Origin of the sequence: Rhodococcus opacus, assembly GCF_012396235.1 — a bacterium.
Lineage (GTDB): Bacteria > Actinomycetota > Actinomycetes > Mycobacteriales > Mycobacteriaceae > Rhodococcus_F > Rhodococcus_F opacus.
On sequence record NZ_JAAXPA010000010.1, the window covers coordinates 115344 to 173014 of the forward strand.

The window sequence follows — 57671 nt, forward strand, 5'->3', positions numbered from 1 at the left end:
GTCGACGACGAGATCGTCGACCGGCTCGTCCTCCCGCTGGTCGAAAAGGCGGTCCCGGAATGGCGGGCCGCCCTGAACGCCCTCCTTTCGCTGCCCGAGATCGACGGCCCGGTCGGGTACTCGGGAGGGGTGATCGCCATCGGCATCCGCCTGGCGGTGGTCGAATCGCGCATCTCGGCCGCCCTTCTGTTCGCCGGGAGTTTCGTGCCCCGCACCATGTTCGAGGAGGCCCGGCAGGTCACCATTCCACTGCAGGTCCTGCTGCAGTGGGACGACGAAGGTAACGACCGGCAACTGGCCCTGGACCTGTTCGACGCCTTCGGCTCCAAGGAGAAGACGCTGCACGCCAATATGGGCGGGCACACCGGCGTCCCGCAGTTCGAGGGGGACGACGGGAACCGGTTCTTCGCCCGGCGCCTGCAGTGAGGCCGGCCCGTCAGGTCGGCAGCAGAGGATAGGAGCTGTCGGGCCAGCAGATGTACAGCCCCCCGATCGCGTCGGTGCCGGCCATCGGCCGGTCGGGGCGGCGCGGGACCACCAGCGGCCAATCAGCTGGGCCTACGCCGTGATCTGCTCAGCGCCAATGGCTGTTACCGGTTCACGGCTCGGGTGCATAGTCCGGGCTGTGAACGAAACCCGTCCGGTCGGTCAGCGAAGGGGCGACCGACACCGGTGATGGATGATCGGCGGTACGAGCGGCCCGACCGCGCACTCGAACCGCGGCAGTACCTCCGCGGCGGTACCTCCGCGGTCGTTCACAGATCCGACGTCGCCACACGTTGTCTCTCCGGCAGGCCGCTGAGCGATCCGCTTGCGGAACCACCGGTCCGGGGCGGGCTGTCGGCCAGACTGTCTCGCTGGTGGTCAATTCTGCGGGACGCCACGGGCGTGATCACTCCAGCGCAGATATTCCGGGTCCTTCGAGGTCATCGAGCGCCGACTTGCGCCCTGATATTGCCATGAGCAGTGACAGTGCCGGGCCGCGGACTTCTGGGCCATCTCCGATCGACACGTCTGCGTCGGTGGCACGCAACTGGACCGAGGCAATGAGTTGCTTCGCACCGCCCAGGGATACCGGGGTGCGCGCCTGATACTGCAACGACCTGATGACCGCCTCCGATGGATATGTACGGGTGATGCCCAGCGGCCGTCGGATGTCTTCGCCGTGGACGACCTCTTCGACCAGCCTGCTGTCGAGCGGGGCCGGCGGCGTCGACGTTCGTGTTGCTACCTGCTCGAGCCGGGCGAGCGTTTGGCGGGGCGTGGCGCCGCGTTCGCGTTCGACGCCCTGGGCGTTCTGGCGATCGAAGTTGAAGCGCGCCCGGGCCATGTTGCGCACGATGCCGAGGCGGGTGGTCTTCGCGTTGTTGATCAAGTGTGCGGCGACGTCGTGCACGGTCCAGTCACCACAGAGTGAGGGGTGGGCCCACTGGGCGTCGGTGAGGTCGGTGAGGTCATCGATCAGCGCCGCACGCTCCGCGTGCACGATCGGCCAGACATCATTCATGAAACCAGTGTGACAAATGCTGCCCGTCACCGATTGCATTGGGCCCGACGCCGTCCCGACCCAACGCCGAGGACGATCGAGGCCGTCGTGCCGCAAGCAGGATCGTCGTCTGGAACGCCGAGCGGAGCACCGGATGACGATTCACTTGCGGAACCAACCATCCGCCGGCTACTGACGGCCGAATTTTCCCCGCTGGTGGTTCCTCAATCGAATCCAACCTCCAGGAACTCGGCGATATGATCGGTCCGTGCTCAATCGTCTGATGGAGTCATGACACAGCGTCTACTGACGGTGCCGATTGTGTTCAAGTCCGATGCGCTGCCCTACACCGCGCCGTTCCATCTGGGAGGCCAGATCGGGGTCCATCTGTCCTGGACGCCCACGCTGGGACGGTGGTGGCGCATTCTTGCGGAGTGATGGCACCTCACCACCTTGTTGCCGATCTAACATGTGCGGGATGAACCCCCTCCGGACCTCCCCGTCAGGATCCGCTTTCGACGGAAGGACTTGTGATGATCGGTGACCGATGGGGCGTGACCGATGACGAGGTTGCCCGTCGTTACCCGTGCGACGAGCTGGTCCCAGTTCCCGTGCTGCAGGCTTGGCGAGGCGTCACCGTGCACAGCACGCCCGACGGACTGTGGCCGTGGGTCGCGCAGATCCGACTGGCGCCGTACTCCTACGACTGGATCGACAATCTCGGACGCCGATCGCCACGGCAGCTGCGCGCATTGCCGGAACCCACGGCTGGTCAGCACTTCACGGCCTCGGGGAATCGTCCCCTCGGGCGCATCCTCTCCGTCTCCACGGCGGAACAGCTCACCGGCGGGATCATGGGTGCGGTGATGTCGTACGTGCTCGTTCCGAACGGCGACTCGACGCGCCTGCTGCTGAAGATCGTCATGGTGAAGGGCCGCTGGCTCGCGCCACTGATCTCCGTCGGCGACCTCGTCATGGCCCGCCGTCAACTGCTCAATCTCAAGCGGCTGGCCGAGCAACCCACGGCCCCGTCGGCCTGACGTGGAACTGAGGCACTGTCACCGTCAGGGATCCGCTATCGGTGAGGGATCGCTGCCTGCGCTTCTGTTGTTCTGACCAGGGCCGCGTTCGCCATGCTGTTTCGTCGGGTACATGACCGTTGGTGGACCTAGTGCACCCCAGGCCGTCGCCCGGGCGGTCCGGGACGACGGCAAGATTATCGGATCATGTGAATCCGAACGGTTCGAAGTCACTGTGGGGACCGAAGCCATGGGGACTACACCGCAACCGGTGACTACGAGTTGCGACCAGATGGTTCGCGAGCAACCGCCTATCTCTGCCGTGGACGCCTTTGACGGGAGCTCCATTAGAGGCTCGGAAACCTGCAGATTCCACAGCAGGCCGTGCCTCGAGGAGCACGACATGACCGCGACCTACACCTTCGATGTCCTTTCCAGCCTCGACGGTTACGGCGGCATCAGCGGCGGCGACTGGGGCGGTTGCTGGGGCAAGCAAGGCCCCCGAGTTGCTCGACCACCGCCTTGCCTTGTACGAGACGGAGCTGCGGATGGTTCTCGGCGCCAACACCTATCGGGAGTTCGCGCAGATGCTGGCCTCGAGCACCGAGGAGTCCGAAGTGCGTGATCCGTGGGCCACCTGGATGAGGAGCCTGCCGGCAACGGTGGTGTCGACCACCCTGCGTGGACCTCTCGACTGGCGAGCTCGTGGTGGATCGTCGTGTCCCTGGATGGGTAGGGTGTGCCGGTGATTGTCGCTGTCGAAGGGCCCAGTGCCGCCGGGAAAACCACGTGGTGCCGCGCGGTCCCGGGACAGTTCGTCGTCGAATACATCCCGGCAGGGCAGGAACCGGACGGATCCGATCCGGAGGAGCAGGCGGCCTGCTGGCCGCAGGTCAACGCCAGCGGTGGAGACGGGCGCTGACCTTGGAGGACGCCGGCGGTGTGGCGGTGTGTGACAGTGACCCGCTGAAACTGCATTACAGCTGGTGCCTGGCCGCAGTGGGTGCGGCACCGGTCACGCGGTTCGAGCACGAACTCGCCGCAGTCCGGCAGATGTTCACGGAGCGTCGTCTCGGATTCGCTGACGTGGTGTTGTTGTCGATCCCCGATCCGCAGCAACTGGCGACGCAACGCAATGGCGACCACACCCGCCGGCGCGGTCATTTCGACTTGCATGCCCGACTCTCCGAACCACTGGCCGAATGGTACGCAGTCCTGGACCGACTCGACCCGGGGCGCGTAGTCGACGGCTTCCCGTCTGAGCTCGGCGTAGCGATGCTGGCACCACCGCGCCCAGACCGCCACGACACGGAGCTGTTGGAAGTATTGGTCGACGAGCTGCCCACTCTGTGATGCATCAACACCTTCGCTGACTCTCTGAATCGATCGCCGATCCGCGAGCGGGTGAGTTCATCAGTGGACTCGCAGAGCGGCTGCTGCCGTTGATCGTGCAAACGTTGGCGGCCCGGCGCTCATGTCCTGCTCGCTTCTCCAGGAGCCATGCGTGCGTTTCATGGTGGAGGCATACCCGGCTGCTGAGGCACTGTCCGCCAAGGGTATTGACGCAACCGAGAGCACGTGTTGTCGCACTCCAGTGCGTGCACGCGCGCAATTAGGTTGGTAGTGAATGCATTTCACGTGCCGGCTGCACCATCGGATGTGCGGAGGATTCGCACCTGTCAAGATCGGTGATCATTGTGCTCACCGTGCGACTATCGGCGTGTGGTGAGGAACAGTGGAGCGATTGACACCGCCGCTGGGCGACTCGCCCAGGCGTGGGAGGTCGATCCGCTATCGTCGACGGATGAGCGATGACGCGACTCCGTCCGGTCCAACCCGCGCTCCGACGAGCACCCGGCGGGCGGTGCTCAACACGATGAAGGGCTCGGCAGGAAACCTCGTCGAGTGGTACGACGTGTACATTTACACGGTCTTTGCCACGTATTTCGAGGCGCAATTCTTCGACGAGAACGACGAAAACTCCACGCTGTACATCTATGGAATCTTCGCGGTCACTTTCGTCATGCGACCGGTGGGGTCCTGGTTCTTCGGCCGGTTCGCCGACCGTCGTGGCCGCAAGGCTGCCCTGATGCTCAGTATCACCATCATGTCGTCGTGCTCCTTCGTGGTGGCGGTCATGCCGACACGCGAAGTCATCGGGTATTGGGCGGCGGTGATTTTGGTCCTCGCTCGGCTTGTTCAGGGATTCGCGACGGGTGGGGAGTACGGCACCTCGGCGACGTACATGTCCGAAGCGGCGACCGCGAATCGGCGCGGCTTCTTGTCGTCCTTCCAGTACGTGACCCTCGTGGGTGGTCACGTCCTCGCGCAGTTCACGCTCCTGATCGCGCTCAGCGTTCTCGATGTCGAGGCGTTGAACGATTGGGGATGGCGGATCGGCTTCTTCATCGGCGGCATCGCCGCCCTGGTTGTGCTGTGGATTCGGCGTTCGATGGACGAGTCGCTCAGCGAGTCGCATCTGAAGGCCATCCGTGCGGGTGAGGACCGGACGGCGGGGTCCTTGACGGCGTTGTTCACCGAACACTGGCGTCCGCTGCTGCTGGTGTTCCTCATTACCGCGGGTGGCACGGTCGCGTTCTACACCTACAGTGTCAACGCGCCGGCGATTGTGAAGTCCACCTTCGGGGCCGACCAGGCGCTGACGGCGACGTGGATCAACCTGCTGGGGCTGATCTTTCTGTTGCTGCTGCAGCCGGTCGGCGGCCTCCTCAGCGACCGCGTCGGGCGCAAGCCGCTGCTGATCTTCTTCGGTGTGGGTGGTGTCCTCTACACCTATGTCCTGCTCACCTTCCTGCCGCAGACCACCTCGCCGCTCTTGGCGTTCGCGCTGGTTGCGGTCGGCTACGTCATCCTCACCGGGTACACCTCGATCAACGCGATCGTGAAGGCGGAACTGTTCCCCGCCGACATCCGTGCCCTGGGTGTGGGACTGGGCTATGCGCTGGCGAACTCCGTCTTCGGCGGTACGGCGCCGGTACTTTTCCAGGCGTCCACATCGGCCGGGCACGTCGGCTGGTTCATCTCCTACGTGACGGTCGTGATCGGGGTCAGCTTGCTGGTCTACATCTTCGGGCTGAAGAACAAGGCGGTCACGGTGCTCGATCGCGAGCAAGGGAGCGCCTGGGGCGTGCGGGTGTCTTCGGGGCTCCGCTGAGTTGATGCCCGCGGTCCGGGTTCCGGGGGAGCGGTGCCGGCACCGTTGGCCTGTGTCGAGCCACTACCGGCCTGGAGTGCCTCGACCGAGGTCGACGTTTCAGCGAGGTGGGACGCGGAGACCCCGCTCCTGGTCCGCACGCCTACACCGTGCACGAGGGGGCTGTCGTCACCCCCTACCATTCTTCGGTGACCGATTACGACGATCTCGACATGTTCGGTGGCCTCGACGCCTCCACCCTGCCATCGCGCCAGCAGCGGATTCTGGCAACGATCCGGGACTGGGTGGCTGCACACGGATGCACACCGAGCACCCGACAGATCGGGGACGCGGTGGGCCTGCGGTCGACATCGTCGGTGTCGAAGCATCTGAAGAGCCTCGAGGAAAAGGGCTTTCTGCGAAGGGGCACGGCTATGGCTCGGCAATTGGACGTGCGCCCGTTCCTCGCCGAGGCGACGCGAGGTCGCTCGTCCGAAAACAATGTGACGGTCCCGGTCGTCGGCGACATCGCGGCAGGCGCACCGATCCTGGCGGAGGAGCACGCCGATGAGATCCTGACCCTCCCTCGCGAGCTCGTCGGTTCCGGCACCGTGTTCGGGCTGCGGGTCCGCGGTGAGTCGATGATCGACGCCGCGATCTGCGATGGCGATGTCGTCGTGGTTCGTCGCCAGGACGAAGCCCATTCCGGCGAGATCGTTGCCGCGATGATTGATGGCGAGGCCACCGTGAAGGTGCTCCGGCGCCGCGATGGCCACGTCTTTCTCGAGCCCCGTAATCCTGCTTATGCCGTGATTGACGGTGACGACGCAGTCGTGCTGGGCAAGGTGGTTTCGGTGATGCGCCGGATCTGAGGATCGGGCAACCTCAACGGTGCCACGCGCCTCGGGGCTGGTTCTGCAATCGTGTCCACTTCCTCGACAGCTGCTGCCCGGCCACACAAGAATGGTCGGGCAGGAGTTCACCGGCTGACCGCAGTCATCACGCGTCGTCGTCTCACCCGCCCTGATCGGCCGCCAGCGCAATGCCAACCGAGGCGGGCACGGGGGCAACCGGAGCCTCCTCCGACGACTTGTCCACCATCACCGGCATTGCCTGCCTCCACCGGCTCGACGGGCTCGTTGTCAGGATCCACTGCGGCTCCCGCCCACCATCGGAGTGCGGGACTGCTGGTAGCCCGCGCAGCGCGTTGCGCGCGGAGGCGATCCTCAGGCCCGGGTTCTGCGTGACGCCAAGCGGCTCGCGAGGAAATCCTCGCGCAGGATTTCGCCTGGTGATCGGCCACGATTCCCCAGCACAACTGCGTGTTACTTGAATTCTCATGAAAATGCCGAGACATTCAACATCAATTCAGTGGATGCGGCGACCTGAGCGTCGAGTCGGTGGCGAGGTACGCTGCTGGTTCTGCGATTGCTTCCGTAACCGACTAATGTGCCGGGCGGAACACAGTTGAGGCAGAGCGCAAGGGTGAGTTCTGGCACCCGGGATAAACACAATTGCTCTCTAATCGATTCGAGATTCGATTGGAACAGGATATAGGAGTAAAGAAAGGATGACGACATCCGGAAGCGATGCGATATTCGATACTCTCTTGGAATCGGCTAAGCGCCTCTCATTCGATCCCCGGGACCCCGTGGTTTGCCAACCCGATGCAGATGGCACCGAATTTCACGGGATGACACCCGAGTGGTCGCCTCTCTTCGGCACCGCTACGTGGGACTCCATGACCGAGTCGGAACGCGTCCGGCTCACCAGAAGCGAGGTCGCGCAGTTCCTGGGCGTCGGAATCTGGCTGGAGGTGGGATTGCAGGTGGCATTGCTGCGGGCCAGCCACAGTGCGGACCCCGCCCGCTCGGACGTCAAGTTTCTGTTCAACGAATGCGCCGACGAGAACCTGCACTCGTTGATGTTCGTCAACGTCATCGACAGCATCGGATCGCACTTCTATCGACGCGACCGCTCACTGGACTTTTTCGGATGGCTGTTCAGGACCATCGCATGGGACGAGGTGGCATACGGAATCGTTCTGGCTGGCGAAGAGATCTTCGACGTCATGCAACGCGACTGGATGGCGAGCGAAGACGTCGCCGCGCCCATCCGCAGGGCTTGCTATATCCATGTTGTCGAGGAATCCCGGCACATGGCGTACGCGCGTCAGAAAATCCGGACTCGGTTGATAAAGATTTCGCGCGTTCGACGGTTTATCAGCACCCTGATCATCGCGATGGGAACGCATCTCGTCGCGAAGAGCCTGATCAATCGTCGAATGTACGAGGACCTCGGCCTGGATTGGAAGGTAGTGGGGCCGGAAATCGACGCAAACGAACACCACCGGATAATGTTCCGCAGGGCCGCAGAACCGTTTATCGAATTCCTGAGCAGAGAAGGGCTGCTGAATTTCGGCGCGCGATGGATCTACCGAAAATCGAATCTTCTCTGAGCAAGCAGGAGTCGTTGTGACCCACGTTGTCCTGGGGCATTGTTGTAAGGATGCCTCGTGCGTGCGGGTGTGCCCGCAGAATTGCATTCACCCTGCTCCCGGCGAAGCGGGTTTCGAGTCGGCCGAGACGTTGTTCATCGACCCGCGCTCGTGTATCGATTGCACCGCCTGCGTCGAGGCCTGCCCGGCGTCTGCCATCAAACCCGAGTGGACGTTGACCGTCACCGAACGGCCCTACGCGGCCCGCAACGCAGAGTTCTTCGAGCAGGCTCCCGCCAAGTCCCGGCCCCGGTCGCGACGGATCCGCTTCGAGCAACCGCTGGGCAAGCCCAGCGAGATGCGGAAGATCGCCGTCGTCGGATCCGGGCCGGCGGCGATGTACACGATTCGCGAACTCCTTCGGCGATCGACCTCGGTACGCATCACCATCTTCGAACAGCACGGCGAGATCGGGGGCCTCCTGCGCCGGGGCGTCTCCCGGGACCACGTCGGCGTTCGCGACATGATGCGGCTCTTCGACGTGCCCTTCAACGACGATCGCGTCACGATCCTCCACAACACAGAAGTCGGTGTGGATGTCTCGGTCGAAGATCTCCGGACCAGATTCGACGCCATAGTGCTCGCGTGTGGCGCTTCGCAGCCGCGGCGACTCGGACCCACGACCGCGGATCGCGGCGAGGGTGTCTATGAGGCCATCGACATTCTGGTGGCCGAGAACTGTGAGGCGTCCGGTTTTCGCCCGCGCGGGCCACTGGGGCCGAGATCCCTCGTGATCGGGGCGGGCAACGTCGCCTTCGATGTCATCCGATGGATGGCCAGGGCACGCGACCGAGGTGCCGCGGCCCAAGCGGTGACGGAGGTGGTGGTGTTGTCGCGATCGGCCCCCGATCGCGCCTCCTTCACGCCGTCGGCGTTCTATGAGCTTCTGGACCTCGAGAACGCCGAGGTGCTGATCGACCGCGCCGGCCGTCGGCCGGGCGCCGGTGCCGATGCCCCGCTGCTACGTGACATTTCCGCCCTGCCCGCTGCCGACATTTCCGCGGCAGATGGCCGGACCACCACGGACGTGGGCAGACTGCGCGTTGTGTTGTCCTTCGGACAGGAGGTGACCGATCTCGGGAAGACAGTGGCCGGCGGCGTCGCCGTCACCACGACGACCGGTCGGACCTTCCTCGCGGACTCCGCGATATGCGCCACCGGATTCACGACGAAGCCGCTCGACGGCATCCCCGTGAACGAGCGGGGGGTCGTGCCCAACCGCCGAGGTCGTGTGATCTCTCTCGAGACGGGCGAGCCGCTCGACGGACTGTACGTCGTCGGATGGGCGAAACGAGGCGCCGTCGGCGGCGTCGGCGACAACCGTAGCTGCGCCGCGGGAACCGTGACGCAACTCGCCGCAGACCTGCACTCGCGGGTGTGACCGGGCGCCCGATTCGACTTCGATGGCGCAGCCGCCGCAATGAGTCTGCTGGTCGAGGACGGCCGGATCACCCGCATCTACGCGATCAGCAACCCCGTACAAACTGGGGCGGTGACCGTCCTGCGGTGGGTGTTCGACTTGGAGTGCACGGCTCGTCTACGGCGACGAGCCGGACTGTGCGGGTCGGCTCACGTCATGGTCACGCTCCCGGTGACGAAGAACGGCGCCATGTTGCCGAAGCAGAAGGACGGTCACGTTGGACCTCTTCGTGAGGCCGCCCAGTTTGCCGACGCCGGCGGTCACGGAGTGTCCGTGTGTGGCGTCCGAAGGGCGCCGAGATGTCGGATTGTCTTGTTCCTGAGCTGTCGGTTGTTCTTTGGTTCCCGTGCCGACTTCTGGTCTTCGATCTGCCGGATCAGCTCATGCTTCGCTGCGCCGAGAGCCTGAACCAGGTGGGGATCGGTGGCGGCCGCCACCAATGGCGGAAGGCCGGGGAGCGTCGTGCGTAACGTGACTCGCTGTTCTTTGCCGCCTCGGTCTTTCACCGAGATTTCCACGTCCACATCGCTCGGGTCCCAACGCCCGAGGTGCGGTGCGAGCGCCGACAACACCTCTCGCACGTGCGCGCGGTCCTTCTCTTTGAAGCCCGCGCCCATGTGGAGCGTGTGCTCGTCGAGGACGTCTCGTCGCTTGTCATCCGTTGTACTCACCGTGGCCTCATCTCTGGACTCTCACCTCGACGGTAGACCCTTTCCGTGGATAGTCGTGCGAGGTGTGAGTGCGACGTGCGACCGGAGCAACCGCAAATCGGTTTCGCCAGTGGCCGCTCCGAGCGATCCGGGCACATCCTCACCCACGCATTTCCCAAAAAGGTTAGCCACCGCATAGTTATGCATTGATCCGGCTCATCTCTCGTTCAGTCGATTCCGGGACACTGATCCGCGAGAGACCTCATGCAGGGGTTGACTTGCACTGCATCGCAATCCGGCGGCGGTGCGGATAGAGATCATTCATCCGACGGTTGGGCACTGTCCGGTAAACGTGTGTCGCCTACGGCTACGGGTACGGCGACCGTGCGGCGAGCCCCTGTGCGGCCGCCGCGGCGCGCACGGCGTCGATCACCAGTTGCAGCGGCGGTCGGTGCGCGGCCGTCCCCCGATGGGCGATGGAGATCGTTCGAGTGAGCGGTTCGGTCAGCGCGACGACGTCCATTCCTGGCGGGCGCAGCGTCAGTCCGAGATCGGAGACAAGGGTGACTCCCAGGCCTGCGGCAACCATCGCGAGTGCCGTCGCCTGCTCGCCGACCTCATGGTTGATCCTGGGTTCGAATCCGCAACGCTGACAGGCCAAGCGCACCGCGCGGCCGAAATGCGACTTGGGTCCCGCAAGGATCCAGGGATGCTCAGCGAGATCCGCCAGCGCTATGGTTCTGGCGGACACCGTTCCCGGAGGCAGTGCTGCGTGCAGTCGTTCCACCGCGATCACCACTCTGGTCAACTCCGGGTCCCACTGCATCGGGTAGTCGGAATAGTCGATCACGAACGAGAAGTCCAGCGAGCCGTCCTGCACTGCCACTGCGGTATCTTCCGGCGCGAGCTCCCTCGTTCGCACCTCGATGCCGGGATGCTCGGCGGCCAGCAACGTCAGCGCACTCGGCACCAGGCTCGACGCGACGGACGCCCACACTCCAACGGTCAATCGGGCGGTGACCCCTTCCTGCGTTTGCTCGAGAGCGGTCGTCGCGCGGTCCACCGATCGCATGATCTCCTCAGCGTGCTCGGCGAGGAGCAGGCCGATCTCGGTGAGCTGTACCCGCCGACCGCGCCGCTCGAATAGCTTTGCGCCGACGTCGCGTTCGAGCTGGGTGAGCTGTTGCGATACCGCGGATGTGGTGTAGTGCAAGGCCAGCGCCGCGGCTGTCACGGTGCCTCGGCGGTGCAACTCCCGAAGCATCCGCAACCGGCGCAATGACAGCTCCATGCCGCCAGCCTAGGCATCCATTCCCAACCGTCCAACCGGACCACGCGTTGCGCTGTGTAGAAAGCGTGAACGCAATCATCCAAGATTCGTAACTGGACGCCTGGTCACCAGCGCGCGCACTCTGGCGTCATCGGCTGAGTGGTCGTGGCGACGAAGATTTTCTGAGGACGATTGGGGTAAATCGAGGTGACTACGACGACGGAATGCGGGTTCGGGCGCACCACCGAGCACCTGGAGTATGACCACCGTGCGAACACTGCGACGCAGCGCCACATCGATGTGGCGACCGTGCACCGCGGTGAGCCCCTGTTACGTGTGACGTGGTCTGATCCGGTCACCGGAGCTCATGGTTACCTCGTCGTGCACACGTTGGTGTCCGACCTGGCGACCGGGGGCACCCGGATGCGGGCAGGCTGCACGATGTCGGAGGTCGAGGATCTGGCCAGAGGCATGGCTGCCAAGACCGCGGTTTTCGACTTGCCTGTCGGCGGCGCTAAGGGTGGCATCGACTTCGACCGGAAGGACCCCCGCGCCGTCGGTGTTCTGGAGCGGTTTTGTCAGGCGATGCGCCCGTGGCTGGCCGCGCACTGGGTGACCGCGGAGGATCTGGGGGTGCCGCAGCATCTGCTCGACGACGTCTTCGCGCGACTCGGCCTTCAACAGTCCTACCATGCGGCGATCAGCCGTGCGGAGGATCCGCAGGGGACTCTGCGCCGGGTACGGGCCGCGTTGAACGCCCCGGTGCCCAGCGGTTTTCTGCTGGGCGATGTGATCGGCGGTTACGGAGTCGCGCAGGCCTGCATCGGCACGGTGCAAGCATGTGGGTGGCCTCAGGCCGAAACGACGGTGGCCATCCAGGGCATCGGGACCATGGGGGGCGGCGCGGCCTGGTATCTGTACGAGGCCGGTATGCGCGTGATTGCTGTCGCCGACGCCCTCGGCACGCTGTACTGCCCTGACGGCCTGGACGTTCCCGCGCTGCTCGACCTGCGGGACGGCTACGGCGAGATCGACCGCTCCCGCGTCCCCTCGCATGTTCAGCGGTTGCCGAGCGCGGCTGTGATCGCCACTGAGGCAGACATCCTCGTCCCGGCCGCGATCTCATATGCGATCACGACGGACAACGTCGACGAGGTCGCCGCGAAAGTCGTGATCGAAGCTGCGAATGCGGCGACGACCCCGCGCGCCGAGGCGGTGCTCACCGGCCGGGGCATTCCGGTGGTCCCCGACTTCGTCGCCAACGCCGGAGCAGTCGCCTGGGCCTGGTGGGTGCTACTCAGTCAGGTCGGCACCGATCCGGAGGACTCGTTCCTGCGGTTGCGTACCGAGATGCTGGCCAAGGTCGCGTTGCTGCTCGGCAAATGGATCCTGGACGGCGTGGCGCCACGGCAGACCGCGTGGGACCTCGTCGCGGCCAACCGCAGTGCGCCGGCTCCCGCCGATCCTCCGGCAGTGCCGGCGCTCACTATCCCGTGAACGGTGGGCGGTGCGGTCCCGTTGGCTTCCCGGACCATCCCTCCCGGTGGGCTCGCCGCGTGTGACGGATCGGCTTCCTGCGGCGGTGGTCCAGTAGGCGGCGACGAGTCCTCGATTTCCTGAAAGTCATTGTCCAGGATCGGGTCGTGCCTGCAGCGCCGGCGCGGCGGCGGCCAGCAGCGCGTCGCGGTCTCGGTTCAACGGGGGATAGATGCGTTCGGTGTTGATGGTGACCTTGGTGGCTTTGGCCTGCGCGCCGCGCGACACCACCTGACGGTCCCACCCCTCGGTGTACACCGCGCCCGCCGGTCCCAGGTCGAGAACGGTGGCGTACCAGGGGATCCGGAGCGGGAGCATAGGCTCCCCGAGCAGGTCGCCGATGACGTTGTAACCCGCGTAGCGGCCCATCGGGCGCCCGTGCTGGCACGACATCACCGACAGGTGGTCGTCGTCCACCCGCGCCGCGGCGACGTCACCGGCGGCGAATACTCCGGGCGAACCGATCACCCGCAGGTAGTCGTCGACCGGCAGGCGACCGAGCCGGTCGCGCTCGCCACCGAGCTGTGCGGTCAGCGGATTCGCCCGCATGCCCGCACACCAGACGACGGTGCCCGCGGCCAGCACCTCTCCGGAGGAGAGCGTCACGCCGTGCTCGTCGACAGATGCGACGCCGACACCGGTCATCGTCTCGACGCCGTTGTCGGACAGCGCCGCTTCGATCACCGGTCGCGCCGATGAGCCCATGTCGGAACCGACGTAGGGGTTGTGGTCGATCAGCACCACCCGCGGTTCGACGTTGCGTCCCGCGCACACCTTTGCCAGCCTTCCGGGCAGCTCGGACGCAGTTTCGATGCCCGTGAGGCCGGCGCCGACCACCACCGCGGTCGCCGCGTTCACGTCCGCTCGGCCGTCGGACAGCGCGGCCAGGTGGCGCTGTAGCTTCATCGCGCCGTCGTACGTGTCCACGTCGAAGCCGAATTCCCGCAAACCGGGGATATCGGGCGTCGCCACCCGACTGCCCAGAGCCATGACCAGACGGTCGTACCTCTGCGTGCGCTGTGCCCCGCGGCCCGAGACGGTGACGGTGCGCGCCGCGGTGTCGATCGCAGTCACCTCGGCGGCGATGTGCCCGACGTCGACCGGGTCCAGCACATCGCTCAGCGGGATACGGCACGCGCTCAGGTCTGCCTCGTAGTTGCGGACCCGGATGTCGTGGAACGGCTGCGCACTGATCACCGTGACATCGACGGTGCCCGTCGCGTGGAGTTCGTCGAGCCGCCGCGCCGCCCCCAGCGCGGCCCATAAGCCGGCGAATCCCGAGCCGAGGACGAGGACGCGGTTGGGTTCAGTCACCCTGCCATCGTGCCAGGTCTAGGGCGGGTGGCGGGCCGGCTCGAATCTGTCCGTGGCTGAAATCTATGCGCACCACACCAGGAAGATCAGCATGGTCCACAGTTGGGGCTATGGCGGGGGTGGGGGTTTGTCAGGCGTGCGCAAAGTCCAGGATCTTCCTTGCCCGTTCCGCGACGGGGAGATCGACGAATTCGCCCGTGGCCAGTCGCACCGCGGCTCCGCCGGCGTTCTCGAATGCCTCGATGACTTGTCGAGCCCAGTCGATGTCGTTCTGTCGCGGACTGAAGGTGGTGTGGATGGCCGGAAGCTGAGCGGGGTGGATGGCGGACTTGCCGAACAGGCCGAGGTCACGGCTGTGGGTGGCCTGGCGGACGAGTCCGTCGGTGTCGTCGATGTGCGGGTAGACGCTGTCGATCGGTGGGGCGATGCCGGCGGCGCGGGCGGCGACGACGAGGTGGGAGCGCACGTACTGCATAGGTGCGTCCCCCTTCCCGGTGCCGAGGTCCTTCTGCAGGTCGATACCGCCGAGGGCGATATGGGTGACCGCGGGGTGCTCGGCGATCGCAAAGGCGTTGGCGACGCCTTTCGCGGTTTCGATAGCACAGATCAGGGGTCTTCCGGGGGCGCGGTCCGCGACCCAGTGGATGTCGTCGAGTGTTTCGACCTTGGGGATGCGGATGCCGTGAGCCGATGAAGCGACAGCATCGAGGTCGGCTCCGGCGAGTTCGGTGCCGGGCGCGTTGATCCGCACCCATGCGGTGTGGGTGGTGAGGACGAATGCGACATTGTCCCGCGCCGTCGACTTCTCGGCGGGCGGCACCGCGTCTTCGAGGTCGAGGATGACGGCGTCTGCGCCGGCGTCGAACACCTTGCCGAGGAGTTTTCGGTTGTGGCCCGGGGCGAACAGGTAGCTGCGGTCCATCAGAGGACCCCCTTCTCGGCGAGTTCGGACAGTCGGTACGGGTCGATGTCGAGGGCTTCCCTGTAGAACTGTTGGTTGTCCTGGCCGAGTCGGCGGCCGGCGAAGTTGATCGCACCGGGTGTTCCGAGCATGCGGATCATGAGGTTCTGCATCTTGATCGGGCCGAGGTCGTCGTCGTCGACGGTGGTGATGCAGTCGCGGTCGAGGACGTGCGGATCGTTCATCAGTTGCGCGACGTCGTAGATCGGTGCCAGCGCGGCGCCCACGCGTTCGAATTCGGCCGTGACTTCGTCCAGCGGCCTGTCTGCGATCCATTTCGCGACGGCCTCGTCGAGAAGGTCGCCGTTTCGGCTGCGTTCGCCGGCGGAGTCGAACCAGGGTTGTTCGACGACGTCAGGGCGGCCGACGAGGCGCATGACGCGCGCGGCGACGGAGGTGGCGCTCGCGGAGATGGCGACCCACCGCCCATCCTTGGTGAGATAGGTGTTGCGTGGGGCGTTGTTGGGGGAGCGGTTGCCGTTGCGACCGGCGATGGTGCCGAGCTGGTGGTACGCGGTGGGGCCGGGGCCAAGGATCCCCAGCAGCGGTTCGAGCAGAGACAGGTCGATGACCTGCCCCTTTCCGTCGCTGTCCGGGCCGTTGCGGTGCAGCAGCGCGGTCACCACACCGAATGCGCCGGCGAGTCCGGCGACACCGTCGGCGAGACCGAAGGGCGGCAACGTCGGCGGACCGTCCTCGCAACCCGTTTGGTGTGCGAATCCACTCATGGCCTCGGCGAGGGTCCCGAATGCTCGGCGCTCGGCGTAGGGACCGGATTGGCCGAAGCCGGTGACCCGCAGCATGATCAACCCGGGGTTGAGGTCGTGGAGCCGGTCCGGTCCCAATCCCCACTTCTCGAGGACACCGGGGCGGAAGTTTTCCACCAGAACGTCGGCATCGACGACGAGGTCGCGGAGCATCTGCTGACCCTCGGCGGTGCCGAGATTGAGGGTGATGCATCTCTTGTTGCGCGAGATCACCTTCCACCACAGACCGTGGCCGTCCTTGCGTGCTCCGTGTGAGCGGGCGGGATCGCCTGTGGGGTGCTCGATCTTGATGACGTCGGCGCCGTAGTCGCCGAGCATCATGGCAGTGATCGGTGCGGCGTAGACGGTACTGATGTCGAGGACGCGAATGCCGTGCAGGGGGCCACGCGTCGGAGAATGGCGGGTGCCTGTGCTGGCGTCGGCCTGGTCGTCAGGCGAATGGACGTCACTCGGGTGTGCAGTCATAGGCTGTCCTCACGCGTGGGGAGTGGATACGGTGGGCGGCACTCGACATCCGTCGCCGTGGGCGAGCAACGTCCGACGGTGCCTGTGCGAGCCGGTGTCACGGGGCGGCCGGAGAGTGTTGAGCTGCCACTGCCGCCATCTCAGACTGACACTCGCACGGTTCAACTACAATCACGGATGTATCGACAGGTGTTAACTTTCTCTAAAGCCACAGGAGGTGGGTGGGTGCTGGACACGACCAGGATGTTCACGCTGCGCGCGGTCGCCGAGCACGGATCGATCACCGCGGCAGCGTCGGCGCTCGGGTACACCACTTCGGCTGTCTCCCAACAAATCGCCAAGCTGGAGAAGGAGGCCGGGCAACCGCTCCTCGAGCGGCACGCGCGCGGCATCGTGTTGACCGAGGCGGGGCGGTCGGTGGTCAAGCACACCGAACGCATCCTGATCGAACTCGAGGCCGCCGATGCCGAACTCGCGGAGATCAAAGGGCTGCGTGCAGGTGTGCTGGCGCTCGGCACCTTCCCCACGGCTGGGTCGTCACTGCTGCCACTCGTGGTCAAGGAGTTCAAGACCCGGCACCCGGGGGTCGAGCTGAAGGTGCTCAGTGGCCGGTTCGCGTACTTGGTCGATGCGCTTCGCCGCCGGGAGACCGAACTGTCGTTGCTGTGGGACTACGAGTGGAACCGGGTCGATGACCCCACGCTGACGTACCACCACGTGATGAACGATCCGACCGTGCTGCTGGTGTCGGAACGGCACCGTCTGGCCGATCGCGACTCGATCCGGATCGCCGAATTGCGCGACGAATCGTGGGTGGTTCGCGCCGACGATCATCCGGTCGCGCAGACCCTCGAAAAACTCTGTCAGCAAGGTGGTTTCACGCCGCGCACGAGTGTCTTCGCGCACGACTACGGTGAGGTGCAGGCGATGGTGGCTGTCGAGCTCGGCGTGGCTATTGCTCCGCGACTGGCCGTACTCAACCTTCGGCCCGACGTCCGGTCGATTCCCCTCGCCACCCGTCCGCCGCAGCGCCGGATCCTGGTCGCGCATCTGACCGAGCGGCGGCTGAGCCCGGCCGCGCAGGAAGGGATCGCGGTGTGCACTGCCGCCGCCCACCAGTTGCAGGAGGGATTCGAAACCGGATAGGACCGGTCAGCTCCGGCAGATTCCGAACGCGTCGGCGAGGCGGGTGATCTTCTCGGCCCGACCGAGCCGGGGCGGGTCGCTGCCGTCGCGAACAACGCGGCCGCGGGCTTCGAAATCGGCGAGAAACTCCCGCGCCCAGGTCACGTCCGAGGGCGTGGGGCTGATCGACTCGTTGATTACCGGCAGTTGTTCGGTGTCCAGGCACAGCTTCCCGGTCAACCCGAGGGACACGGACACCGCCGACTGCTCACGCAGAACGGTGTGACTGTTGCTGACGGTGGGACCGTCGATCGGTCCGGGCAGGTTGCCGATTCGGCTGGCGACCACCAGTCTGGAGCGGGGATAGGCCATGGCGAGGTCGTCTGCGCTGGTGCCGGTGTCGCGGCGATAGTCGCCGCTGCCGAAGGCGAGTCGGAAGACGCCGCGGGCGCGGGCGATATCACCGGCCTGGTCGATTCCGAGGGCGGATTCGACCAACGCGAGTACCGGGGTGGCTGCGCCGAGTCGGTCGAAGGTTTCGGTGATATGTTCTGCGGCTTCGGTTTTCGCAAGCATCACGCCCGCCAGTCCGGGAAGCCCGGCGAGGCGATCGACGTCATCGCTCCAGTACGACGAGGACCGGTCGTTGATCCGCACCCAGGCCGAGGTGTTCTCGAGCCAGGCGGCGACCTCCTCCCGCGCGGTGGATTTGAGTTGGGGGTCGACGGCGTCCTCGATGTCGAGGACGATCTGGTCTGTGCAGGAGCGGTCGGCCTGGTCGAACAGGTCGGTTCGGGTGCCGTTGACCAGAAGCCAGGATCGGGCGATCCGCGTGTCGATCGGTCTGGGCGCGATCGCGATCTTCTCGGGCATCAGGATTCCTGTCGCATCGCGGGGGCGGGGCTGTGCGGAGTCCTCACCGCGCGGAGCCGACCAGTGCCGGAGCCGGCGCCGGGGCGGTGACGAACAGTTCCGCCGATGCGATACGGCGGGCCGCCCGGTGCAGGGTGACCGATTCGAGTACCCCGTCGAGGGAAACGGAGAGGTCGACATCGAGTACCCCGGCGGGTGTTCCCACCCGAAGCGATCCCGGCCACCGGACCTGTGTGTTGTCGGTGACGACACCTCCGGTCACGGTGGAGGCCGCGGCGACGGCGACCGCGGAGGTGAGCCCGATCGCCGGGTGCGGGGCGAGCATCGACAGCATCCGGACCGAGATGTCGTAGTCGTCACCGCGGATGTCGACGCCGGCGCTGGTGCGGTAGTCCGCCGGCGGACCCACGACACCGACTTTCGGAATCGCATGGGAGACGGGATCTCCCGGCTTGCTCAGTCCCATCCGCAACGACGCTTCCTGTCGCAGCCGGAGAAGCAACGGCAGGTGTTCGGCGATCGTCTGGTTGTCCTCCGCACCGGTCAGCCCGAGGTCGGCAGCGTTGAACAACGCAGCCGGGGCGCCGGCGACGACCATCGTGGCGCGGTACGTGTGGTCGGCAATCGAGATCTGATCGGCGGCGGCGCCGGTGGGCAGCAGTGTGGCCGCACCGGCGGCGAGACCGGTGAAGGTGAGCCCCACCGGGACACCCAACGCGCTGGTACCGGGCACGGCCGCGTCGCCTTCGGTGGGGATCATCCCGCCCGGAGTGGCGATCTGGGCGTCCAGGATCGCGCCGGTGTTCTGGTTCCGCATCCGCACGGTCGTCGTCGCGGAGTCCACCGGAACGAACCCGGACTGCAGCGCGTACAGCCCGATCGCCGTGGCGCAGTTTCCGCAGTTGCTGCCCCATTCGACCTGGCGGTCACCAATCGCGACCTGAGCGAACAGGTAGTCGACGTCGATTCCGGGCTCGCTGGAGCGGCGCACGATCGCCGCCTTCGATGTGGTCGAGCTGCCGCCGCCGACACCGTCGAGCTGACGCGGATCACCCGAGCCGAATGCCGACGTCAAGATGGCATCCAGGCCGCCGGCCTGAGCAATGAGCGGATCGACGTCGAATGCGTTGAACAGCCAGCACTTGCTGGTTCCCCCCCGCATCCAGGTTCCATGAAGTGTGAACACGGTCCGGCCCACCTTTCGGGTTCGAAGAGTTTGTGAGGCACCGCTGGAGGCTCTGATCGGATGGGGAGCGTGCTTCCCAGCGGTGTCCCACTGCCCACCCTGACCTACATCAGGGTGGAGAACAATGGCGAATAAATCGATGAGGGTTAACTTCAGTTAAACCCTCGCGGGTGTTGTCTGCGCGTCAGACCAGAGTCGGGACGGCCACCAGCACCAGCCAGCACAGGGCCGGCGCGATCGCGACCACGATGCCCGCGTTGAGGAGCAGTTGCCGGTAGAACCGGGGACGCTCGATGTTCTGGGCGTTGGCGAGGACGAGTGCGCCGTTGGTCGAGAACGGGGAGACGTCGACGACGGTGGCGGAGATGGCGAGTGCTGCCACGACTCCGACGACCGGCAGCGCCCCGGTCTGCAGCAGAGGAAGCGCGAGCGGGATGACGGCGGTGAGAAGCGCCGTCGACGATGCGAACGCCGAGGTGACGCCGATGACGTAGCAGAGGACGACGGCGACCAGCAGCGGTGCGCCGATGGTGATCGCCATCTCGGCGAGATGGTCGATCGTGCCGATCTCTTCCATGAGCGAGATGTAGGTGACCATGCCGGCGACGAGCAGGACCGTGGACCAGCTGATACCGGCGATGGCCTCACTCTGCTTGGACAGGTCGGTGAAGGCGAGGATCGCACCGGCCGCGATGGCGACGAAGCTGATCGGCATATGCAGGACCAGGACCAGCACCAACACCCCGGCGATCAGGACGAGCGTGAGTTTCTGGACCCCGGTGACCGGCTGCACATCGTGGTCGGTGCCGACCTCGGTGCGCGGCGTCCGGATGAGTACCTGGGTGCCGCCCCGGCCGGACGATCCGCCGGCCGGGATTCCACCGGGTCCCGCAGTGGGGGTGCGTAGTGCGCTCCCGACGCCGTCGGAGTCGATGCCGGCGCTGGAGCCGGTAGCGGTGAACTCGAGGTTCCGTACCCGGGCGAGGACGGCGTAGCCGACCACTGTGAGGACCGAGAGCAGCAGATTGATGCCGTAGCTGGCGAAGAACAGGGTCCAGGGCGCGATCGTCAGGCCGCTCGACTCGACGATGTCACGGACCAGCACACCCGAGACCGAGATCGGCGAGAACGCTCCGGCGTGCGCACCGTTGATCGTCATGATGCCCATCACCAGCGGACTCATCCGAGTCCGCGCGGCGAAGGACATCGCCGCCGGCGAGATCAAGGCAACGGCAGCCGGGCTGAACGTGCCCAGGGCTGTGAGCACCGAGGCGCAGAAGAAGAACACCCACGGGACGATCGTCACCCGTCCACGAACACCACGTATACAGGCATTGACGAGGAGGTCGATCGTCCCGTTCTTCTTCGCCATACCGAAGAAGTAAGTGACGCCGATGATCGTCAGCACGATCGAACTGGGGAACTCGGCGAGGATTTCCTTGTCGTCGTAGCCGAGGATGAAGGCGCCCACGACGAATGCGCCGATGAACCCCAAGATGCCGATGTTGATGGGGAAGAAGGTGGCTATCACGAACATTGCCACCAACGCGATCAGTGGCAGTATCTCGATGGAAGTCATGGGCGTACTTTCGGTTCGCTGCGGGGCGGATCGAACGGCTCCTGGGTGGCAGCCGGTCGCGACGGACGGACGTGAATAGAATTGGGAGACAATAGGCGTGGGGCGGGGGTTGTCTCTTCCGCCACCTCGCCGATGCCGGCCGGCGCGACGAGCAGTGAGCGCACTGCGTGATCGGCGGCGTCGTCGGGGCGATTCCGTGCCGTGATCCCGTGCGGGGGAGTACTCATCGTCTGCATGTCACATCCTTCACTTGATCATTACGCAGATCACACTATGAGCGGGTTATGTTTATGACAATGTCGTATTTCTACGCCGGGGTTTAGCAGGATTAAAGGCTTGTTGGAGGTATCGATGCGCAACTCGTTCGACGTGGTGACCCTGTTCCTGCTCCTCGACATCGACGAGGCCGGATCGCTCACCGGCGGCGCCGAACGCGCCAACGTCACGCCCTCCGCCGCGTCGCAGCGCATCGCCAAACTGGAACAGGAGATCCGGCAGCCGGTACTGACCCGCCTGCCTCGTGGCGTCCGGTTGACGGAAGCCGGCGAAATTCTCGTCACGCGCGCGCGGCTGTTCCGTCAGGAAATGCGTGCCGCCCACGGCGACCTGGAAGCTCTGCTGGGACTCGAGCGCGGCACCGTCCGACTCGGCTCCTTCCCCACCGTCAGCGCCTCACTGCTCTCGGACGCGCTGAAGAACTATCACGCCCACTGGCCGGGCATCGACGTGCGCGTCCAATCCGCGGTCCGCCCGCGACTACTGGAGATGCTCCATTCGAGCGAGGTCGAGATGGCGTTGCTCTGGAGTTACGACTGGACCGAGGAGACCGAGAAATCCCTCGCCCTCGTGCCGCTGATGGAGGACGAAACAGTCCTGCTCGTCCCGTTCGACGCGCCGTACGCCGACGATGTCACGGTGGCATCGCTGCGATCGGCGAAGTGGATCATCCGCAACGCCGACCACCCGGCGGCCGAAGTGCTTTACCGCAGCTGCGACACGGCCGGATTCACCCCGAACGTCGTCTACGAGGCCCATGACTACCAAGAGATCGAAGCGATGGTCGCAGCGGGAGTCGGCATCGCCATGGTCCCGCGGCTGGCCGTCGCACATCATCGCCCCGACGTCTACGCAGTCCGATTTCGTCCCACCGACCGGGTCCCGACACGCTCGATCTACATCGCCTCGCTCGCCCGCCGGCAGTACACCCCCGGCATGCACGCCGTCTCCCGCGCGCTGCACGACGCCGCCGACGCCATCGCCACACAGGCGTAGAACCGGCCTACCGCTGATCGACCACCCCTTCGGAACAAGGGGTGCGAACGCGGCGCTGGTGACCCGATGCCGTATGTATCGCTCATTCGCGCGGGGACGGTGCGATCGCGCGGGCAGGGTTCGAGGAACGCCCTGTCGGGGGCGGCGTCACGCCGGTCAGCGGCCGGTCCCTCGCAACTGAGCGGCATACGGATAAGACGCGCGCAATCAGGATAGCCGCCGCCTCCTTGGGTCACTAATGTCGTCGCTCACACTCGAAAGGAGATGTGATGCACAACGAAGTCGATGCCGTCATCGTCGGGTCCGGAATCAACGGACTCGTCGCCGCAGCCACGCTGGCTCGATCAGGCTGGAAAGTGGTGCTGCTGGAGAGCAATCCGGAGATCGGCGGCTTTGTTGGGAGCGGTGAGCGTACGGTGCCCGGCTACGTGCACGACACGTTCTCATCGTGGTATCCGCTGTTCGTGTCGGGCCCGGCGCACACGGCGCTCGGCGACGACCTGGCCCGTCACGGGCTGCGGTTCTGCAACACCGACGAGGCCGTGACCGCGAGCATTGCCGACAGCGGCCGTGTCACCCTGGCGTACCGCGATCCGGAGCTGACGGCAGCGGGCTTCGGCGACGAAGAAGACGGGAATACGTATCTGGAGGCGTTGCAACGGTTCGGCCGCAACGCACCGGTGATCGGCGGGATGATGGGCAGCGAAATCCGCAGCGCCGGAGTCGTTCCACTGCTGGCGCGTTTCTTCAGAACCAACGGACGGCGCGGCTCCGAGCAGTGGCTCCGAGACCTCGCTGCGTCGGGCCGCGCCTACTGTTCTCGGGAGTACGTCGGTCCCGAAGTGGATCACCTGTGGGTGCCGTGGCTACTGCACGCAGGTCTGTCGCCGGACAATGCCTCCGGCGGCTTCATGATTCCGGTGCTGGCGGCAACCGTCCACGGTTTCGGTCTGCCTGTGGTCGAGGGAGGCTCGGCACGACTGCTGGAGGCCTTTCGAGGACTACTCGACGAATTGGGCGTGCAGGTGCATACCGGATCCCGCGTCGACCGCATCATTGTCGAGGGGGGCCGTGCGACCGGTGTGGAGGCGGCAGGGCGGCGTTACCGGGCCCGGCGTGCGGTGCTGGCGTCGGTAACACCGACTGCCTTGTACGGGTCGCTGCTGCCTCCGGACGCCAGTCCTGCTCCGCTGCGTGCCCAGGCACGGCGGTACCGGTACGGGCGCGGTGAGATGCAGATCCACATCGCCTTGTCCGAACGACCCCAGTGGCGCGATGCCCGCCTCAACGAGGTTCCGCTGGTGCATATCTCGGATGGATCGGCGAGCACCGGCATTGCCCGTGCGGAAGCGGAAGCCGGTCTTCTTCCCAGGAAACCGACAGTCGTGGTCGGGCAACAATCCCTCTTGGATCCCTCGCGTGTTCCGGCCGGTGCCGCTTCGCTCTGGTTGCAACTGCAGGAGGTTCCGTACGAACCGCTCGGCGACGCCGCCGGCGAGCTGAACACCACGGACGGTTGGACCCCGGAACTGGCCAGGGCCTACGCCCAGCGGGTCATCGATCGCTTGGACGCGCACACCCATGGTCTGAAAATTCTCGGAACGGATGTGATCTCGCCGGCCGATCTCGCGGCATACAACGAGAATGCCGTCGGCGGGGACCCCTACGGCGGCAGTTCGGAGCTGGATCAGAGCTTTCTGTGGCGCCCACTGCCCGAAGCGGGGCGGCATCGCACCTGCGTGGACGGTCTCTGGCACATCGGTGCATCCACTCATCCCGGGGCCGGACTCGGCGCGGGTTCCGGCCACCTCGTTGCCACCAAACTTGCCGCGCAGCGGCACCGTAAATCCAATTAGGAGTTGACATGTCAGTAATCACCGACCTGCTCGCGTCCATCGCCGACGAACGCATCGAATTGATCGACCTCACCGCGCCACTGACCGACAAGACCCCGGTGCTGGCGTTGCCGGAACCGTTCAAGAACACCCTGCCCTTCCAGCTCGAGTTGATCAGCCGATTCGACGAGGACGGGCCGGGTTGGTACTGGAACAACATCCACACCGGCGAACACACCGGCACCCACCTCGATGCACCGAACCACTGGATCACCGGCAAGGACGGACTCGACGTGTCACAGGTGCCGTTGCGTTCACTGCTCGCCCCCGCGGTCGTCCTCGATGTCACCGACCGGGTGGCCGACAACCCGGACTTCCTCCTCGATGTCGCCGACATCGAAGAATGGCAACGCACGCACGGTGCACTCCCTGCCGGTGGGTGGCTCCTCTACCGCACCGGGTGGTCGAGCCGGTCGGAGAACAGCGACGACTTCCACAACGCCGACGAGACCGGACCGCACACGCCAGGATTCACCGCCGAGTGCGCACGCTGGCTCGCCGAAGAGACCGAGGTGGTCGGGGTGGGCGTGGAAACGGTCGGCACCGACGCCGGCCAGGCCACGGCACTGGACCCGGCGTTCCCCTGCCATCACCACCTGCTCGGCGCGGGCAAGTTGGGACTGACGCAGCTGCAGAATTTGGATCAGTTGCCGGCGACCGGGTTCGCGATCACGGTCCTGCCGCTGCCCATTGTCGGGGGATCGGGTAGTCCGGCCCGCGTGGTCGCCCTGGTCGAGAAGTAAGGAAAGAGAAAATGGCTGAACGTTCGTTCGCCGCCGAGGTCAAACAACTCCGCAACGGCGCCGGCACCACGTTGCACGTCGAGGGCATCCTCGCCGTCACCAAGGCGTTGCTGCAATCCGGTGTCGCCTATGTCGGCGGCTACCAGGGCGCACCGATCTCGCATCTGATGGATGTCCTCGGTGACGCGCACGAGATCCTCGACGAACTCGGCGTCTATTTCGAAAACAGCGCGTCGGAAGCGACGGCGGCGGCGATGCTGGCAGCTTCGGTGCACTATCCGCTGCGCGGCGCGGTGACCTTCAAGTCCACCGTCGGCTTGAATGTTGCCTCGGACGCGCTTGCGAACCTGGCCAGTGGCGGCGTCACCGGCGGCGCGCTCGTCATCCTCGGCGAGGACTACGGCGAGGGCTCGAGCATCATGCAGGAGCGCTCCCACGCGTTCGCGATGAAGTCGCAGATGTGGCTGCTCGATCCCCGGCCCAATGTCTCGGCGATCGTCGACGCGGTCGAGGTCGGCTTCGAGCTGTCCGAGGCGAGCAACACCCCGGTGATGCTGGATCTGCGGCTCCGCTCGTGTCACCTGCACGGGGCCTTCGAGGCCAAGGACAACAAACGCCCGCCGATGACGGTCACCGATGCCCTCGAAAATCCGCTGCGCGACATCGACCGGATCGTGCTCCCGCCGGCCAGCTTCCTGCACGAGAAGGAGAAGATCCACGACCGGTGGCCGGCGGCGGTCAAGTTCATCAAGGACCGCGGCCTCAACGAGGTCTTCGGGAACGACAAAGCCGACATCGGCATCATCGTGCAGGGCGGTCTGTACAACACGCTGAACCGATCGATGGAGCTGCTCGGCTGTTCCGACGCATTCGGACGCACCCAGGTACCGACGTACGTCATGAACGTGACCTACCCGGTCGTCGACGACGAGATCATCGAGTTCTGCCAGGGCAAACGCGCCGTCCTCCTCCTGGAGGAGGGCCAGCCGGACTACATCGAGCAGAACCTGAACGCGATCCTGCGGCGGGCGGACATTGCCACCGCACTGCACGGCAAGGACATGCTGACACTCGCCGGCGAATACACCTCGACGGTCGTCACCCGCGGTGTCAACGAGTTCCTCCAGCGGTACCTCCCGGACGTCGTCGCACACCAGCCCGCCCTGCTGCGGGACCCCGACGACCCGACGAGCCCCACAGCCCCCCGCGTCTCGTCCGAGGTCATCTCGCCGCGCCCGCCGGGACTGTGCACCGGATGCCCCGAACGCCCGATCTTCAGCGGCCTCAAACTCGCCGAGCGGGAGACCGGCAAACACCACGTCAGCGCCGACATCGGCTGCCACCTCTTCGCCGTCAACGCACCGTTCGACCTCGGCGCCACGACGATGGGATACGGCCTCGGATCGGCAGGCGCCTCCGCACTGAACTCCAAGGACACCGACCGGCGCAGCATCGCGATCATGGGCGACGGCGGATTCTGGCACAACGGCCTCACCAGCGGCGTCGGCAACGCTGTCTTCAACAAGAGCGATCAGGTCCACCTCATCGTCGACAACGCCTACGCCGCCGCGACCGGCGGCCAGGACGTGCTGTCCTCCCAGGCAGACCTCCCCACCCGGTCGACCCAGCACCCGATCGAGAAGGCCGTCCGCGGTATCGGCGTCAAATGGGCGCGCACGATCAAGAACACCTACGACGTCGGCAAGGTGCGCGACACGTTTGTCGAGGCACTCACCACCGCCGAGGCCGGGCCCAAGGTGCTCGTCATGCAAAGCGAGTGCCAGCTCAACGCCCAGCGCCGCGTCAAACGCGACCGGACCACAGCGCTCGCGGCCGGCAAGCGGGTGGTGCGCGAGCGGTTCGGGGTGGATCCCGAGACCTGTACCGGCGACCACGCCTGCATCCGGATCTCCGGCTGCCCGTCGTTGACGATCGCACCCAACCCGGATCCGATGCGAACCGACCCGATCGCCGAGGTCCTCGACAGCTGCGTCGGCTGCGGAGTGTGCGGGGCGAATGCACACGCCGCGGTTCTGTGCCCGTCGTTCTATCGCACCGACGTCGTCGACAACCCCACCCGACGCGAACAGCTCCTCGCCGGCGTCCGCTCGTGGTGGATCAAGATCGCATCCCGCGGCCTCGAGCGCCGCGCCGCACAATTCGAGGCTGCATGATGTCCAACTGGTACAACGGTCAACGTCCGATCACTCTGGCGATCGTCGCCCTCGGCGGCGAAGGCGGCGGCGTGCTCGCCGACTGGATCGTCGCCGTCGCCGAGAACGCCGGCCACTACGCGCAGAACACCTCCGTCGCCGGCGTCGCCCAGCGCACCGGGGCGACGGTCTACTACGTCGAGATCTTCCCACCTGGCGATGAACCTCCGTCCTCGGCGACCGACGCCCGGATCGAGCCGGTCCTCAGCGTGTTCCCGAGCCCCGGCGAGGTCGACGTCCTCATCGCCTCCGAACTGATGGAATGTGGCCGAGCTGTCCAGCGCGGATTCGTCACCCCCGATCGAACGACACTGATCACCTCCACCAATCGGGTGTACTCCATCGACGAAAAGATGGCCCTCGGCGACGGTCGCGCCGACAGCTCCGAACTCGTCGCGGCGGCCCAGCGGGCCTCGAAGCGACTGATCGCCGCCGACTTCATGGAAATGGCAGAACAGAGCCGCAGCGTCATCAGCGCCGCGTTGTTCGGTGCGCTCGCCGGCTCCGGGGCCCTTCCGTTCAGCAGGGACCAGTTCGAGGCCCCGATTCACGCCTTCGGGAAGGGCGTGGAATCCTCGCTGAAGGCCTTCTCCGCGGGCTTTGACGCTGCCGCGCAGCAGCTGAAACCACGTCCGCGAAAGTCGAATCCGATTCCTATTTCGATCGGACCGCGCCCGGTGACACCGGAGGACCGCAAGGCCGAGGAGGAAGCGCGGCGCACAACGGTCGCGGCGACAGATCCCTCCGCTCTGGTCGGCTCCGCGCTCAAGCCGCTCGCCGCGCGTGTCCTGGATCTCCCTAGCGCGGCGCGGTCGATGATTCTGCACGGTCTGGTCCGCACCGCGGTGTACCAGAATCTGGACTACGCCGAGCGGTACCTGTCCCGGGTGACGCGCTTTGCCGAGGTCGACCCGGACGCCGCGGGAGCGGCCCGGTTGACCGTCGAGGCGGCCCGCCACATCGGGCTGTGGATGTGCTACCAGGACACGATCCAGGTGGCAATGCAGAAGACCCGACAGGGGCGGATGGACCGAATCCGCAAGGAAGCGCGGGCGGAACGGCACCAACTGATGCAGGTTCGTGAGTATCTCCACCCACAGATCGACGAGATCACCGACACGATGCCCTCCAGGCTGGGGGCCCGCATGCACCGTTCGAAGTGGTTCCAGCGTCTGGTCGGCGCGATCACCCACAAGGGGATGATCCTGAACACGAGTTCGGTGACCGGTTACACGATGCTGAGCACGATGGCGCGAATGCGTCCCCTCCGCCCGCGCTCACTGCGGTTCGTCCGGGAGCAGGCGGCGATCGAGGAGTGGATCGAACAGGCTCTCCGGGCTGCAGCAACCGATGCCGACCTCGGACGTGAGATCGTCGAGTGCCAGCGTGTCCTCAAGGGTTACGGTGCCACCTACGAGCACGGCGGCGACAGTTTCGGCAAGTTGATGTCCGCGGCCCACGCACTGGTCGGCTCACCCGGCGCGGTCACTTCGCTGGCAGGGCTTCGTGATGCCGCGCTCGCCGACGAAGACGGAGCCCGACTGGACGCCAAACTGGCCGCAATGGAGCTGGGGGACAGCCTTGTCAAGGCCCTGGAGACAACTTCGAAGTGATGTGCTCGACCCAGACTGATTCCTGTGCAATAACGTTCGCTCACTCTGTGGTGTACCGGCCACCCATGTGAAAAGTCTCTTACGACAGATGGTGTGGCGTTCCCGTGTGAAGGCGCGGTGCCCAGAAGAGCGATGCCGAGGTGGGGCGCACGAGGGCGTATCCCATGGATTTGCGTGGAGGCTCGCGACCCTCTCGGCCGCGGGTAGTGGTCAGGGCTGGTGAATGATCCGCATTGCGTGTTCTCGGGCGGGTCCGCTGAGGGCGGCGTTCAGTTCGTCGAAGAGCCGGCCGGCGGTGACACCGTTCCATCCAGGTGGAAGTAGGGGAAGGGGGAGGCCGGGGTCGAGGTACGGTAGCCGCCGCCACTCGGTGAGCATGGGCACGTATTCGGCGAAAGCGTCTTGGGGGGTGAGTGTTCCTGCCGTCGACCGTTCGAGTACCGGACGATACTTGTCGAGGAACGCGGCGTAGAGGGTGGTGAGTGCGTCGAGATCCCACCAGGTGCGGACCTTCGTGCGGAGGTCGCCGAAGCCGAGGTGTTCCGCGCTGTACATGTCGACGTATTCGCTGAGTCCCCGGCGTTCCAGCGTTTCCCTGGTCTCGCGTACGAGGCTTCCCGGCGCGATCCACACCCCTGGCGCGGTGGTGCCGAAGCCGAGACGGGTCAGGAATGTTCGGAGAACGTGCCGTTTGTCCCGTTCGGATTCGGGGATGGAGAAGACCACCATCAGCCAGCCGTCTTCGATCTCGGCGCGCTTGCGATCAAAGATCCTGACATCGCCCTCGGCGAGAGCATCCAGAGTCGGCTTGGACAGCGAATAGCCTGCGGAGCCGTCGTGACGATGGGCTTCCAGCGTTTCGCGCCGTTTGAGCCGGGAAATCGACGAGCGAACCGCGGATCCGTCCACACCGAGATGAGACATGAGTCGGACGACGGAAGCGACCGACAACCAGTTCGACTCGGCCCGCGCGTAGAGGCCGAAGATCGTCACGATCAACTCGCGCGGTTGCAGCTCGCTTGATCGTTCGATCGCGAAGTCATCGGCAAAAGTCCCCGTCGTCATGGATACACCATAACCGTTGCCACGGCCACGGTGCGTCAGATAGCCCGCGGGCAGGGAACTGTATTTCGTATCATTGACGGGCGTAACAAGAAGTGCATACGATTGGGCCCTTCATATCTATAGTGGAAGGTCAACTATGACGCTGTCTCCGTCGGCGCACTTGGACTCGTTCTGCCGCGACAACCTCCCGCCGGAGAACCTGTGGCCGAACTTCGATTTCACCCTCCCGGAGTTGCGGTATCCGGACCGCCTGAACTGCGCATCCCCGCTTCTCGACGACCAGGTCGCGGCGCTGGGCGGCGGTCGCCCGGCGCTGCTCTCGTCGTCCGAAAGCTGGACGTACGGGGAGCTTTTGCACCGCGCCAACCAGATCGCCCAGATACTCACCGAAGACTTCGGACTGGTGCCGGGCAACCGCGTTCTGCTCCGCGGGCCGAACAACCCCTGGATGGTGGCCTGCTGGTTCGGGGTGGTCAAGGCCGGCGGTGTCGCCGTGACGACCATGCCGCAGCTCCGCAGCGGTGAACTGAGCAAGATCATCGATCTCACCACACCATCACTCGCGCTGTGCGATCACCGGTTCGCTGCCGATCTGATCGAGACCGACCAGATCGCGGCGCTGCTCTACGGTGGCACCGAACCCACCGACCTCATCGCCCGCACATCCGCCAAGTCCGGGGAATTCACCAACGTCGCCACCGCGGCGGACGATGTCGTTCTACTGGCCACCACGTCCGGAACCACCGGTACTCCGAAAGCGACGATGCACTTTCACCGCGACATCCTTGCCGTTGCGGACACCTTCTCGGCACGGGTTCTCCGGCCGAATCAATCGGATGTCTTCACGGGTACGCCGCCATTGGCATTCACCTTCGGGCTGTGCGGTCTGGTGGTCTTCCCCCTGCGGGTGGGGGCCGCGACGTTGCTGCTCGAGAAGGCAACTCCGAGGGAGCTGGCCGATGCGGTACGAGAACACGCAGTATCGGTACTGTTCACCGCCCCGACCGCGTACCGGGCAATTCTCCGCGAGAACAAGGCGCAGAGCCTCGCCTCGGTTCGCCGCTGCGTGTCTGCAGGAGAGCATTTGCCCGAAGCGGTGTGGGAAGAGTTCTACGAGGAGACCGGAACGCGCATCATCAACGGCATCGGTGCCACCGAAATGCTGCATGTCTTCATCGCGGCCAGCGACGATGACATCCGATCGGGGGCAACCGGGAAGGCCGTACCTGGTTATACGGCAGCGGTACTCGACGACGATGGTCACCCCGTTCCCGACGGCACACCGGGACGGTTGGCGGTGACCGGTCCGACAGGCTGCCGGTATCTTGCCGACGACCGCCAGCGCCAGTACGTCCAGAACGGATGGAACATCACCGGCGACACGTATATTCGCGATTCCGACGGCTACTTCTGGTACCAGTCACGCAGTGACGACATGATCGTCTCGTCCGGCTACAACATCGCCGGCCCGGAGGTCGAGGAAGCGCTGGGCCGGCACCCCGATGTCAAGGAATGCGCGGTCGTGGGCCTGCCCGACCCCGATCGGGGAATGATCGTCCACGCGGCAGTCGTTCTGATCTCGGACGCTGTCGGCAGCGACACCAAGGTCCGCGAACTCCAGGACTTCGTCAAAAACGAGTTGGCACCGTACAAGTACCCTCGCAGTATCGAATTCCTCGCCGAGTTGCCGCGCACCCCGAACGGCAAGATTCAGCGTTATCGGCTACGGGAATCCCGACAGGCACTGCGCTAGCCGCGCGCCCGCCCACAGCCGCCTGGTGGTGCTGGTTGCTTGGGCGGGTCGATCCGACATCGAGGGGCAACCGACCCCGGCGGTCGGATACCTCTCGCCCAGTGCTCCCGCAGCTTTCAGGAACTTTCCAGTCGGCAAATGCTCGGCAGGATCGAAAGTGAGCGCAATCTGCACAGTCGACGCGTCCAGCGGATAGATCACTGACCGGAATGTTCCTAGTGTTGCAGATCACATCGTGACGAAGTCAGGAGATTTGCACATGAGCGACTATCTCGGCATCGGCGGCAAGACCGCCATCATCACCGGCGGTGCCACCAAGATCGGGCGCGGCGTCGTCGACCGCCTCCACGAAAACGGTGTCAACGTCGTTGTCGCCGACATCGATCGGGACGGTGGCAAGCAGGCGGTCGACGGCAAGGACCACGCTCTGTTCAGCGAAACCGACATCACTGACGACGACGCGATCAATACGTGCGTGGCCGCTGCACTCGAGTCGTTCGGGGCCATCGACATTCTGGTGAATCTGGCCTGCACCTACATCGACGACGGCGCCGAGTCCAGCCGGGCGCAGTGGTCAACGGCACTGGACGTGAACCTGGTGAGCGCCGCTATGTTCGCCAAAGCGGTGCGCCCGCACATGGCAGCACAGGGCGGCGGTGCCATCGTGAACTTCGGTTCCATCTCCTCGAAGGTCGCACAAACCGGACGGTGGCTGTATCCCGTCTCCAAGGCCGCGGTCGTGCAACTGACACGAAACATGGCGATGGACCTCGCCGGGGACAACATCCGCGTCAACTCGGTGAGCCCGGGCTGGATCTGGTCGAAGGTGATGGACGAGCTCTCGGGATCGGACCGAGCCAAAACCGACCGGGTAGCCGGAAAATTCCACCTCGCCGGCCGAGTCGGAGACCCCACCGAGGTCGGCGACATCATCGCTTACCTGTGTTCGCCGCGCGCCGCATTCGTCACCGGAGCCGACTGGGCCATCGACGGAGGCTATTCCGCGATGGGGCCTGAACAATCCTCCCCGGCAATCCCGCTGCTCGCCCAATAACTTCGACCGAAGGATCCTCTCCCCATGCGCAAGATCACCATCGTTGGAGCCGGACAAGCCGGACTTCAGCTCGCCATAGGACTCGTCGACGCCGGATACGACGTGACCGTCGTGTCCAACCGAACTCCGGAGCAGATCCGTGAGGGCAAGGTCATGTCCAGCCAGTGCATGTTCGGCGGGGCCCTCGCACGTGAGCGCGCCGTCGGACTGGACCTCTGGAGCGATGAATGCCCATCAGTCGAGGGCATCTCGTTCACCGTCGCCGACAACGGAAACCAGGCGTTCTCCTGGGCATCGCGCCTCGACCTCCCCGCCCAGTCGGTCGATCAGCGCGTGAAAATGCCCGCGTGGCTCAAGGAATTCGAATCACGCGGCGGCACGCTGGTACTCCAGGATGCCGGGATCGGCGACCTCGAAGAGTTCGCTGTCGACTCCGATCTGGTCATCCTCGCCGCAGGCAAGGGCGAGATCGCGAAGATGTTCGAGCGCGACACCACGCGGTCCGTCTTCGATCGCCCCCAGCGCGCCCTCGCGCTGACCTACGTCAACGGGATGCTGCCACGTGAGGAACATTCCGCGGTGGCATTCAACATGATTCCCGGTGTCGGTGAATATTTTGCGTTTCCCGCGCTCACCACCAGCGGGCCCTGCGAGATCATGGTGATGGAGGGCATTCCGGGCGGGCCGATGGACTGCTGGGCGGACGTGACGACTCCCGAAGAGCATCTGGCAAAGACCAAGTGGGTCGTCGAGACGTTTGTCCCCTGGGAGGCCGGGCGCTGCGCCGACATCACCCTCACCGATGACAACGGGATCCTCGCCGGACGGTTCCCACCCACCGTTCGCAAGCCGATCGGAGTCCTGCCCTCGGGGGCGAATATCCTCGGACTGGCCGACGTGGTGGTCCTCAACGATCCGATCACCGGCCAGGGCTCGAACAACGCCAGCAAGTGCGCGGCCTCCTACCTCGCCAGCATCCTCGAGCACGGGGACCGGCCCTTCGACGCCGCATTCATGACCGCCACCTTCGAACGGTACTGGGACTACGCACAATACGTCGCGACCTGGACGAACGCACTGCTCACCCCGCCGCCGGAGCATGTGCTGAACCTGCTCGGCGCCGCCGCCGCCGAGCCGCGCATTGCTCGTCGGTTTGCCAACGGCTTCGACGATCCGCGTGACTTCTTCCACTGGTTCATGACACCAGAAGCCGCCGAACAGTACCTCACCGACGTCGCGAACTAACCGTCGCCCGAATCATCGATTGGAGCCGTCAGTCATGCGCAGCATCGCTATCGTCGGAGCCGGACAATCGGGGGCACTGCTAGCCCTCGCCCTACTCAAACGTGACTTCGAGGTCACCCTGGTGACCGACCGAACGCCCGACGAGGTCCGGGTCGGTCCCGTCATGTCCAGCCAGTGCATGTTCGACTCGGCACTGCAGATCGAGCGGGATCTCGGGCTCGACCGCTGGGAGGAGCGGTGCCCGCGCATCGACACGATGGCGTTGACTGTGGCGAAAACGCACAGCAGCAACGAGATCGCCGTGACAACCCCCTTGATCGGCTTCGCGCAATCGGTCGATCAGCGAGTCAAATGCGCGGACTGGGTCGACGAGTTCACAGAACTCGGTGGCAATCTGATCATCAAGGCGGCGAGCCCCATGGACATCGAAAACCTCGCCCAGAGCCACGACCTCGTCATCATCTCCAGCGGCAAGGGCGACCTCGGTCGACTCTTCCCTCCGGATCCGGTGAAATCGCCCTACAACCGACCGCAGCGGGCCCTGGCCTTGGCCTACGTGAACGGTCTCGCGCCGCACCCCGACGGCGCGGACCTCTCACTGAACATCGTCCCCGCGGTCGGCGAGTACTTCGTCCTGCCGGCGCTGACCACCACCGGGCCCTGTCATGTGATGGTGTTCGAAGGCGTCCCCGGTGGACCGATGGATTGTTGGGACGATGTCCACACCCCGCGAGAACATCTCGAGCGCGCCAAGGAAGTGCTGGCCGAGCACTTCCCGGCAGAGTTCGCCAGGACTGGTGACATCTCTCTGACCGACGAAGCCGGGGTACTGCGCGGCCGCCTGACGCCGACGGTCCGCCGCCCGGTGGCCGAACTCGCATCGGGCAGCGTCGTGTTGGGCATGGCGGACGCGGTGGTCCTCAACGATCCGCTTACCGGTCAGGGCAGCAACAATGCTGCCCAAGCCGTCGCCGTGTACCTCGATGCGATCGTGGATCGGGATGACCGGCCATTCGACGCGCAATGGATGCAACGCACCTTCGACAAGTTCTGGCGCGGATGGGCTCAGTGGGCCGTGTCGTGGACCAACGACCTGCTCCGTGGACCATCCGATCCGGTCCTCGGCTTGTTCGCGGCGGCGCAGGACTCGCCGACCCTGGCGTCGGCTATCGCAACCGGGTTCGATGATCCACGCACCGTGCACAATTGGTGGTTCGACGACGCCGAATCGCAGCGTGTGATCGAGACCGCCCGGGCCGCCGAGCAGGCCCAGTTCGATCCCCGTGATCTACGGCGTGCCCTCGGCCAATACGCTACGGGGGTCACCGTGATCACCGCGCGGGCCCCAGATGGTCGGAAGATCGGTGTCACAGCGAACTCGTTCACCTCGGTGTCCATGGATCCGCCGCTCGTGTCGTGGTGCCCGGCGAGTAAGGCGCCGAGCCTCCCCGACCTCACGGCGGCGACCCATTTCGCCGTCAACGTCCTGGCGGCCAACCAACACGACCTGTCCCGGCAATTCTCGACGCCGGCCGAGGACAAGTTCGCGGGTGTGGCGACCACCGAAGGAATCGCCGGCGTTCCGCTGATCGATGACGCCATCGCGCATTTCCAGTGCCGCACAGTCCAACGAGTAAAGGCCGGCGACCACATCATCTTCCTCGGCGAGATCGAACAATACGATGCCGACCCCGGCGAGCCACTGGTCTTCCACTCGGGGTCCTACCGCCTGGTGACCAAGCATCCCGACTTCTGAACGCAGCCGTTCCGCAGTTTCTCCACCGAAAGCGACACGAATCAATGGGTAAGTACATCGATATCAGCAAGAGCTCCGGTGAGTCGTTCGCCGCGTATCTTGCCGAACCGGCCCAGGGCTCTGGCCCGGGACTGGTTCTCCTGCAAGAAATTTTCGGAATCAACGACTACATGCGGGACATGGCCGACCGTTATGCCGAGGAAGGCTACGTGGTACTGGTCCCCGACCTGTTCTGGCGCTCGGGTGCTCGGCAGGAACTCGGTTACGACCAGGCCGGATTCACGCGCGGGCTCGAGCTGCGGGACGAACTCGACGAGGACCTGGCCGTCACGGACATCGGCGACACCGTCACAGCCCTTCGTGGCCTGACCAATCACGTCGGCGGCGTCGGACTCATCGGATACTGCCTCGGCGGACTGCTCGCCTACCTGTCCGCGGTCCGGTTCGACGTCGACTGCGCCATCAGCTACTACGGTGTCGGTGTCCACGATCACCTCGATGCGGCGACTGAGCTGACAGTTCCCGTGGTCTTCCACCTCGCTGAACTCGACTCGTACTGCCCCGAGGATGCCCGAAACTCCATCCGCAAGGCGTTCGACGACAACGACCAGGTGCGCATCTACGACTACCCCGGCGTCGATCATGCATTCGCCACCCACGGCCGCGATGTCTTCGAACCCCTCTCCGCGGGGCTCGCCTACTCGCGCACCCTCGAGGTTCTGCACGCCACCATCGGACCCCGATACGATCTGTCCGCACTCTGGGACCGGCACATCTATTACGAGTTCGAGGCCCGTGACGTCCCCGCCACCATGGCGACCATGGTCGACGAACCCTACGTCAACCACATCCCGACGCTGACAGGTGGCGTCGGTCAGAAGGACCTCTCACGGTTCTACGCCCACCATTTCGTGCACAACAATCCGGCCGACACCAAGACGATCCCGATTTCTCGTACCGTCGGAGCCGATCGGATCGTCGAAGAGCAGCTGTTCTGCTTCACACACGACCGCGAGATCGACTGGATGCTTCCCGGTGTCGCGCCGACCGGACGATACGTCGAAATCCCGCTGGTCGCTGTCGTCACCCTGCGCGGCGACAAGCTGTACAACGAGCACATCTACTGGGATCAGGCCGGAGTGCTGGTGCAGATCGGCTTGCTCGATCCGGACGGGCTCCCCGTTGCCGGCATCGCGCAGGGCAGAAAACTTCTCGACAAGGCGCTTCCCTCGAACGAACTCATGCCCAGCTGGGCGAGCAGCGAGGGCAGGCCGATCGATTAGCGACCTGCCGACGGTAGGTTCGCGCAGTAGGTCGATGCAGCCGGCGTACGGCGCCCGCCGAGCGTGGGCGCGACCGTAGGCCGGTTGCAGCCTGCTTGCATCTGACGTCCTGTGGTGCGGTCACCCCCAACCACGGCGAACCGATGCGGCCCCGTGCCGCGGCCTACGTCGTGGACACCGGCCGATCACCAGCGTCGCTGGCCCCGGAGTCGTCCACCACTTGCGTGAGAAATGAACTCGGGACGCGTTCCCATCCTCGTTGCCATCTGCCGAGCCGCAGATCGGTCTCGAGCGAGGCGACCACCTCGGCCACCGCCGACCCTGCGTCGAGCACGACGCGCGGGAGTCCGCGGTCGGCGCAGAGCGCCAAAGCCGGTACCACACACTCTTTCGCCTCCGACGTACGGCCAGCTGCGAACAGACACGTGGTGTGCAGAAGCCTCGCCCGGAGCAGCGCTTTCGATCGCGCCTGCCGGGAGATTCGCTCCACCAGCGCCTGCGATCGACGACACGCGGCCGCCGACGATTCCCGATCCGTCGGCGAGGCGGCGTGGAGCAGGAGCCGAATGTCGGAGTCTTCGTGCAGCTCCCACGTGATCAGGTCGATCCCGCTCGTGCGGGACGCCGGGCCGGCGCTGTCCCTGGGGACTGTCTGTGCCCACCGCGGATGCTCATCGAGAACCGCAGGAATGGCGAGCGCCAACCGTATCCTCTCGTTCCGAATTCGGGCGGCCAGCCGCGGCAGCGTCAGCATGTCGGCGATCTCAGCCCCTTCGTCGAGGAGTCGGCACGCGGCACCGAGATCTCCGCGCAGAGTCTTGATACGAGATCCGGTGCCGTAGGTCGCGAGCATGAAATCGACGATGCCGCCCTCGGACCGAAGGCTATGACTGGCGTCGAGAAGTTCTTCGGCGTCGGGCACATGACCCTGCTCGTACAGCAAGTCTCCCAAGATCGCGCCGGCCACGCGGGATGCATACGATTGCCCGCCGCCGGATTGTTTCGCCAGCCGTAGCGCCATCCGGAAGTATCTCTCGGCCGCGGTGATGTCAAGCTGTTCGTGTGCGGCGATCCCGGCGAAGCAGTATCCGTATAGAACGCTGAACGGTCCCGATGTCTGCTGGTTGTAGGGGGTCGCCCATTCCTGCCATCGGCGGGCCGCGGCGAAGTCGAACCGGTAGATCGCCTCGAAGGACGCGACATTCGCCGCCCCCGACACGACGAACGGCCGCACAGCCTCGGGCCGTTCGAGGCAGTCCGAGATCCGCTCGCTGAGCGTGTCGGAACGATCGCCGAAGAGTTCGACAACGCCCCTGACCAACGAAGCCTCGATCAACAGGGCCGTCGTGTCCTCGTCTGCGCGAGTGCGCTGGGTCAGCGATGATTCCGCGCGGTCCAGTGCCCGAAGCGCCGAGGGCGCCGGGTGATGCAGCAGTACATGCGACCAGGCCAATGCGATCTGTAACACCGGGTGTGCGATCACCTGTCGGGATGGGAGCTTGTCGATCAGTCCGATCAGCGTCGCCATCTGGGACTGTTCGACCAATCGCATTCCCTCGCGTTCGACCCACGTCACCGCCAGGTCGGGATCACCCGATGCCAAGGCGTGATCGACGGCCTCACTGAGCAGGTGGTGCTCACCGAACCAGTGGGACGCACGGTGATGAAGTTCGCCGACCATGTCCGGTTGGTCCCGTTCGAGCCGGCGCCGCAAGAACTCTGCGAACAAGTGGTGATAACGGAACCACTCACCGTCCTCGTCGAGTCGTCGCAGGAACAGGTCCCGGTTCTCGATCTCCTCGAGCCGAGCCTGACCGTGACTGCTACCGGTCAGCGCCGACGCGAGTCCACCACTGATGCGTTCAGTCGCCGACGTCGCGAGCAGAAAGTTGAGAAGATCGGGTTCGAGCGATGTCAGGACATTCTCGGCGAGATACTCGCCGATCGCGTGGTGGCGGCCGGAGAGTTGACCGATCAGCGTGGTCGGATCGGTGTGTCCCCGTAGCGAGAGCGAGACCAGTTGCAGGGCCGCCACCCATCCGTCCGTGGATTCGCGAAGATCGGCTATGTCGGCGGCGGTGAGGGCGAGCCCCCCTTGGTCGGCCAGGAACGATTCCGCCTCCGGCAGGTCGAAACGTAGCGCAGTGGAATCGATTTCGACCAACTCGTCGCGTACCCGCAACCGGCTGAGCGGAAGCCCGGCCTGGGTTCTGCTGGTCACGGTAAATCGCAGGTGGTGACAGTCGCTGTCGAGCAGCGCCGCCATCGCGGAGATCGTCGCCGTATCGGAAACTCGGTGCCAGTCGTCGATGACGACCGTGATCACCTCGCCCGTGTCATGAATCTCATCGACCAGTGTGGAAAGGACGTACCGTGCGGCTTGCTCACCCTGCTCTTGCAGCACCTGTGGCAGGTCGCGTGCAAGTGACGGTCGTACCCGCGTAATCGCTTCGAGGAGGTGCGCCAGGAACCAGGCGACATTGTTGTCGTCGTTGTCGACACTGAGCCAGGCGACGGGCGTTCCCGAGTTGGTCAACAAGTCGCGCCACTGGGCGGCGAGGGTGCTCTTGCCGAATCCTGCCGGTGCATGAATCAGCGCGAGCCGCCGATCCCCGCCGGCGTGCAGGGCCTCGATCAGGCGGCGCCGCTGCACTGGGGCACGGGGCTGGGTACGTGGCCGGTACTTCGTCGAGAAGCGTGGCGGCGTCACCGAGGGCGGCCCGGCGTGTTCTTCCGAACTACGCGTCAGGTCTGGGTGCCCGCGTTGCGTGATCTCCGCGTCTGGCGGGACCAGATCCGGGGATCCGGCGCTGGTGCGTCGTAGGGCTGTGCGGAGGTCCTGTTCGAATGCCTCTGCGGACTCCTGGCGGCGCGCGACCTCCTCCGACATCGCGCGCTCGATGACGCTGCACACCTGCGCGGGGATGCCGGTCCGGCGGAGATCGGGCACCGGTTCGGACGTTATTCGAAGAAATTGCGCGACCAGTTGTTCGCCGTCGCGGCGCTGGAAGGCGGCGTGGCCGGTGATGAGGCAGAAGAGAGTCGCGGCCAAGCTGTAGAGATCGGACTGCACGGTCGGTGCTCGTCCGGTGAGTACTTCCGGTGCGGTGAAGGCAGGCGAACCCAACACCACGCCGGTCCCGGTCTGGAAACCACCGTGGATGCGGGCGATGCCGAAGTCTGTGAGCTGGGGTTCGCCGTAGTCGGTGAGCAAGATGTTGGAGGGTTTGACATCTCGATGAAGGATCCCGGCCTGGTGCGCTCTGCCCAAGGCCAGGGCGATTTTGATGCCGAAACCGAGCGCCTTCTCCCAGCCGAGCGGTCCGTCGCGGCGGATGATCGCTTCCAGAGAGCCGTGGCGGTGGTACTCCATCACGATGTACGGCCGCCCTTGGGGCGTGGTACTGGCGTGGTAGATGGTCACGATGTTCGGATGTCCGGAGAGCCGGCCCATGGCCTGTTGCTCGCGGAGGAAGCGATTCCGGTCTTCTTCATCCACACCGGAGGAGAGCACCTTGATGGCGACCGTCCGATCGAGCGCAGTTTCCATGCACCGGTAGACGACTCCGAATCCGCCGCGCCCGATCTCGACGGGGTCGTCGAAGCCGTCGAGAATCAACTCGCCGGCGATCGCGGGGTGGACGTCGGCTTGCGTTGCGAAGGGGTCGAGGTCATCCACCAGTTCGCACCTTCAGTGACGTCGATCCGGGCGCTCTGGCTCCAGCTGCGCCGACCATCGGCGGGCCGTCCAATTGCCGATACGTAGCGGACGGCGATCTCGTGGGCTCGCACATATCTTCACCTCTGCCCCAGTATCACACCAGCGTGGCGGCGGTGGCACCCCGTTTTGATCGGTGTGGGCCGGCATGCGACTGAATGAGCGGTCCACGGCTCCGTGTGGGCCCCGGCGGATTGCGTCGAGGCCCACACGGTCACATAGCGCCCAAGGCCGGAAGGATCACGTCGCGGCGATCGGCAGGCTCGGGGTGTAGGGAGCGTGGGCGTATTTTCCGGACAGCAGCGACCCGGCGCCGGGAGCGATCGCGGGCAGATCCAGCGCCCGCATCAGTTGATGCGCGGTGGAGACTGCGGCAGAGATCACCGGCTTGCCGAGTTCGTTCTCGACGATCTCGATCGATTGCAGTGACGGCATCTGGACACAGGCCGAGAGCACGATGACGTCGGCGTCCTGGTAGTCGAGTTGCTTGGCGATACCCACGAGATTGCGCGGATCGTGGGCGGCCACGTCGAGATTGTTCGGAATTTCCAGTGCCCGATAGTCGCCCACGTCGATGCCCTGGTCCTTGATGTACTCGACCACGAGCTTGGTGAGCGGCTTCATGTAGGGCGCCACCAGGGCGATCTTCTTCGCTTCCAGGACCTCGAGGGCCGTCACCAGTGCGCCGGCGCTGGTAACCACGGGTGCCGGGGCGCCGTTATCGAGGGTGATCTGAGCCAGCTTCTGTTCGGAGACGCAGTGGTACCCCTTGCCCATGCTCATGATGGCCACCAAGCAGGCGTAGCCGAGGACATCGACTCTCGCATCGGAGAGTTCGGCGGCGCATCGGGTCGAGTCGGCGTCCATCGCCTCGAGCTCTTCCTTGGTCACCTCCTTCATCCGCATGCGGCTGGAGTGGAAGGTGAATCGCTCGGGGGCGACCGTTTCCCGTGCGCGGAAGAGGGCGGGGATTTCCGTTTCCATCGTCACATTGGAACTCGGCACGATCTGGCCGATGCGGTAGGAGAGGGTGCTCATCGGGCTTCCTTTCTGATCGGACAGGTGTCAGCGAGCATCGATAACCGGGTTGCTCAACGTCCCGATCGATTCGACGGTGCACTCGACCACGTCACCCGGGGTGAGGAACTGCTGGGGCACGAAGCTGGCGCCGACGCCGGCGGGGGAGCCGGTAGCGATCACGTCTCCGGGCTCGAGGGTCATTCCGGAGGTGATGTCCTCGATCAGCTCGGGGATCTTGAACAGCATGTAGCGGCTGTTCGACTTCTGCTTGACTTCGCCGTTCACGCGCAGAGACAGGTCCAGGCCGTGCGGGTCGGTGAGATCGTCCGCGGTGCGGATGACCGGCCCGAAGGGCGCGTAGGAGTCCTGGCCCTTGGAGAAGAACCACTGGCCGCCGCGGCGCTGGTCCCGGGCGCTGATGTCGTTGATGATGCTGTAACCGAAGACGTAGTCGAGGGCGTCGGCTGCCGACACGTTCTTCGCGGTGCGACCAATGACCACGGCCACCTCGCATTCCCAGTCGAGCTGGTTGGTCAGGTTCGCGTTGTGGCGGATCGGCTCGCCGGGGCCGACGACGGCGGTGCCGGGCTTGCTGAACAACACCGGGCGCTGGGGCAGATCCTTGTCGGTGTCGAGGGTCCGAGCCGACTCGGCGACGTGTTCGGTGTAATTGAGGCCGACACCGATGATCTTGCCCGGGCGCAGCGGGGCGTGCACGGTGACATCGGCGATCGGGAGGCTGAACTGCGGGGCCTGGTCACTGGCCACCAGCGCGGTCAGCGCGGCGAGACCCGCACTGCCCTGGTTGATCAGAGTCGACAGATCGGCCGGCACTTCGGCGCCGGTGCTCCGTGCCAGTGCGGTGACGTCGATGACCGTGTCGTCGCGCTGGACGCCGAGCCGGGGGGTGTTGTCACGAGTGGAGAAGGTCAGAAGAATCATGAACGGTCCTTGTTCTGAGGGTTGGTGATAGTGGTGTGCGAGGCGAGTTACTGAATCGGCTGGTGACCGTCGTTCTCCAGGTATGCCTCCTCGCGCCAGAAGGACAACGAGCGCATGACAGGGAAGTCGTTGAAGGAGAACAGGACCGCGTCATCGCTGGTGCTGAGGTTGGCATGCTCGTGCCACGCCCAGGAGGGCACGACGAAGATGTCGCCCTGCTTCCAGTCGAATCGTCGGCCCGCGATGACCGAGTAGCCTTCGCCCTTGGCCACGTTGTAGACGACCGATCCGGTGTGCCGGTGGGCGCGGGTGTGCTGGTCGGCCCGGAGCAACTGGATGTGAGCGCTCAGCGTCGGCATCACCGACCCGCCGGTCCGCGGGTTCGAGTATTCGAGCAGGATTCCGTCGTAGGGCGATCCCTCCGACGCTTTCGCGGCGTTCCGCAAGGCGGCGTAGGTGGGTTCCCAGGGGTAGGCGAATAGCGGCGAGTAGGGCTTGGTCCAACCGTCCTCGACGCCCACGGGACGAAGTTGGCCCGCGCCATAGGTGAGCAGCGAGGAGTTGACCACCGCGCCCCGCTCTTGGTAATGGTTCGGGTGGACCTCGTAGAACCCGGCGTCGAGGGCATTGACCAGGGGGATGTCGAGTCCGTCCTGCCAGATGACCGGCTCGTCCGAGTCCTCGTTGCCGTGCTCGTGCCAGGTGAAACTGGGTGTGATGGCGAAGTCGCGGGGGCCGACCTTCAGTTTCTGTCCGTCCACCACCGTCCAGGCGCCCTGTCCTTCGACGACGAAGCGCAGTGCGGCCGCCATGTGGCGATGTGCGGTCATCGACTCTCCGGGGCCCATTCCCTGCAGGCCGGTGTACAGCAGGCCGACGGCCGCGGTGACGTCCTTGCGCTCGGGATTGACCAGGGCCACCACCCGTCGACCGGCGTCTTCCGGTTTGACCAGGTCGAGCGAGTCGATGACGAATGGGCGGATGTCCTCATAGCGCCAGAGAATGGGCACGGACGCCGGCTGAGGGAACCACGGTTCGATCTTGTTGGCCACGGTCCATAGCGCCACAGTGTCGCGCTTGCCGAGTTCGTCATAGAACGCTTCCAAGGCTTCGGTGTCCTTGACCCGAGCCCGACCGAGAACGTCGTCACTGAGTGACATGTGTGTTCCTCCCTTTCGTCGGCGACGCATGTGTATGGCATTGGGCGCGTGCGGCCGACCTCACCTGCGTGGATTTCGATCGAACTGCGTAAGCCGTCACCGCCTGCCGCAAAATCGAATATACACCTGCCTTGACGATCGTCACAAGAGCGCTATAAAGTTCGGTCATCGGCTTTGATGAAAGGTGGTCAGTGACAGATGGCGAAAGTGACGATCGAGCGGACGGTGGAGTGGTACGACACCGATGCTGCTGGCCACCAACATCATTCGTGCATCGTGCGATTCGTGGAAGCCGCCGAGGCGGCGCTGCTTCGCGAGCACGATCTGGCGTGGCTGTTCGGGGAGACTCCCCGTGTCCGCCACGAGATTAACTACCGATCGCGGCTGTGGTTCGGCGAAACGGTGACCGTGACCCTTGAGGTTGTTCGCCTGGGTAACACCTCACTCCAGTACGCCTTCGAGGTGCGCGGCAAGGAGGGCGTGGCGGCGGACGGAACCCTCATCGTCGCCCACGCCATCCCGCAGTCGCCGACGTCGACGCCCTGGCCGCAACCCGTAATCGACGCATTCGGCACGATTCGTGCCCAGGAAGCAGTGGTGACCAAGTGACCAGTCAAGAAGCAACAGCGCGTTCTGCACGAGTCGACGCCGGCCTGCCGTCGTTGAAGATCGCGGTGATCGGTGGCGGACCGGGCGGCCTGTATTTCGCCGCGTTGGCCAAGCAACTGGACCCGCGACGGGAGGTCACGGCATTCGAGCGAAACGCCGCCGACATGACCTTCGGCTTCGGAGTCGTGTTCTCGGATGAGACCCTCGACGGAATCACTGCGGCGGATCCGGCGATCTTCGCGGAGATGGAAGCGCAGTTCGCCCGGTGGTCCGATATCGACATCCACTACCGGGGTCAGGTGCTGACCTCGGGAGGACACGGGTTCGCGGCTATCGAGCGACGGACCCTGCTCAACATCCTGCAGACGCGGTGCGCACAACTCGGTGTCGACGTGCGATACGAAACCATCGCCCCCGCGGCAGAAGAGCTCGCCCGCACGCACGACCTGGTGGTGGCCGCCGACGGAGTCAATTCGGTCACCCGCAAGGCGCGTCCCGAAGCGTACGGGCCCGACCTCGACGTGCGGAACTGCCGCTACATGTGGCTGGCGACCGACAAGATCTTCGACGCGTTCACCTTTATCGTCGCGGAGACAGCATTCGGGCCGATCCAGGTGCATGCCTATCCGTTCAGCAGTGAACGCAGCACCTTCATCGTCGAGATGAGCGAGAAGACTTGGTGTAACGCGGGATTCGACACCTTCGCCGCCGAGGAGCTGACCGTCGGGCAGAGCGATACGAAAAGCGTCGAGTTGTGCGCCGGTCTGCTCGGCGAGCATCTCGAGGGGCACCAGCTACTGACGAACAATTCCCGTTGGATCCAGTTCTCGACGGTCCGCAACACGTCGTGGCGCGACGGCAACATCGTCCTCCTCGGCGATGCCGCGCACACCGCGCACTTCTCCATCGGCTCGGGAACCAAGCTCGCCATGGAGGACTCCCTCGCTCTCGCAGCGAGCCTGACAGTCGACGACCGGGACGTCGCGCAGGCCCTGCTCCGCTACGAGCAGGAACGGCGACCCGTCGTCGAATCCACGCAACGTGCGGCGCAGGCGAGCCTGGAGTGGTTCGAGTCGATCGAGCACTCCGTCGGGCAGGAACCGCCACAGTTCGGCTTCAACCTGCTCACCCGCAGCCGCCGCGTCACCTACAACAACCTGCGCGACCGCGATCCGGAATACATCGACACCCTCAACGACTGGTACCACCGTGCCCAGCCGGCGGACTCCACCGAACAGCCGCCCCGTCCGATGTTCGAGCCCTATCGGATCGCGAACACGCGGCTGAAGAACCGCATCGTCGCCGCACCCGTGGCCACCTACTCCGCCACGGACGGGATAGTCGGCGACGCGGAACTCGCACGCCTGGCCGGCGCGGCACTCGGCGGCGCCGGCCTGGTGATGACCGGCATGACCGCCGTCAGCGCTGCCGGACGGGTCACACCCGCGTGCGCCGGCCTGTACGCCCCCGAACAAATCTTCGCCTACCGCCGGATCGCCAATCTGGTCCACAACAACACCACCGCGGCCATCGGTGTCCAGCTCAACCATTCCGGACGCAAGGGTGCGACCACCGTTCCCACCGCCGGAACCGTCGGTACCTCCCTCGGTGACAAGGGCTGGGAGACCGTCGGCCCGTCCCCGATCGCTTTCGGTGACCTCCCCGCGCCCCGCGAACTCGACGCTTCCGAGCTGGAGGGCATCGCCGAGGACTTCGCCCGGGCCGCCCGGGCCGCCGACACCGCCGGATTCGATGTCCTCGAAATCCAGGCCGGGCACGGATTCTTGCTCTCGACCTTCCTCTCGCCGCTGACGAACCAGCGCACCGACGACTTCGGTGGAAGCTTGCGTAACCGTCTCCGATTCCCGCTGCAGGTCATAGACGCGGTCCGGGTGGCCTGGCCGAAAGGCAAGGCGCTCCTCGTGCGGATTTCGGCGGTCGACTGGCACCCGGGCGGCACCACCATCGACGACGCCGTCGCCATCGCGCGGGCCTTCGCCGAACACGGAGTCGACGCCATCGACGTCTCCAGCGGTGAGGTCGTGGCCGACGAGCGCCCCGAGTACGGGCGCGGTTACCAGACCCCCTTCGCCGAGCGCATCCGCGCTGACGTGGGCATCACCACCATCGCCGTCGGCGCCATTTCCTCCGACGACGACGCCAACTCGATCCTGCTTGCAGGGCGTGCCGACCTCATCGCGATCGGCCGCGCGCACCTGCACAACCCCGCCTGGACCCTGCACGCCGCCGCTGAGATCGGATACCGCGGAGCTGGTGGACAATGGCCGACTCTCTACGCTGCCGGATCGGCGAAGCCGCCCACAGCCGGACGGGCGCGGCCCCAGTTGGCCTTGTTCGGGGAGACGGAACACGACATCCACCAACGCTGGCGCCCAGGCGCAAGCGCCGTCACCGAGGCGGCACGCTGATGGACACCTTCCCGCGTTTCACCGCGGCCGCCGTGCAGGCCTCCCCGGTGTATCTCGACCCCGACGCCACCGTAGAGAAAGCGGTCGGGCTCATCCACGAGGCCGCCGCGGCCGGCGCCACGCTGATCGCCTTTCCCGAGGTGTTCGTCCCCGGGTACCCGTACTGGAACTGGACGATGAACCCGGTCAAGGGAGGGGAGTGGTTCGAACGGCTGTATCGGGCCGCCATCGACATTCCCGGTCCACATCTGGACACCCTTCGTGCCGCTGCGGCAGCCACCAAGACCACGGTTGTGATCGGTGTCAACGAACGCGGCCGACACAGCCTGGGAGTGCTGTACAACAGTGTCCTCACGATCGGGCCGGACGGCTCCCTGATCGCTGTTCACCGGAAACTGGTACCGACCTGGGCTGAGAAGCTGACCTGGACCAACGGCGACGGGTCGACGCTCCGGGTGCATCAAACCGAAGTCGGTCCGCTCGGCGTCCTCGCGTGTGGGGAGAACACGAACACCCTCGCCCGCTTCGCGCTGCTGGCGCAGGGAGAGCTCGTGCACGTCGCCAACTACATCTCCCTCCCGGTGGCGCCGAAGGACTACGACATGGCCGACGCCATCGCCATTCGGACAGCGGCGCACGCTTTCGAAGGCAAATTGTTCTCCGTCGTCTCGTGCTCGACTGTGTCCGAGGAAATTATCGACATCGTCGCCGGGGACGACGAGGAAGCGGCGCACATGCTACGGCGCGAGCGCAGCGCCCTGTCAGGGATTTTCGGACCCGACGGGCGCCCGGTGTCCGAACCTCTAGTGGACAAGGAAGGGATCGTCTACGGCGAGATCGACTTGGCACGATGCATCGCGCCGAAGCAGATGCACGACATCATCGGTCACTACAATCGCTTCGACATCTTCTCTCTCAACGTCAACACCGCCCCATTGCAGCCCATCACCTTCAACGGGGCGGGAGGACCACCGCCGGAGCCGGAAGGCGCACTGATCGGCCCCTGGCGTGAGGACGAGATCCCGGCGAGATAGACACCCGGCGGCACCCGCCCGCACAGCTCGGATCTGCGGAGGCAGTGGTTCCCAGGGTTAACCCAAGAAATCACGTGATGGCGACGGGTGCCGCACTGGGTAGGTGCCCCGATACCACATGCTTCCCTCCCTGCCTTGCCGTGAGCCGAATCGGCTGTCGTCGGGGTAGTGCAGCTGGGGAAATCGCGCTTCCTGAGAAAACCCAGGCAGGTACGATGGCGTACGTAGAGATTGTGACGATCGTTCTGATGTCGCTATTTCGAACGCGCTGGAAGGCTAGGATGGCGATGGACCCGAGATCAACTGCGGACGGGGCGACTGCGTTGCCCATTGCCCGGTTCGAACAGGTTCACACAATCGATCTGGACGAGGTTAGGTCGGCGGTGGGTTCCGCCTTCTGCCCGCACACGCTCGAACCCATCGGCACCGGTGGCGCCTCGCCCGTCAGGTTTCACTCGGCCACCGCCGGAACTGTCGGTCTGCACTACCTGGATTACGGCACCGGGATGTGCATTCGCCCGAGTGATCTCGACGATTTCTATCTCATTCAGATTCCCCTCTCCGGAGTGGCGGAAATAACTTGGGGTTCAGAAACGTTCGAGTCGACGCCCGCCGTCGCATCGATCCTGCAACCGGGCGGGTCGGTGACCATGCAATGGCACCGAGGGAACCGGCAGCTGATCGTTCGCCTCGATCGCCAGAGCATGGAGAGGCAGTTGCAAGAGGCACTCGGGGCGCCGCTCCGCGAGCCCCTGCGGTTCGACCCCCACATGGAACTGGACCGACCGGGTATCCGATCGTGGCGCGGCATGCTCACGCTCTTGCGTGCCGAGATGGAGAACGGTGGATCTCTCCCTACCGAGCCGATCGTCATGAAAGAGTTCGAACGACTGCTGCTGAGTCAGCTCATCGTGGCCCAACCCCATAACTACACCGAAGTGTTGCAGCGGCCAGTGCCGGTGGCGCCTCGAACTATTCGCCGCGCAGTCGAAATCCTCGAGCACCACGCTGACGAACTGCTCACCGTCGAGGATGTCGCATCTGCCACGGGAATCAGCGTGCGGGCACTTCAAGACGGTTTCAAGAAGTATTTCGGCACCACCCCGATGGGATACCTGCGCGAGGTCCGAATGAAGGCGGTCCGCACGTGGCTCCTCGACGCCGATCCGTCGACGACGACGGTGTCCGATGCGGCTACCAGGTGTGGATTCCTCCATCTCGGACGATTCTCGGTGCAGTACCGCGAAAAGTTCGGCGAGTCGCCCTCGGAAACCCTCCGCCGATGACGGTCGGTCTGTCCTGGACCGCCGACCCGTCTTCGCCCTCTGTGCCTCGAGGTCCCGCCTTGACACGCCCGTCTCGATGCGCGCGCTGCACAGCCTGTCGACGACGTCCTGCGCACCGGGCACGCCCTGCGCGTGCGGGCGCACGTCGGCTTGCGGCGACAAGAATTCGGCTCTCGTATGGGTCGATCGGGCAGCACGGGACCGGAACTTCCGAACTCAGCCCTGCGTGAGCCTGGCTACCAGGTCGACGTAGCCCTGCTTGGCGTCGGCGCTGCTCGTACCCGCCAACTTGGCCCAGGCATCGTACTTGGCGCGGTTGACCATGTCCAACCGACCGGGCCGCTTGCCCTCGACATCACCCTTCGACCCCTGCTTGAACAGCGCGTACAGCCGCAGTAGCTCATCGTTGGCAGGCCGCGAGGTGAGCTTCTTGACGTTCTCCTGTGCATCGGTAAACGCCTGATCCAGATCCGACATGGGCACCCCTGGCTCTCGGACGGACTCGTCGACGCCATCGTACCGCCGGAGCCGAGGGCGCCTGATCCGTTCGCTCCGAGTTGGCTGTGCGTCATCGCGGTCGGCGCGTGAAGCCGAGCGGCGTTCAGAGGCAGGGTTATGCCGAGCGGGAATCGGTGTGAAGGTGTGCGGCAACGGGGGTTTCATCGATATGGTCGACGAGGTGGGTTTGCGGGACGTTGGTGCGGGTCGACAGTCCTGTGCGCTGGTCGGACCCCGAACTTCGACGGAGGTGTGTATGACGGTCGCTGACACGGTGGCGCCGCTGGTTCGTGCGGTGGTGGGTGCGCAGGTCCCGGTGGGGATCATGTGTTGGGACGGTAGTCGCAGTGGGCCTTCGGACGCGCCGTGGCAGGTGCACATCGTCAATCGGCGTGGTCTGCGGCGGTTGCTGTGGGCGCCCAACGATCTCGGTTTCGCTCGGGCCTACGTGTCCGGCGACATCGACATCGAGGGAGACCTGCTGGCCGGGCTGGACGTATTGGAGCAGGTGTCGGACCCGAGCAGGGGTCCCGGTGTGCGGATCGACAAGCAAACGAAGAAGGCACTGGCGACAGCGGCGCTGCGTCTGGGGATCATCGGCCTGCCACCGAAGCCGCCGGCGGAGGAGATGAAACCGGCGCGCGGGCACCGGCACGACAAGGATCGTGACGCCGCCGCGATCAGCCACCACTACGACGTCGGTAACGGCTTCTATCGACTGGTGCTCGGTGAGTCGATGACCTACTCGTGCGCATATTGGGCGGAGCCGAGCGCTGATCTGGACGCGGCCCAGTACGCCAAATGTGATCTGGTGGCCCGCAAACTCGGCCTGACCGCGGGGATGCGGGTCCTCGACGTCGGCTGCGGGTGGGGGACCTTCGCGCTGCACGCGGCACGCAACTACGGCGTGCACGTCGTCGGTGTCACCCTGTCCCACGAGCAGGCGGAGTACGCCGGCAAACGGATGGTCGACGCGGGTGTGGGGGACTTGGTGCAGATCCGAGTCCAGGACTACCGCGACGTCACAGACGGTCCCTACGACGCGATCTCGAGCATCGGCATGGCCGAGCACGTCGGTGCCGCGATGCTGGCGACCTACGCCGCGGACCTGTTCGCGCTGCTGCGCCCGCGGGGGCGGTTGCTCAACCACGCGATCTCGCGACGACCAGGCAAACCCGCTGCCAAGTTCTCCAAAACGTCCTTCATCGATCGCTATGTGTTCCCCGACGGAGAAATCGAACCGATCGCACCGATGATCGAGGCGCTCGAAGGGGCCGGGTTCGAGGTGCGCGACGTCGAGTCCCTGCGCGAGCACTACGCGCTGACCCTGCGGGCCTGGGTGGGGAACCTGGAGGCGAACTGGGACGAAGCGGTGTCCCACAGCAGCGCCGGGCGGGCACGGGTATGGCGGCTGTACATGGCCGGCGCGGCGTTGGCTTTTGCGGCGAATCGGTTCGGGATCAACCAGGTTCTGGCAGTCAAATCCTCCGAACGGGGTGACAGCGGCATGCCCGGCACCCGCGCCGAACTCTTGCAGTCATCCGCACCGATAGCATCTTGGCCGGGTCGCGAACAGTGAAAACCGTCGGGAAGTAGACAATTCAACCGACGACGGCCGACACTCAGATTGTTCGGTATGAGCGCGCCTCACCGGATCCTTCGACTTCTCGATCCACCGGACTGCCAAGGTATCGAGTGATCGATTCGCAGCCGACGTCGACGATCAACAACGACAGACGGATACGGACACCAGACTCCGGCCGTGGCAGTGCAGCCTTTCCGCAAGCCGAACGCCTATCGGCGTACCCGATTGGCGATCGCTGACCGGCGACCTGTTGCGAGCACGTAGGGCATGATGTGTCCGCGTCGCTCGGTGCGGCAACAGCATCGTGATGAGACCCCCGAGTGTGAGGAGGACGCGTGCGGTTCGCGCTGGACGATTTGTCGGCTGACGTGCCGGCGGAGCAGGTCGATGAAGCTCGGAGCTTCTACAACTCGCGGCCAGCTGGCCGTGGCCCCGGCACTCTCGAGGAGTTGAGGGACATGCGGGCGAGGCGGTCCGGTCCTTCTCCCGCCGATCCACCGGCGATCGAAGAGATGGTCGAAGCCGCGGGAGCACGCGTCCCGGTGAGGATCTTCACTCCCACCGACGGCCGAGCGCGGGGCGTCTATCTGGACATACACGGTGGCGGCTTCTACATGGACTCCGCAGCGCGAGATGACGCGCGCAACCGTGAGCTCGCAGACGATCTCCACATCGCCGTCGTCAGCGTCGACTACCGGCTGGCACCGGAGCACCCGTGGCCGGCCGCACCCGATGACTGTGAAGCGGCGGCGCTCTGGCTCGTCGGCCACGCTGATGCCCGCTTCGGATCATCACGACTGGCGATCGGGGGGCGGTCGGCGGGAGCAACACTCGCTCTGGCAACCCTGCTCCGACTGAGGGACAGAGGGACTGTCGGCGGGTTCACCGGCGCCGCACTCCAATTCGGCACCTATGACTTGAGCGCGCAGACTCCGGCCGGACGTCGGATCGCAGACGAGTATTTCATCCAGGCCTACGTCGGCCACGTGGAAGATCGCACCACTCCGGACATCTCTCCCGTATACGGCGACCTCCACGGCCTTCCCCCGGCTCTGCTGGTCGTCGGGTGCAATGACGTGTTGTTGGAAGACAACCTCGCGATGGCAGGTCGGCTCTCCGCCACCGGCAATGACGTCGAGCTCCGGATCTATCCCGAGTCGCCCCACGGGTTCACCGGCCACCCCACGGCAATGGCCAGGACGGCCCTCACCGGCATCGATTCATGGCTCCTCGAGCGGCTCGCCCAACCGTAGGACTACTCGACGGCCTTCTGTGCTCGGGCGGACCGCGACGGCGGGCCGACCGGCAGATATCTAGCGGTCGGGGTCCGAGCCCGGGACGTCGGTGCGGCAAGCTCGGCCAGGTGGTGCAGCGAGTTGGTGAGATGGTCAGGACCGAACGGCGGGAACTGAAGGTACTCCCGGATGGACTGCGGCACCGCCGACCAGTCGTAGGTGAGCGTGACCGCAGTCTCGGAGGGACCACGTGGCACCAGGTCGTAACGCCAGAACCAGCCGCCGAACTCCAGGTGACCGTCGTCCTTCTCCTGGCCCGTCAGCCAGGCAATGGCGCGCGGCGGATCGAGCACCTGGACCTGGTTGGCCACCTGGTAGTCGCCGTTCGGGTGGTTGGGGTGATACATGTCCATCCGGAAGATCTGCCCCACCTCGGTCAGCGGCGCCTGGTCGGCGGCTTCCTGCACCCAGCCGGTGCCGTCGATCGCAGAATGGGTCGTCGGGTCGGCGAGCACCGCGAACACCGTGGCGGCGGGCACGGCCACAGTCAGCGTGGCGCTCACGTTCTCTGGGTCCACGGTGTGCACGCTCCTTGTCACCTCGACTCGAGCCTCCCGCTGGAGCGGAAGGAGCATTCATTACATACAGACTGCGCGGCGACGCGGAATTCATCGGCCGTGGGGTAGCAGAGTTTCCCGTGCCACCAGCTCAGAGAGTTCCGCTCGAGGGCCGGCTGTCGGGACGTGCCGGCAGCGTTCGGCATCTGGGGCACGCCATCGACGATCATTGACGGCATGGCGAACACGAGCGCCCGAACAGGCGACACCGTCCGAGAGTCATACTCGGCCAGATCTCAGGAGTACGTGGACCTCTTTGGCTCCGTGACTTCGACACACCCATCGGATCGGGCCCTGGTGAGCAGCTGGGCCGCCACCCTGACTGGTCCCGTGCTCGACGCCGGCTGTGGGCCGGGGCAGTGGACAGACTTCTTGGCGGCGTGCGGACTTGCTGCGAGCGGGATCGATCTGGTTCCTGAGTTCGTCGAACGAGCTCGTACGCAGTATCCAGACCTCCCGTTCGAAGTCGGCGGCTTCGAGGCAATGGACGCCGAGACGGAATCACTGGGTGGTGTGCTTTCCTGGTACTCGCTCATTCACCACAGTCCGCAGGACATCCAGACTCCGCTCGCCGAGTTCGCACGCGTGATACGGCCGGGCGGAGGGTTGTTGGTGGGCTTCTTCGAAGGAGCAACCGTAGGGACTTTCGACCATGCCGTCACCGCTGCCTATCGTTGGCCGGTAGCGGAACTCAGCCAGAAGTTGGCCACGGCCGGCTTCGAGGTGATCGAGACACATACACGAACGGGGAGCGGTCACAGGCCTCACGGCGCAGTCACCGCACGCCGTTTGCCGTGATCGGGCCCCGGTTTCCGCTCGGCGAGCACGCCCGAACGCAGCCGAGTCGCGCAGCTCGAACGCAAGGATGGCTTCGTCGAGGCCGGTCGGGGACAACCCGAGCCCGTCCCGGTAGAAGCGGAGCGATCGGTCCAGATCGACGATGGGAAGTGAGACGACGACTGTCTTGGGTTTCACGTCTACTCGGCTTTCTCCGGCGCGGTCGAACGCTGATCGAGGTCGAGCGGGGGCGGTTGCCTGGCCGAGGTCCTCAGTTGGCCAGCCGCTCGAGGATCGCTTGTAGTGCCGCGTCACCGCTCTCGCCGTCGAAGATGTTCTGCGCGTGGGCGGAGCCCGGCAGAAGGATCATCTCGTTGTCGACGCCTGGTGAGCTGTCGGCGAGCTGCTGCGACACGTGGGCGACGGGCTCGTCCTCGCTGGCGATGAACAGCTTGGGCTCCCCGCCGAGGCCGTCGACGACCCGGTTGGGTGAGAGCAGTACCAGCTGATCAGGGAGGTCGGGCTGCTGGGAGGCAAGTTGCAGGATCGCATCGGCGCCCGCACTTCCACCCACCAGTGCGACGTCGGCATGCCCGTCGTCGTGGAGCTTTGCGACGGCGGCCGCGATCGACTCCCGGCGCGATGTCCTCGATGGCGACGACAGTGGCACCCTGGTCGGTGATCGCTGTGGCCTGATCCTCCCAGCTGGCGGCGTCGAAGACGGCACCGTGGGCCAGCACCACGCCGTACTCGCCGTTGCCCCACTGCAACGCGCCGCCGCCGCCGATCTCGATCGTGGTGCCGACGGGGTCACCGCCCGTCGATGGTGGGTCGTCCTTGTCGTAACCCGCCCGGTGCTTCGATGACGGAACGTCTGTCGGAGCGCTTCTCTTGCCTGCTGCCCTCGGACCCTCACACACCGGCGACTCCGTCGGGGACCGCACCACTTAGTTCTGTGTGCGGAAGGAGTCTGTATCACGCAGAGAACGAAAACGGGTTGTGCCCCGACCCATCATCTTTGAATACTGGCCTGACCGACCTCGAGGAGAGTGCTTGTCGTGATTCGTGCACGTGGGCGCGTCCAAACCTTCCACACCCGCCATGGACGGGAGAAATCGGAGGTTCGCGCCGTCGACGGGGTGGATCTCGATGTCGCCGAGGGCGAGGTCGTCGGGTTCCTCGGCCCCAACGGGGCGGGGAAGACCACGACGTTGCGGATGCTGACCACCCTGCTGCGGCCGACCGCAGGCGAGGCCACAGTCGCCGGATACGACGTGGTCCGCGAATCCACGCAGGTGCGGCGGAGCATCGGCTACGTCTCGCAGAGCGGTGGGGTCTTCAGCGGCGCCCGGGCGGGGGAGGAGGTGATGGATCACGGCATGCTCTACGGCCGCTCCCGACGGGACGTCGAAACCCGCGGCAGAGAATTGTTTTCGCAATTGCAGCTGGACGGGCTGTGGGAACGGATGCCGAAGACGATGTCGGGTGGGCAGAAACGCCGACTCGACATCGTCATGGGCCTGATTCACGAGCCGAGCCTGATGTTCCTCGACGAGCCGACGACGGGCCTCGATCCTCAGGCGCGGGCGAACCTGTGGGAGCACATTTCCGAGCTGCGGACCCGCCGTGGTGCGACGGTCTTCCTCACCACCCATTACCTGGACGAGGCCGACACCCTCAGCGACCGCATCATCATCATCGACCGTGGTCGAATCGTCGCCTCGGACACGGCGGAGAACCTCAAGGCGCAGGTCGCCGGCGATCTCGTCGACCTCGAAATCGCCGACCTCGACATGGTGCCGCTGGTGAGAGACAAGCTGGGCACGATCGCCGAGGCACCGCGGCACGGTCTGGCCGGTGTGGAGGTGGACGGCCATCATGTCCGTGGTCGGGTCCAGCGTGCCGGGCGCGCGATCCCGGGACTGCTGCGCGACCTCGACCGCACCGACGTGACCCTGGCCTCGATCGAGGTGCACCGGCCGACCCTCGACGACGTGTTCTTGACGTTGACCGGACGGTCCCTGCGCGACGCCGACACCGCCGCCTCCGGTACCGCCACCGGGGACCCTGAATCCGAGTCCACCCCCGCCCCCGCGCTGACCACTCCAGGAGCAGGCCAATGACGTTCGCCCGTGAGAGTTTCATCGTCTTCCGCCGCCAGCTGCGGATGAATCTGCGCAACCCCGCCTGGGTGATCATCGGCCTGTTGCAGCCGGTCATGTACCTATTGTTGTTCGGGCCGTTGCTGACTCCGCTGGTGGGTCAGTTCGGGGTGGACAACGCGTACACGTTCTTCGTGCCGGGCATGTTGGTGCAGTTGGGGATCTTCGGTGCGTTCTTCGCCGGATTCAGCCTGATCGGGGAGTGGCGGGAGGGCGTTATCGAGGCGGAGCGGGTGACTCCGGCCAGTCGCACCGCGTTACTGGTCGGGCGACTGGGTCGGGACCTGCTCCAGTTGTTCGTGCAGGCGATCATCTTGGTGTTGCTCGGCTTCGTGATGGGTATGGAGGCGTCGTTGCTGGGCATCGTGTTCGGGGTGCTGCTGACGTTGCTGCTCGGCGGGGCCTGTGCGGCGGCGTCGAATGCATTCGCCTTGACCACCAAGAGCGAAGACGTGATGGCTCCGGTGATCAACATGGTGATGATGCCGGTGTTGCTTTTGTCCGGAATTTTGTTGCCGATGACGATCGGTCCTGCCTGGTTGCAGACGGCCAGCGATTTCATGCCGATCCGCCATGTCGTCGACGCCGTGCGGGATTCGTTCTTCGGTGACTTCGCGAACTCCGCGATTGTGTGGGGAACCGCGTGGGCGGTGGTGTTGTTCGTCGTCGCGGTGTGGTGGGGAACCCGTACCTTCCGCAAGGAAAACGCCTGACCGAGCGCACCCGCACTGCTGGAAGTCGATGTGCGCGTTGGGTTTGCCGGCCGACGTCGAGATCCGCGTCTCCACCCCCCGGGAGAGAGGCCCCACCGGCGCGAAACACGACTGACGCGGCCGGTGAGGCACTTGTGTTACCGCGCGGGCTCCCGCCCGCGTTACAAGGAGACAGGTGAGATCCAGCTCGCCGTCAGATGTTCTCCTGTCTGCACGCTGGAGGACCACCCACCGGCCCTCCAGTCAGCGAGCGAAGCGCGGGTCGATCGGAGGCAGGGTGGTGGGGCCGAAGTTGTTCGCGATCGGCATCATCGCCGTGAACCAGGTGCGGGCCGGCTCGGTGCCGCCGAACAGGTTGCCGTCCCCACACGAGCGCAGCGGGCTGGTGCAAATCTGTCCAGGGGTCGGTGAGTCCCCGAATACGTAGACGCTGCCGGCCAGGTTGTTGGTGTATCCGATGAATGCCGACGACATGTGCGATTCGGTGGTCCCGGTCTTGCCGGACATCGGCAGCTTCCACCCGGCGGCCGCGGCCGCGGCCGACGCCGTGCCACCGGGCAGGTCGTCCTTGCTGAGCCCGTTGGACAGGGTGTCGGCCAGGCCGGGATCGATGACCTGCTCGCAGGCTTGCTGGGTGAGGGGGACCGGCCTGCCCTCGCGGTCGACGATGGAGTCGATCGGGGTCGGTGGGC

48 protein-coding genes and 1 pseudogene (2 of these 49 cut by a window edge) are annotated in these 57671 nt (G+C 65.4%); 31 read left to right on the forward strand and 18 right to left on the reverse strand.

What is annotated here, in order from left to right; genetic code table 11:
• Positions 1–426, forward strand: the 3' portion of a protein-coding gene (locus HGB39_RS15795; RefSeq protein ID WP_064080425.1) for a hypothetical protein. It extends 306 nt beyond the left edge of the window; the window shows 426 of its 732 coding nt (coding positions 307–732); the start codon falls outside the window, past its left edge; its stop codon occupies positions 424–426.
• Positions 427–892: 466 nt separating this feature from the next.
• Here HGB39_RS15795 and HGB39_RS15800 read toward each other — a convergent pair whose 3' ends face one another.
• Complete coding sequence (locus HGB39_RS15800; protein ID WP_005568853.1) at positions 893–1507, reverse strand: maleylpyruvate isomerase family mycothiol-dependent enzyme; 615 nt, start codon at positions 1505–1507, stop codon at positions 893–895.
• Positions 1508–1777: 270 nt separating this feature from the next.
• On the opposite strand from HGB39_RS15800, the gene HGB39_RS15805 reads away from it, so the two are divergent.
• The 9 genes and pseudogenes from HGB39_RS15805 (at position 1778) to HGB39_RS15840 (ending at position 9537) form a co-directional block, all read left to right on the forward strand.
• The gene (locus tag HGB39_RS15805; protein WP_155756031.1) at positions 1778–1924 is read left to right on the forward strand and encodes a hypothetical protein; all 147 of its coding nucleotides are present in this window, start codon (positions 1778–1780) and stop codon (positions 1922–1924) included.
• Between the two features lie 95 nt (positions 1925–2019).
• A complete protein-coding gene (locus HGB39_RS15810; protein ID WP_005568854.1) occupies positions 2020–2526 on the forward strand; it encodes a hypothetical protein in 507 nt (168 codons plus the stop codon).
• Positions 2527–2908: 382 nt separating this feature from the next.
• Positions 2909–3203 (forward strand): annotated as a pseudogene (locus HGB39_RS38705) (dihydrofolate reductase family protein); the annotation flags it as partial.
• Positions 3204–3250: 47 nt separating this feature from the next.
• Positions 3251–3427, forward strand: coding sequence for a hypothetical protein (locus HGB39_RS38710; protein WP_245371787.1), 177 nt, complete (start codon positions 3251–3253; stop codon positions 3425–3427).
• 26 nt (positions 3428–3453) lie between these two features.
• Positions 3454–3858 (forward strand): hypothetical protein, encoded by a 405-nt coding sequence (locus tag HGB39_RS38715; protein ID WP_240482820.1) that lies wholly within the window; start codon positions 3454–3456, stop codon positions 3856–3858.
• Between the two features lie 451 nt (positions 3859–4309).
• The gene (locus tag HGB39_RS15825) at positions 4310–5680 is read left to right on the forward strand and encodes an MFS transporter (RefSeq protein ID WP_005568856.1); all 1371 of its coding nucleotides are present in this window, start codon (positions 4310–4312) and stop codon (positions 5678–5680) included.
• Positions 5681–5868: 188 nt separating this feature from the next.
• On the forward strand, positions 5869–6531 hold the full coding sequence (lexA, locus tag HGB39_RS15830) for a transcriptional repressor LexA (RefSeq protein WP_043790831.1): 663 nt from the start codon (positions 5869–5871) through the stop codon (positions 6529–6531).
• Positions 6532–7229: 698 nt separating this feature from the next.
• Positions 7230–8117: an AurF N-oxygenase family protein gene (locus HGB39_RS15835; RefSeq protein ID WP_043790833.1), complete on the forward strand. Its 888-nt coding sequence runs from the start codon at positions 7230–7232 to the stop codon at positions 8115–8117.
• A gap of 16 nt (positions 8118–8133) precedes the next feature.
• Positions 8134–9537, forward strand: coding sequence for an FAD-dependent oxidoreductase (locus HGB39_RS15840; protein WP_043790835.1), 1404 nt, complete (start codon positions 8134–8136; stop codon positions 9535–9537).
• A gap of 299 nt (positions 9538–9836) precedes the next feature.
• On the opposite strand, the gene HGB39_RS15845 is transcribed toward HGB39_RS15840, so the two are convergent.
• Complete coding sequence (locus HGB39_RS15845) at positions 9837–10193, reverse strand: hypothetical protein (protein ID WP_005262506.1); 357 nt, start codon at positions 10191–10193, stop codon at positions 9837–9839.
• Positions 10194–10593: 400 nt separating this feature from the next.
• Positions 10594–11517 (reverse strand): LysR family transcriptional regulator, encoded by a 924-nt coding sequence (locus HGB39_RS15850; RefSeq protein WP_005262508.1) that lies wholly within the window; start codon positions 11515–11517, stop codon positions 10594–10596.
• Between the two features lie 186 nt (positions 11518–11703).
• Here HGB39_RS15850 and HGB39_RS15855 point away from each other — a divergent pair, with 186 nt between their 5' ends.
• On the forward strand, positions 11704–12993 hold the full coding sequence (locus tag HGB39_RS15855) for a glutamate dehydrogenase (protein WP_005568862.1): 1290 nt from the start codon (positions 11704–11706) through the stop codon (positions 12991–12993).
• A gap of 126 nt (positions 12994–13119) precedes the next feature.
• On the opposite strand, the gene HGB39_RS15860 is transcribed toward HGB39_RS15855, so the two are convergent.
• The 3 genes from HGB39_RS15860 to HGB39_RS15870 all read right to left on the reverse strand — a co-directional run bounded on the left by HGB39_RS15860 (position 13120) and on the right by HGB39_RS15870 (position 16539).
• Positions 13120–14346 carry an NAD(P)/FAD-dependent oxidoreductase gene (locus tag HGB39_RS15860; protein ID WP_005568863.1) on the reverse strand — a complete coding sequence of 409 codons (1227 nt, stop codon included), beginning with the start codon at positions 14344–14346 and terminating at the stop codon, positions 13120–13122.
• Positions 14347–14476: 130 nt separating this feature from the next.
• Positions 14477–15268 carry an HpcH/HpaI aldolase/citrate lyase family protein gene (locus HGB39_RS15865; protein ID WP_005568864.1) on the reverse strand — a complete coding sequence of 264 codons (792 nt, stop codon included), beginning with the start codon at positions 15266–15268 and terminating at the stop codon, positions 14477–14479.
• Entirely contained in the window at positions 15268–16539 is a 1272-nt protein-coding gene (locus tag HGB39_RS15870; RefSeq protein ID WP_005568865.1) for a CaiB/BaiF CoA transferase family protein, read from the reverse strand. The genes HGB39_RS15865 and HGB39_RS15870 overlap by 1 nt, the downstream gene beginning before the upstream one ends.
• Before the next feature lie 225 nt (positions 16540–16764).
• Here HGB39_RS15870 and HGB39_RS15875 point away from each other — a divergent pair, with 225 nt between their 5' ends.
• On the forward strand, positions 16765–17685 hold the full coding sequence (locus tag HGB39_RS15875; protein WP_005262520.1) for a LysR family transcriptional regulator: 921 nt from the start codon (positions 16765–16767) through the stop codon (positions 17683–17685).
• Between the two features lie 6 nt (positions 17686–17691).
• Here the strand turns inward: HGB39_RS15875 and HGB39_RS15880 are convergent, their stop codons facing one another.
• From HGB39_RS15880 to HGB39_RS15890, 3 genes are all read right to left on the reverse strand, one after another.
• Positions 17692–18537 (reverse strand): HpcH/HpaI aldolase/citrate lyase family protein, encoded by an 846-nt coding sequence (locus HGB39_RS15880; protein WP_005568867.1) that lies wholly within the window; start codon positions 18535–18537, stop codon positions 17692–17694.
• A 43-nt stretch (positions 18538–18580) separates the two neighbouring features.
• The gene (locus HGB39_RS15885; RefSeq protein WP_081276498.1) at positions 18581–19699 is read right to left on the reverse strand and encodes a PrpF domain-containing protein; all 1119 of its coding nucleotides are present in this window, start codon (positions 19697–19699) and stop codon (positions 18581–18583) included.
• Positions 19700–19907: 208 nt separating this feature from the next.
• The gene (locus HGB39_RS15890) at positions 19908–21302 is read right to left on the reverse strand and encodes an SLC13 family permease (protein ID WP_005568869.1); all 1395 of its coding nucleotides are present in this window, start codon (positions 21300–21302) and stop codon (positions 19908–19910) included.
• Between the two features lie 351 nt (positions 21303–21653).
• On the opposite strand from HGB39_RS15890, the gene HGB39_RS15895 reads away from it, so the two are divergent.
• From HGB39_RS15895 to HGB39_RS15915, 5 genes are all read left to right on the forward strand, one after another.
• Positions 21654–22574, forward strand: coding sequence for a LysR family transcriptional regulator (locus tag HGB39_RS15895; protein WP_005568870.1), 921 nt, complete (start codon positions 21654–21656; stop codon positions 22572–22574).
• Between the two features lie 269 nt (positions 22575–22843).
• Positions 22844–24430 carry a phytoene desaturase family protein gene (locus HGB39_RS15900; protein WP_005568871.1) on the forward strand — a complete coding sequence of 529 codons (1587 nt, stop codon included), beginning with the start codon at positions 22844–22846 and terminating at the stop codon, positions 24428–24430.
• Positions 24431–24438: 8 nt separating this feature from the next.
• Complete coding sequence (locus HGB39_RS15905; protein WP_005568872.1) at positions 24439–25212, forward strand: cyclase family protein; 774 nt, start codon at positions 24439–24441, stop codon at positions 25210–25212.
• An 11-nt stretch (positions 25213–25223) separates the two neighbouring features.
• Complete coding sequence (locus tag HGB39_RS15910; protein ID WP_005568874.1) at positions 25224–27386, forward strand: thiamine pyrophosphate-dependent enzyme; 2163 nt, start codon at positions 25224–25226, stop codon at positions 27384–27386.
• A complete protein-coding gene (locus tag HGB39_RS15915; RefSeq protein ID WP_005568876.1) occupies positions 27383–29038 on the forward strand; it encodes an indolepyruvate oxidoreductase subunit beta family protein in 1656 nt (551 codons plus the stop codon). Before HGB39_RS15910 ends, HGB39_RS15915 begins: the two co-directional genes overlap by 4 nt.
• A 210-nt stretch (positions 29039–29248) precedes the next feature.
• Here the strand turns inward: HGB39_RS15915 and HGB39_RS15920 are convergent, their stop codons facing one another.
• Positions 29249–30103 carry a PaaX family transcriptional regulator gene (locus HGB39_RS15920; protein WP_005568877.1) on the reverse strand — a complete coding sequence of 285 codons (855 nt, stop codon included), beginning with the start codon at positions 30101–30103 and terminating at the stop codon, positions 29249–29251.
• 136 nt (positions 30104–30239) lie between these two features.
• Here HGB39_RS15920 and HGB39_RS15925 point away from each other — a divergent pair, with 136 nt between their 5' ends.
• The 5 genes from HGB39_RS15925 (at position 30240) to HGB39_RS15945 (ending at position 37194) form a co-directional block, all read left to right on the forward strand.
• Positions 30240–31856 carry an AMP-binding protein gene (locus tag HGB39_RS15925; RefSeq protein WP_005568878.1) on the forward strand — a complete coding sequence of 539 codons (1617 nt, stop codon included), beginning with the start codon at positions 30240–30242 and terminating at the stop codon, positions 31854–31856.
• Between the two features lie 259 nt (positions 31857–32115).
• Complete coding sequence (locus tag HGB39_RS15930) at positions 32116–32910, forward strand: SDR family oxidoreductase (protein ID WP_005568879.1); 795 nt, start codon at positions 32116–32118, stop codon at positions 32908–32910.
• 24 nt (positions 32911–32934) lie between these two features.
• The gene (locus HGB39_RS15935; protein ID WP_005568880.1) at positions 32935–34155 is read left to right on the forward strand and encodes a styrene monooxygenase/indole monooxygenase family protein; all 1221 of its coding nucleotides are present in this window, start codon (positions 32935–32937) and stop codon (positions 34153–34155) included.
• Positions 34156–34189: 34 nt separating this feature from the next.
• Positions 34190–35911, forward strand: a complete 1722-nt coding sequence (locus HGB39_RS15940; protein WP_005568881.1) for a styrene monooxygenase/indole monooxygenase family protein — start codon at positions 34190–34192, stop codon at positions 35909–35911.
• Positions 35912–35955: 44 nt separating this feature from the next.
• A complete protein-coding gene (locus tag HGB39_RS15945) occupies positions 35956–37194 on the forward strand; it encodes a dienelactone hydrolase family protein (RefSeq protein ID WP_005568882.1) in 1239 nt (412 codons plus the stop codon).
• Positions 37195–37357: 163 nt separating this feature from the next.
• Here HGB39_RS15945 and HGB39_RS15950 read toward each other — a convergent pair whose 3' ends face one another.
• From HGB39_RS15950 to HGB39_RS15965, 4 genes are all read right to left on the reverse strand, one after another.
• Entirely contained in the window at positions 37358–40873 is a 3516-nt protein-coding gene (locus HGB39_RS15950; protein WP_005568883.1) for a serine/threonine-protein kinase, read from the reverse strand.
• A 279-nt stretch (positions 40874–41152) separates the two neighbouring features.
• Entirely contained in the window at positions 41153–41950 is a 798-nt protein-coding gene (locus HGB39_RS15955) for a maleate cis-trans isomerase family protein (RefSeq protein WP_005568884.1), read from the reverse strand.
• A gap of 27 nt (positions 41951–41977) precedes the next feature.
• Positions 41978–42874 (reverse strand): fumarylacetoacetate hydrolase family protein, encoded by an 897-nt coding sequence (locus tag HGB39_RS15960; protein WP_005568885.1) that lies wholly within the window; start codon positions 42872–42874, stop codon positions 41978–41980.
• A gap of 47 nt (positions 42875–42921) precedes the next feature.
• Positions 42922–44034 (reverse strand): cupin domain-containing protein, encoded by a 1113-nt coding sequence (locus HGB39_RS15965; protein ID WP_005568886.1) that lies wholly within the window; start codon positions 44032–44034, stop codon positions 42922–42924.
• Between the two features lie 198 nt (positions 44035–44232).
• Between HGB39_RS15965 and HGB39_RS15970 the strand changes: the two genes are divergently transcribed.
• From HGB39_RS15970 to HGB39_RS15985, 4 genes are all read left to right on the forward strand, one after another.
• Entirely contained in the window at positions 44233–44643 is a 411-nt protein-coding gene (locus HGB39_RS15970) for an acyl-CoA thioesterase (RefSeq protein WP_005568887.1), read from the forward strand.
• Entirely contained in the window at positions 44640–47072 is a 2433-nt protein-coding gene (locus HGB39_RS15975) for an oxidoreductase (RefSeq protein WP_267204548.1), read from the forward strand. Before HGB39_RS15970 ends, HGB39_RS15975 begins: the two co-directional genes overlap by 4 nt.
• Positions 47072–48106 carry a carbon-nitrogen hydrolase family protein gene (locus HGB39_RS15980; RefSeq protein ID WP_005568889.1) on the forward strand — a complete coding sequence of 345 codons (1035 nt, stop codon included), beginning with the start codon at positions 47072–47074 and terminating at the stop codon, positions 48104–48106. The genes HGB39_RS15975 and HGB39_RS15980 overlap by 1 nt, the downstream gene beginning before the upstream one ends.
• Before the next feature lie 215 nt (positions 48107–48321).
• Positions 48322–49392, forward strand: coding sequence for an AraC family transcriptional regulator (locus HGB39_RS15985; RefSeq protein WP_247607427.1), 1071 nt, complete (start codon positions 48322–48324; stop codon positions 49390–49392).
• Positions 49393–49608: 216 nt separating this feature from the next.
• Here HGB39_RS15985 and HGB39_RS15990 read toward each other — a convergent pair whose 3' ends face one another.
• Positions 49609–49869: an acyl-CoA-binding protein gene (locus tag HGB39_RS15990; protein ID WP_037206268.1), complete on the reverse strand. Its 261-nt coding sequence runs from the start codon at positions 49867–49869 to the stop codon at positions 49609–49611.
• Between the two features lie 277 nt (positions 49870–50146).
• Between HGB39_RS15990 and HGB39_RS15995 the strand changes: the two genes are divergently transcribed.
• Together HGB39_RS15995 and HGB39_RS16000 are read left to right on the forward strand one after the other, a co-directional pair.
• Positions 50147–51469, forward strand: a complete 1323-nt coding sequence (locus tag HGB39_RS15995) for a class I SAM-dependent methyltransferase (RefSeq protein WP_005568891.1) — start codon at positions 50147–50149, stop codon at positions 51467–51469.
• Positions 51470–51810: 341 nt separating this feature from the next.
• Positions 51811–52728 carry an alpha/beta hydrolase gene (locus HGB39_RS16000; protein ID WP_043790838.1) on the forward strand — a complete coding sequence of 306 codons (918 nt, stop codon included), beginning with the start codon at positions 51811–51813 and terminating at the stop codon, positions 52726–52728.
• A 2-nt stretch (positions 52729–52730) separates the two neighbouring features.
• On the opposite strand, the gene HGB39_RS16005 is transcribed toward HGB39_RS16000, so the two are convergent.
• Positions 52731–53288 carry an SRPBCC family protein gene (locus HGB39_RS16005; protein ID WP_231137900.1) on the reverse strand — a complete coding sequence of 186 codons (558 nt, stop codon included), beginning with the start codon at positions 53286–53288 and terminating at the stop codon, positions 52731–52733.
• 216 nt (positions 53289–53504) lie between these two features.
• Here HGB39_RS16005 and HGB39_RS16010 point away from each other — a divergent pair, with 216 nt between their 5' ends.
• Positions 53505–54125 (forward strand): class I SAM-dependent methyltransferase, encoded by a 621-nt coding sequence (locus HGB39_RS16010; RefSeq protein ID WP_169692894.1) that lies wholly within the window; start codon positions 53505–53507, stop codon positions 54123–54125.
• A gap of 250 nt (positions 54126–54375) precedes the next feature.
• On the opposite strand, the gene HGB39_RS38720 is transcribed toward HGB39_RS16010, so the two are convergent.
• Positions 54376–54774 (reverse strand): alpha/beta hydrolase family protein, encoded by a 399-nt coding sequence (locus HGB39_RS38720; RefSeq protein WP_005568897.1) that lies wholly within the window; start codon positions 54772–54774, stop codon positions 54376–54378.
• A gap of 388 nt (positions 54775–55162) precedes the next feature.
• Here HGB39_RS38720 and HGB39_RS16020 point away from each other — a divergent pair, with 388 nt between their 5' ends.
• Both HGB39_RS16020 and HGB39_RS16025 read left to right on the forward strand, forming a co-directional pair.
• Positions 55163–56227 (forward strand): daunorubicin resistance protein DrrA family ABC transporter ATP-binding protein, encoded by a 1065-nt coding sequence (locus HGB39_RS16020; protein ID WP_043790840.1) that lies wholly within the window; start codon positions 55163–55165, stop codon positions 56225–56227.
• On the forward strand, positions 56224–56979 hold the full coding sequence (locus tag HGB39_RS16025; protein ID WP_005568899.1) for an ABC transporter permease: 756 nt from the start codon (positions 56224–56226) through the stop codon (positions 56977–56979). The genes HGB39_RS16020 and HGB39_RS16025 overlap by 4 nt, the downstream gene beginning before the upstream one ends.
• A 243-nt stretch (positions 56980–57222) precedes the next feature.
• On the opposite strand, the gene HGB39_RS16030 is transcribed toward HGB39_RS16025, so the two are convergent.
• Positions 57223–57671: the final stretch of a transglycosylase domain-containing protein gene (locus HGB39_RS16030; protein ID WP_005262572.1), read on the reverse strand. 1615 nt of this gene lie beyond the right edge of the window; only the last 449 of its 2064 coding nucleotides appear in the window; its start codon lies off the right edge, out of view — the gene reads right to left on this strand; the stop codon is at positions 57223–57225.

Bases quoted from the DNA above. Each gene is read 5' to 3' on its own strand.
- HGB39_RS15800 (WP_005568853.1), bottom strand. From the start codon at position 1,507: ATGAATGATGTCTGGCCGATCGTGCACGCGGAGCGTGCGGCGCTGATC.
- HGB39_RS15805 (WP_155756031.1), top strand. From the start codon at position 1,778: ATGACACAGCGTCTACTGACGGTGCCGATTGTGTTCAAGTCCGATGCG.
- HGB39_RS15810 (WP_005568854.1), top strand. From the start codon at position 2,020: ATGATCGGTGACCGATGGGGCGTGACCGATGACGAGGTTGCCCGTCGT.
- HGB39_RS15825 (WP_005568856.1), top strand. From the start codon at position 4,310: ATGAGCGATGACGCGACTCCGTCCGGTCCAACCCGCGCTCCGACGAGC.
- HGB39_RS15835 (WP_043790833.1), top strand. From the start codon at position 7,230: ATGACGACATCCGGAAGCGATGCGATATTCGATACTCTCTTGGAATCG.
- HGB39_RS15845 (WP_005262506.1), bottom strand. From the start codon at position 10,193: ATGGGCGCGGGCTTCAAAGAGAAGGACCGCGCGCACGTGCGAGAGGTG.
- HGB39_RS15850 (WP_005262508.1), bottom strand. From the start codon at position 11,517: ATGGAGCTGTCATTGCGCCGGTTGCGGATGCTTCGGGAGTTGCACCGC.
- HGB39_RS15865 (WP_005568864.1), bottom strand. From the start codon at position 15,268: ATGGACCGCAGCTACCTGTTCGCCCCGGGCCACAACCGAAAACTCCTC.
- HGB39_RS15870 (WP_005568865.1), bottom strand. From the start codon at position 16,539: ATGACTGCACACCCGAGTGACGTCCATTCGCCTGACGACCAGGCCGAC.
- HGB39_RS15880 (WP_005568867.1), bottom strand. From the start codon at position 18,537: ATGCCCGAGAAGATCGCGATCGCGCCCAGACCGATCGACACGCGGATC.
- HGB39_RS15885 (WP_081276498.1), bottom strand. From the start codon at position 19,699: ATGCGGGGGGGAACCAGCAAGTGCTGGCTGTTCAACGCATTCGACGTC.
- HGB39_RS15890 (WP_005568869.1), bottom strand. From the start codon at position 21,302: ATGACTTCCATCGAGATACTGCCACTGATCGCGTTGGTGGCAATGTTC.
- HGB39_RS15895 (WP_005568870.1), top strand. From the start codon at position 21,654: ATGCGCAACTCGTTCGACGTGGTGACCCTGTTCCTGCTCCTCGACATC.
- HGB39_RS15900 (WP_005568871.1), top strand. From the start codon at position 22,844: ATGCACAACGAAGTCGATGCCGTCATCGTCGGGTCCGGAATCAACGGA.
- HGB39_RS15905 (WP_005568872.1), top strand. From the start codon at position 24,439: ATGTCAGTAATCACCGACCTGCTCGCGTCCATCGCCGACGAACGCATC.
- HGB39_RS15910 (WP_005568874.1), top strand. From the start codon at position 25,224: ATGGCTGAACGTTCGTTCGCCGCCGAGGTCAAACAACTCCGCAACGGC.
- HGB39_RS15915 (WP_005568876.1), top strand. From the start codon at position 27,383: ATGATGTCCAACTGGTACAACGGTCAACGTCCGATCACTCTGGCGATC.
- HGB39_RS15920 (WP_005568877.1), bottom strand. From the start codon at position 30,103: ATGACGACGGGGACTTTTGCCGATGACTTCGCGATCGAACGATCAAGC.
- HGB39_RS15925 (WP_005568878.1), top strand. From the start codon at position 30,240: ATGACGCTGTCTCCGTCGGCGCACTTGGACTCGTTCTGCCGCGACAAC.
- HGB39_RS15930 (WP_005568879.1), top strand. From the start codon at position 32,116: ATGAGCGACTATCTCGGCATCGGCGGCAAGACCGCCATCATCACCGGC.
- HGB39_RS15935 (WP_005568880.1), top strand. From the start codon at position 32,935: ATGCGCAAGATCACCATCGTTGGAGCCGGACAAGCCGGACTTCAGCTC.
- HGB39_RS15940 (WP_005568881.1), top strand. From the start codon at position 34,190: ATGCGCAGCATCGCTATCGTCGGAGCCGGACAATCGGGGGCACTGCTA.
- HGB39_RS15945 (WP_005568882.1), top strand. From the start codon at position 35,956: ATGGGTAAGTACATCGATATCAGCAAGAGCTCCGGTGAGTCGTTCGCC.
- HGB39_RS15955 (WP_005568884.1), bottom strand. From the start codon at position 41,950: ATGAGCACCCTCTCCTACCGCATCGGCCAGATCGTGCCGAGTTCCAAT.
- HGB39_RS15960 (WP_005568885.1), bottom strand. From the start codon at position 42,874: ATGATTCTTCTGACCTTCTCCACTCGTGACAACACCCCCCGGCTCGGC.
- HGB39_RS15965 (WP_005568886.1), bottom strand. From the start codon at position 44,034: ATGTCACTCAGTGACGACGTTCTCGGTCGGGCTCGGGTCAAGGACACC.
- HGB39_RS15970 (WP_005568887.1), top strand. From the start codon at position 44,233: ATGGCGAAAGTGACGATCGAGCGGACGGTGGAGTGGTACGACACCGAT.
- HGB39_RS15980 (WP_005568889.1), top strand. From the start codon at position 47,072: ATGGACACCTTCCCGCGTTTCACCGCGGCCGCCGTGCAGGCCTCCCCG.
- HGB39_RS15985 (WP_247607427.1), top strand. From the start codon at position 48,322: ATGGCGTACGTAGAGATTGTGACGATCGTTCTGATGTCGCTATTTCGA.
- HGB39_RS15990 (WP_037206268.1), bottom strand. From the start codon at position 49,869: ATGTCGGATCTGGATCAGGCGTTTACCGATGCACAGGAGAACGTCAAG.
- HGB39_RS15995 (WP_005568891.1), top strand. From the start codon at position 50,147: ATGACGGTCGCTGACACGGTGGCGCCGCTGGTTCGTGCGGTGGTGGGT.
- HGB39_RS16010 (WP_169692894.1), top strand. From the start codon at position 53,505: ATGGCGAACACGAGCGCCCGAACAGGCGACACCGTCCGAGAGTCATAC.
- HGB39_RS16025 (WP_005568899.1), top strand. From the start codon at position 56,224: ATGACGTTCGCCCGTGAGAGTTTCATCGTCTTCCGCCGCCAGCTGCGG.